The sequence below is a fragment of the Herbaspirillum sp. LeCh32-8 genome, assembly GCF_017814915.1.
GTDB lineage: Bacteria > Pseudomonadota > Gammaproteobacteria > Burkholderiales > Burkholderiaceae_D > Herbaspirillum.
Genome location: NZ_JAGIPZ010000009.1, coordinates 173,015 through 218,320 on the forward strand (window position 1 = coordinate 173,015; position 45,306 = coordinate 218,320).

Annotated in this window: 44 protein-coding genes and 1 tRNA gene (1 of these 45 running past the window's edge); 12 read left to right on the forward strand and 33 right to left on the reverse strand. The window is 63.4% G+C overall.

The window, feature by feature from the left end:
• From J8I26_RS16435 to J8I26_RS16520, 18 genes are all read right to left on the reverse strand, one after another.
• On the reverse strand, window positions 1-637 hold the beginning of the coding sequence (locus J8I26_RS16435; RefSeq protein ID WP_209608181.1) for an NADH-quinone oxidoreductase subunit M. 854 nt of this gene lie to the left of the window's left edge; 637 of the gene's 1,491 nt are visible here — the first part of the coding sequence; its start codon is at window positions 635-637; the stop codon falls past the left edge of the window.
• 27 nt (window positions 638-664) lie between these two features.
• Window positions 665-2,761 (reverse strand): NADH-quinone oxidoreductase subunit L, encoded by a 2,097-nt coding sequence (nuoL, locus tag J8I26_RS16440; protein ID WP_209608182.1) that lies wholly within the window; start codon window positions 2,759-2,761, stop codon window positions 665-667.
• 93 nt (window positions 2,762-2,854) lie between these two features.
• Window positions 2,855-3,163 carry an NADH-quinone oxidoreductase subunit NuoK gene (gene nuoK, locus J8I26_RS16445; protein ID WP_013233782.1) on the reverse strand — a complete coding sequence of 103 codons (309 nt, stop codon included), beginning with the start codon at window positions 3,161-3,163 and terminating at the stop codon, window positions 2,855-2,857.
• An 18-nt stretch (window positions 3,164-3,181) separates the two neighbouring features.
• Window positions 3,182-3,838 carry an NADH-quinone oxidoreductase subunit J gene (locus J8I26_RS16450; RefSeq protein WP_209608183.1) on the reverse strand — a complete coding sequence of 219 codons (657 nt, stop codon included), beginning with the start codon at window positions 3,836-3,838 and terminating at the stop codon, window positions 3,182-3,184.
• A gap of 125 nt (window positions 3,839-3,963) precedes the next feature.
• Complete coding sequence (nuoI, locus tag J8I26_RS16455; RefSeq protein WP_079214406.1) at window positions 3,964-4,452, reverse strand: NADH-quinone oxidoreductase subunit NuoI; 489 nt, start codon at window positions 4,450-4,452, stop codon at window positions 3,964-3,966.
• A gap of 21 nt (window positions 4,453-4,473) precedes the next feature.
• Entirely contained in the window at window positions 4,474-5,544 is a 1,071-nt protein-coding gene (gene nuoH, locus J8I26_RS16460; RefSeq protein WP_209608184.1) for an NADH-quinone oxidoreductase subunit NuoH, read from the reverse strand.
• The gene (gene nuoG / locus J8I26_RS16465) at window positions 5,544-7,871 is read right to left on the reverse strand and encodes an NADH-quinone oxidoreductase subunit NuoG (protein WP_209608185.1); all 2,328 of its coding nucleotides are present in this window, start codon (window positions 7,869-7,871) and stop codon (window positions 5,544-5,546) included. The genes nuoH and nuoG overlap by 1 nt, the downstream gene beginning before the upstream one ends.
• Before the next feature lie 75 nt (window positions 7,872-7,946).
• Window positions 7,947-9,242 carry an NADH-quinone oxidoreductase subunit NuoF gene (nuoF, locus tag J8I26_RS16470; protein WP_209608186.1) on the reverse strand — a complete coding sequence of 432 codons (1,296 nt, stop codon included), beginning with the start codon at window positions 9,240-9,242 and terminating at the stop codon, window positions 7,947-7,949.
• Window positions 9,239-9,730, reverse strand: coding sequence for an NADH-quinone oxidoreductase subunit NuoE (gene nuoE / locus J8I26_RS16475; protein ID WP_209608187.1), 492 nt, complete (start codon window positions 9,728-9,730; stop codon window positions 9,239-9,241). The genes nuoF and nuoE overlap by 4 nt, the downstream gene beginning before the upstream one ends.
• Window positions 9,731-9,831: 101 nt before the next feature.
• Entirely contained in the window at window positions 9,832-11,085 is a 1,254-nt protein-coding gene (locus tag J8I26_RS16480) for an NADH-quinone oxidoreductase subunit D (protein WP_209608188.1), read from the reverse strand.
• Window positions 11,085-11,681 carry an NADH-quinone oxidoreductase subunit C gene (locus J8I26_RS16485; RefSeq protein ID WP_209608189.1) on the reverse strand — a complete coding sequence of 199 codons (597 nt, stop codon included), beginning with the start codon at window positions 11,679-11,681 and terminating at the stop codon, window positions 11,085-11,087. Before J8I26_RS16485 ends, J8I26_RS16480 begins: the two co-directional genes overlap by 1 nt.
• A gap of 9 nt (window positions 11,682-11,690) precedes the next feature.
• The gene (locus tag J8I26_RS16490; protein WP_006712940.1) at window positions 11,691-12,167 is read right to left on the reverse strand and encodes an NADH-quinone oxidoreductase subunit B; all 477 of its coding nucleotides are present in this window, start codon (window positions 12,165-12,167) and stop codon (window positions 11,691-11,693) included.
• A gap of 3 nt (window positions 12,168-12,170) precedes the next feature.
• Window positions 12,171-12,530: an NADH-quinone oxidoreductase subunit A gene (locus J8I26_RS16495; RefSeq protein ID WP_209608190.1), complete on the reverse strand. Its 360-nt coding sequence runs from the start codon at window positions 12,528-12,530 to the stop codon at window positions 12,171-12,173.
• A gap of 121 nt (window positions 12,531-12,651) precedes the next feature.
• Window positions 12,652-12,736, reverse strand: a tRNA-Leu gene (locus J8I26_RS16500).
• Between the two features lie 109 nt (window positions 12,737-12,845).
• A complete protein-coding gene (gene secG, locus J8I26_RS16505) occupies window positions 12,846-13,214 on the reverse strand; it encodes a preprotein translocase subunit SecG (RefSeq protein WP_209608191.1) in 369 nt (122 codons plus the stop codon).
• A 79-nt stretch (window positions 13,215-13,293) separates the two neighbouring features.
• Window positions 13,294-14,043, reverse strand: a complete 750-nt coding sequence (gene tpiA, locus J8I26_RS16510; protein ID WP_209608192.1) for a triose-phosphate isomerase — start codon at window positions 14,041-14,043, stop codon at window positions 13,294-13,296.
• 135 nt (window positions 14,044-14,178) lie between these two features.
• On the reverse strand, window positions 14,179-15,156 hold the full coding sequence (locus J8I26_RS16515; protein ID WP_209608193.1) for an NAD(P)H-quinone oxidoreductase: 978 nt from the start codon (window positions 15,154-15,156) through the stop codon (window positions 14,179-14,181).
• Between the two features lie 37 nt (window positions 15,157-15,193).
• The gene (locus tag J8I26_RS16520; protein ID WP_209608194.1) at window positions 15,194-15,745 is read right to left on the reverse strand and encodes a winged helix DNA-binding protein; all 552 of its coding nucleotides are present in this window, start codon (window positions 15,743-15,745) and stop codon (window positions 15,194-15,196) included.
• 190 nt (window positions 15,746-15,935) lie between these two features.
• Between J8I26_RS16520 and pxpB the strand changes: the two genes are divergently transcribed.
• The 6 genes from pxpB to J8I26_RS16550 all read left to right on the forward strand — a co-directional run bounded on the left by pxpB (window position 15,936) and on the right by J8I26_RS16550 (window position 21,468).
• Entirely contained in the window at window positions 15,936-16,607 is a 672-nt protein-coding gene (gene pxpB / locus J8I26_RS16525) for a 5-oxoprolinase subunit PxpB (protein WP_209608195.1), read from the forward strand.
• Entirely contained in the window at window positions 16,604-17,638 is a 1,035-nt protein-coding gene (locus J8I26_RS16530; protein ID WP_209608196.1) for a biotin-dependent carboxyltransferase family protein, read from the forward strand. The genes pxpB and J8I26_RS16530 overlap by 4 nt, the downstream gene beginning before the upstream one ends.
• A gap of 9 nt (window positions 17,639-17,647) precedes the next feature.
• Window positions 17,648-18,388 carry a 5-oxoprolinase subunit PxpA gene (pxpA, locus tag J8I26_RS16535; protein WP_209608197.1) on the forward strand — a complete coding sequence of 247 codons (741 nt, stop codon included), beginning with the start codon at window positions 17,648-17,650 and terminating at the stop codon, window positions 18,386-18,388.
• A gap of 260 nt (window positions 18,389-18,648) precedes the next feature.
• The gene (locus tag J8I26_RS16540; RefSeq protein WP_209608198.1) at window positions 18,649-19,377 is read left to right on the forward strand and encodes a DUF969 domain-containing protein; all 729 of its coding nucleotides are present in this window, start codon (window positions 18,649-18,651) and stop codon (window positions 19,375-19,377) included.
• Window positions 19,374-20,360, forward strand: coding sequence for a DUF979 domain-containing protein (locus J8I26_RS16545; protein ID WP_209608199.1), 987 nt, complete (start codon window positions 19,374-19,376; stop codon window positions 20,358-20,360). The genes J8I26_RS16540 and J8I26_RS16545 overlap by 4 nt, the downstream gene beginning before the upstream one ends.
• A gap of 103 nt (window positions 20,361-20,463) precedes the next feature.
• A complete protein-coding gene (locus tag J8I26_RS16550) occupies window positions 20,464-21,468 on the forward strand; it encodes a DUF2891 domain-containing protein (protein ID WP_209608200.1) in 1,005 nt (334 codons plus the stop codon).
• A gap of 107 nt (window positions 21,469-21,575) precedes the next feature.
• On the opposite strand, the gene J8I26_RS16555 is transcribed toward J8I26_RS16550, so the two are convergent.
• The 3 genes from J8I26_RS16555 to rpsO all read right to left on the reverse strand — a co-directional run bounded on the left by J8I26_RS16555 (window position 21,576) and on the right by rpsO (window position 25,899).
• Entirely contained in the window at window positions 21,576-22,862 is a 1,287-nt protein-coding gene (locus J8I26_RS16555) for an NAD(P)/FAD-dependent oxidoreductase (protein ID WP_209608201.1), read from the reverse strand.
• A 327-nt stretch (window positions 22,863-23,189) separates the two neighbouring features.
• Window positions 23,190-25,328, reverse strand: coding sequence for a polyribonucleotide nucleotidyltransferase (gene pnp, locus J8I26_RS16560; protein WP_209608202.1), 2,139 nt, complete (start codon window positions 25,326-25,328; stop codon window positions 23,190-23,192).
• Window positions 25,329-25,629: 301 nt separating this feature from the next.
• Complete coding sequence (gene rpsO / locus J8I26_RS16565; RefSeq protein ID WP_209608203.1) at window positions 25,630-25,899, reverse strand: 30S ribosomal protein S15; 270 nt, start codon at window positions 25,897-25,899, stop codon at window positions 25,630-25,632.
• A gap of 225 nt (window positions 25,900-26,124) precedes the next feature.
• Between rpsO and J8I26_RS16570 the strand changes: the two genes are divergently transcribed.
• On the forward strand, window positions 26,125-26,643 hold the full coding sequence (locus J8I26_RS16570) for a DUF2845 domain-containing protein (protein ID WP_245200373.1): 519 nt from the start codon (window positions 26,125-26,127) through the stop codon (window positions 26,641-26,643).
• A gap of 66 nt (window positions 26,644-26,709) precedes the next feature.
• Here J8I26_RS16570 and J8I26_RS16575 read toward each other — a convergent pair whose 3' ends face one another.
• The 4 genes from J8I26_RS16575 to J8I26_RS16590 all read right to left on the reverse strand — a co-directional run bounded on the left by J8I26_RS16575 (window position 26,710) and on the right by J8I26_RS16590 (window position 31,058).
• Window positions 26,710-28,062: a GntP family permease gene (locus J8I26_RS16575; RefSeq protein WP_209608204.1), complete on the reverse strand. Its 1,353-nt coding sequence runs from the start codon at window positions 28,060-28,062 to the stop codon at window positions 26,710-26,712.
• A 116-nt stretch (window positions 28,063-28,178) separates the two neighbouring features.
• Window positions 28,179-28,562, reverse strand: a complete 384-nt coding sequence (locus tag J8I26_RS16580; RefSeq protein ID WP_209608205.1) for a RidA family protein — start codon at window positions 28,560-28,562, stop codon at window positions 28,179-28,181.
• 114 nt (window positions 28,563-28,676) lie between these two features.
• Window positions 28,677-30,173: a D-aminoacylase gene (locus tag J8I26_RS16585; RefSeq protein WP_209608206.1), complete on the reverse strand. Its 1,497-nt coding sequence runs from the start codon at window positions 30,171-30,173 to the stop codon at window positions 28,677-28,679.
• Window positions 30,174-30,176: 3 nt separating this feature from the next.
• Complete coding sequence (locus tag J8I26_RS16590) at window positions 30,177-31,058, reverse strand: MurR/RpiR family transcriptional regulator (protein WP_209608207.1); 882 nt, start codon at window positions 31,056-31,058, stop codon at window positions 30,177-30,179.
• A 279-nt stretch (window positions 31,059-31,337) separates the two neighbouring features.
• Between J8I26_RS16590 and J8I26_RS16595 the strand changes: the two genes are divergently transcribed.
• Together J8I26_RS16595 and J8I26_RS16600 are read left to right on the forward strand one after the other, a co-directional pair.
• Window positions 31,338-32,630 (forward strand): amino acid deaminase, encoded by a 1,293-nt coding sequence (locus J8I26_RS16595; RefSeq protein WP_209608208.1) that lies wholly within the window; start codon window positions 31,338-31,340, stop codon window positions 32,628-32,630.
• 90 nt (window positions 32,631-32,720) lie between these two features.
• Window positions 32,721-33,644, forward strand: a complete 924-nt coding sequence (locus tag J8I26_RS16600) for a sugar kinase (protein WP_209608209.1) — start codon at window positions 32,721-32,723, stop codon at window positions 33,642-33,644.
• Window positions 33,645-33,675: 31 nt separating this feature from the next.
• Here J8I26_RS16600 and J8I26_RS16605 read toward each other — a convergent pair whose 3' ends face one another.
• Entirely contained in the window at window positions 33,676-35,025 is a 1,350-nt protein-coding gene (locus J8I26_RS16605; protein WP_209608210.1) for a tetratricopeptide repeat protein, read from the reverse strand.
• Window positions 35,026-35,301: 276 nt separating this feature from the next.
• Window positions 35,302-36,828, reverse strand: a complete 1,527-nt coding sequence (locus J8I26_RS16610) for a PLP-dependent aminotransferase family protein (protein WP_209608211.1) — start codon at window positions 36,826-36,828, stop codon at window positions 35,302-35,304.
• A gap of 214 nt (window positions 36,829-37,042) precedes the next feature.
• Between J8I26_RS16610 and J8I26_RS16615 the strand changes: the two genes are divergently transcribed.
• The 3 genes from J8I26_RS16615 to J8I26_RS16625 all read left to right on the forward strand — a co-directional run bounded on the left by J8I26_RS16615 (window position 37,043) and on the right by J8I26_RS16625 (window position 39,763).
• Window positions 37,043-37,366 (forward strand): hypothetical protein, encoded by a 324-nt coding sequence (locus J8I26_RS16615; RefSeq protein ID WP_209608212.1) that lies wholly within the window; start codon window positions 37,043-37,045, stop codon window positions 37,364-37,366.
• Between the two features lie 179 nt (window positions 37,367-37,545).
• Window positions 37,546-39,048, forward strand: a complete 1,503-nt coding sequence (locus tag J8I26_RS16620) for a sensor domain-containing diguanylate cyclase (RefSeq protein WP_209608213.1) — start codon at window positions 37,546-37,548, stop codon at window positions 39,046-39,048.
• Between the two features lie 13 nt (window positions 39,049-39,061).
• Window positions 39,062-39,763, forward strand: a complete 702-nt coding sequence (locus J8I26_RS16625; protein WP_209608214.1) for an alpha/beta hydrolase — start codon at window positions 39,062-39,064, stop codon at window positions 39,761-39,763.
• A gap of 83 nt (window positions 39,764-39,846) precedes the next feature.
• On the opposite strand, the gene J8I26_RS16630 is transcribed toward J8I26_RS16625, so the two are convergent.
• The 6 genes from J8I26_RS16630 to J8I26_RS16655 form a co-directional block, all read right to left on the reverse strand.
• Complete coding sequence (locus J8I26_RS16630; protein ID WP_209608215.1) at window positions 39,847-40,680, reverse strand: hypothetical protein; 834 nt, start codon at window positions 40,678-40,680, stop codon at window positions 39,847-39,849.
• Window positions 40,681-40,943: 263 nt separating this feature from the next.
• The gene (locus J8I26_RS16635; protein WP_209608216.1) at window positions 40,944-41,468 is read right to left on the reverse strand and encodes a hypothetical protein; all 525 of its coding nucleotides are present in this window, start codon (window positions 41,466-41,468) and stop codon (window positions 40,944-40,946) included.
• 187 nt (window positions 41,469-41,655) lie between these two features.
• Complete coding sequence (gene pssA / locus J8I26_RS16640; RefSeq protein ID WP_209608217.1) at window positions 41,656-42,519, reverse strand: CDP-diacylglycerol--serine O-phosphatidyltransferase; 864 nt, start codon at window positions 42,517-42,519, stop codon at window positions 41,656-41,658.
• Window positions 42,520-42,588: 69 nt separating this feature from the next.
• Complete coding sequence (locus J8I26_RS16645; RefSeq protein ID WP_088750447.1) at window positions 42,589-43,233, reverse strand: phosphatidylserine decarboxylase; 645 nt, start codon at window positions 43,231-43,233, stop codon at window positions 42,589-42,591.
• A gap of 219 nt (window positions 43,234-43,452) precedes the next feature.
• A complete protein-coding gene (locus J8I26_RS16650) occupies window positions 43,453-43,965 on the reverse strand; it encodes a vesicle formation protein (protein WP_209608218.1) in 513 nt (170 codons plus the stop codon).
• 80 nt (window positions 43,966-44,045) lie between these two features.
• A complete protein-coding gene (locus J8I26_RS16655) occupies window positions 44,046-44,819 on the reverse strand; it encodes an SIMPL domain-containing protein (protein WP_209608219.1) in 774 nt (257 codons plus the stop codon).
• Window positions 44,820-45,306 lie beyond the last annotated feature (487 nt).

The following is a 45,306-nucleotide window of genomic DNA, read 5'->3' on the forward strand; positions in this document are numbered from 1 at the left end:
GCTTTTGCTCCAGCATCGACAGCGGCAGCTGGTGCCAGGTCGGGATGTCGAAGCTGCCGCCGGAGACGAAGTACAGGTAGATCAGCGCGACCAGCATCAGCAGCGAGCCGGCCAGCGTGTACAGGAACAGCTTGAAGGCTGCGTACACGCGGTTGTCGCCGCCCCACACGCCCACGATGATGAACATCGGGATCAGGGTCGCTTCGAAGAAGGCGTAGAACAGCATCGCATCCAGCGACGAGAACACGCCGATCATGATGCCCGAGAGGATCAGGAAGGCGCCCATGTACTGGGCCACGCGCTTCTGGATCACCACCCAGCCGGCCAGCACCACGATCACCGTGATGAAGGCGGTCAGCGGCACGAACCACAGCGAGATGCCGTCCAGGCCCAGGAAGTAGGTGATATTGAAGCGATCGATCCAGGGCGTCTTCTCGACGAACTGGTAGCCATGCGCCAGCGGGTCAAAGTGCTGGATCAGCGGGAAAGTTGCGACCAGACCGACCAGCGAACCGAACAGCGCCAACCAGCGGGCCAGGCCCGGGTTGCTGTCGCGGCCGAGAGCCAGCACGAGGATACCGAAGACGATCGGTACCCAGATCGCGACGCTCAGGATGGGAAATGTTGACTGCATCATGGTTGTTCTTTACTTAACTCTGACAACTTACTTGGCGAAGGGGAACGGCATGAACCACACCAGGAAACCGAGCACCCCGATGATCATCACGAAAGCGTAGTGATAGATGTAACCGGACTGCCAGAGACGCGTGAATTTCGAGAACCAGCCGACCACCTTGGCGCTGCCGTTGACCAGCAGGCCGTCGATGATGCCGCGGTCGCCCACGGTCGACAGGCCGCTGCCCAGCAGGCGCGCACCGCCGGCGAAGACGACTTCGTTGAACTTGTCCATGTAGTACTTGTTGTCCAGGATCGTGTAGATCAGGCTGAACTTTTCCTTGACCCAGGCCGGAACGCGCGGGTTGACCATGTAGCAGTAGTAAGCCACGACCACGCCGGCGATCGCCAGCCACAGCGGCGCGCTGGTGAAGGCATGGGTCACCATGGCCACCGGACCGTGGTACTCGTGCGCCAGCTCTTCCATGACCTTGTGGTTTTCGCCGAAGAAGATCACGCCCTTGAAGAAGTCGCCATACAGCATCGGCGAGATCGCGAAGAAGCCGACGATGACCGACGGGATGGCCAGCAAGATCAGCGGCAGGGTCACGACCAGCGGCGACTCGTGCGGCTTCTGGCCCGGGGCCAGGCCGTGGTGGTGATCGTCGTGGCCGTGGTCGTCGTGACCGTGGGCATCGTGACCGTGGTCGTCGCGCGCATGTGCAGCGGCGGCCGGGGCGTGGTGATCGTCATGCGCGTGGGCCTGGCCGAAACGCTCCTTGCCATGGAACACCATGAAGTACATGCGGAACGAGTAGAAGGCGGTCACAAACACCGAGGCCAGCACGGCGAAGTAGGCGAAGCCCGAACCGGCCAGGTGCGACTCGGCAGCGGCTTCGATGATCGAGTCCTTCGAGTAGAAGCCCGAGAAGAACGGCGTGCCGATCAGCGCCAGCGAACCCAAGAGCGAGGTGATCCAGGTAATGGGCATGTACTTGCGCAGGCCGCCCATGTTACGCATGTCCTGGTCGTGGTGCATGCCGATGATGACCGAACCGGCGCCAAGGAACAGCAGCGCCTTGAAGAACGCGTGGGTCATCAGGTGGAACACGGCGACCGAGTAGGCCGAGGCGCCCAGCGCGACGGTCATGTAACCCAGCTGCGACAGCGTGGAGTACGCCACCACGCGCTTGATGTCGTTCTGCATGGTGCCCAGGAAGCCCATGAACAGCGCGGTGATGGCGCCGATCACCAGGATGAAGGACAGCGCGGTGTCGGACAGCTCGAACAGCGGCGACATGCGGGTGACCATGAAGATACCGGCGGTCACCATGGTGGCCGCGTGGATCAGCGCGGAAATCGGGGTCGGGCCTTCCATCGAGTCCGGCAGCCAGACGTGCAACGGGAACTGGGCCGATTTACCCATGGCGCCGACGAACAGGCAGATGCAGGCCACGGTCAGCAGCATCCAGTCGGTGCCCGGCAGGGTCAGCTGGGCCAGCTCGCCGCGCTTGGCGAAGACTTCGGTGTAGTTCATCGAACCGGCGTAGGCCAGCAGCAGGCCGATGCCCAGGATGAAGCCGAAGTCGCCGACGCGGTTGACCAGGAAGGCCTTCATGTTGGCCTTGATCGCGGTCGGGCGGGTGTACCAGAAACCGATCAGCAGGTACGACACCAGGCCCACGGCTTCCCAGCCGAAGAACAGCTGCAGGAAGTTGTTGCTCATGACCAGCATGAGCATCGAGAAGGTGAACAGCGAGATGTAGGAGAAGAAGCGGTTGTAACCCTCGTCTTCAGCCATGTAGCCGATGGTGTAGATGTGCACCATCAGGGACACGAAGGTCACCACGCACATCATCATGGCGGTCAGGCTGTCGACCATGAAGCCGATCTCCAGCTTCAGGCCGGCCACGGTCATCCAGTTGTACAGGGTGCCGTTGTAGGTCGCGCCGTCGAGCACCTGCAGCAGCGTCATCAGCGAGATGATCGCGGCCACCAGCACGCCCAGGATGGTCGCGGTGTGCGACACCTTGCGGCCGACCACGTTGCCGAAGAATTTGGTGCCCAGCAGGCCGGCAATCGCCGATCCCGCCAGCGGCGCCAGGGGTACAACAAGAAGCAGATGTGGGTTAAGTTGCCCAGCCATGATGAACCTTATCGCTTATTGGCTGCCCCGCTCTACCGCTGCGGGGCCTCCCATCTTTAAATGAAATTCGAACCAGAACGCTCAGACGGCGGATCAGCCCTTGAGGCTGTCGAGATCTTCGACGTTGATGGTATCCAGGTTACGGAACAGCACCACCAGAATCGCCAGACCGATCGCGGATTCAGCCGCGGCCACGGTCAGGATGAAGAACACGAAGATTTGTCCGCCTGCATCGCCGAGGTAATGCGAGAACGCGATGAAGTTCATGTTGACCGCAAGCAGCATCAGTTCGATGGCCATCAGCAGCACGATGACGTTCTTGCGGTTCAGGAAAATGCCGACGATCGAGATCGCGAACAGGATCGCGCCGATGATCAGGTAGTGGGAGAGCGTGATTGCCATGATTCTTGTGCGCCCTTCTTAAGATTGTTGACCGGAAGCCGGGGTACCGTCGCCGGTGCCTGCTTCAGTGCCGTTATTGCGGGTCGACTCGGCCGGCATGCTCACTAGGCGGATGCGGTCGGACGCCTTGACCCTGACGGCCTGAGCCGGATCGAAGTACTTGCTGTCCTTGCGCTTGCGCAGGGTCAGTGCGACTGCGGCGACGATGGCCACCAGCAGGATCACGGCGGCGATTTCAAACGCGTAGACATATTCGGTGAAGATCAGCTTGCCCAGCGGCTTGGTCTGGCCGATGGTGTCGGCGGCGGCCGGCACCTGCGATTCGGGCGTCCAGAAGCTGCGCAGCAGCACGGCGGCCATTTCCAGCACGATGATCACGCCGATGGTGGCGGCCAGCGGGAAGTAACCCCAGAAGCCTTCCCGCAGCTTGTCCATGTTGATATCGAGCATCATCACCACGAACAGGAACAGGACCATCACCGCCCCGACGTAGACCAGCACCAGCACGATGGCCAGGAACTCGGCCTTGAGCAGCATCCAGATACCGGCCGCCGAGAAGAACGACAGCACCAGGAACAGGGCCGCGTGGACCGGGTTGCGGGCCGTGATGACGCGTACGGCGGCGACCACCAGGATCACCGCAAACACGTAGAACAAGACAGTTTTAAATTCCATAATCAACCAGAAGTTGGTTCAGTCAGCACCGGAGCAGCGGCATGGCCGCCGATCCATCGCATACATCCATTCCTAAGCACTTCAATTCCTGCCTCCCTGCCCCGCTCGCCTGAGCGGGAAGGAGATCAGCGGTAGGCAGCGTCGGCGGCGCGCGCCGCGGCGATTTCGTTTTCGTAACGGTCGCCCACTGCCAGCAGCATTTCCTTGGTGTAGTACAGGTCACCGCGCTTTTCACCGTGGTATTCCAGGATGTGCGTTTCGACGATCGAGTCGACCGGGCAGGACTCTTCGCAGAAACCGCAGAAGATGCACTTGGTCAGGTCGATGTCGTAGCGGGTGGTGCGGCGCGAGCCGTCGTCACGTTGCTCGGACTCGATGGTGATGGCCATCGCCGGGCACACCGCTTCGCACAGCTTGCAGGCGATGCAACGCTCTTCACCGTTCGGGTAGCGACGCAGCGCGTGCAGACCGCGGAAACGCGGCGACATCGGCGTTTTTTCCTCGGGGAATTGCACCGTGATCTTGCGCTTGAACAGGTAGCGACCGGTCAGGGCCAGGCCCTTGAACAGCTCGCGGAGCATCAGGCTGCCGAAAAAATCCTTAATAGCTTCCATTTTTAGCCTCAGCCTTAAAACTTATTTCCAGATATTCCAGGGCGACTGGATCCAGATCGCCACGACCACCAGCCACACCAGGGTCAGCGGGATGAACACTTTCCAGCCCAGACGCATGATCTGGTCATAGCGGTAACGCGGGAACGAAGCGCGGATCCACACGTACAGCGACAGGAAGAAGAAGGTCTTCAACAGCAGCCAGACGAAGCCAGGGATGAAGTCGAGCGCAGCGATCGGGGACGACCAGCCGCCGAAGAACATCAGCGAGGTCAGTGCCGAGATCAGGATCATCGCGGCGTATTCCGCCAGGAAGAACATCGCGAACGACATGCCCGAGTATTCGATCATGTGGCCGGCCACGATTTCCGATTCGCCTTCGACCACGTCGAACGGGTGACGATTGGTTTCAGCCACGCCGGAGACGAAGTAGATGACGCACACCGGCAGCAGCGGCAGCCAGTTCCAGGACAGGAAGTTCAGGCCCAGCTCATGGAAGTAGCCCTTCTGCTGCGCCATCACGATGTCGCCGATATTCAGGCTGCCGGTAACCATCAGAACCACCACGAAGCAGAAGCCCATGGCGATTTCGTAGGACACCATCTGCGCCGAGGCGCGCATGGCGCCCAGGAACGCATACTTCGAGTTGGAGGCCCAGCCGGCGATGATCACGCCGTACACTTCCAGCGAGGTGATCGCCATCAGGAACAGCAGACCGGCGTTGACGTTGGCCAGCACGGCTTCCGGACCGAAAGGCACCACCGACCAGGCTGCCAGCACCGGCATGATGGTCATCACGGGCGCCAGGTAGAACAGCACCTTGTTGGCCTTCGACGGCGTGCTGATTTCCTTGAAGATCAGTTTGACGGCGTCAGCGATCGGCTGCAGCAGACCGGCGGGACCCACGCGGTTGGGCCCCAGACGGACGTGCATCCAGCCGATCAGCTTGCGTTCCCAGTAGGTCATGTAGGCGACGCTGATCAGGATGGGCACCATCACCACCAGGATCTTGACGATGGTCCACACCAGCGTGAACAGGCTGGGGCCCAGCAGCGCCGGGCCGGCCGTGTTGATTTGGGCGATCAGCTGATCCATTACGCTTTCTCCACGACGATTGCGCCAAACATGCCGCCCAGGGCGGCGGTCGAGGCGTGGCTTGCTGCGACGCGGACCACGTTTTCCGGCAGTTTCTTATCGATGGCCGCGGCCAGCTGTGTGCTGCCCTGACCTTGCTTCACATTCACGCGGTCGCCGGCGGCGATGCCCAGCTTGGCGGCCAGCGCAGCGGACAGCCATGCCTTGGGCACCTGGCCGTCGGTGGTTTCCAGCAGCGGCGGCGAACGGCGCGCCACGGCGTCGGCGAAGTAGATGGGCACATCGGCCACGCGCTCCAGCGAACCGGAGGCGGCGGCTGCGGCTTGCGGCTGCAGCGAAGCGGCGTTGTTCAGGCGTGCCGACAGGTCGGTTTCCTTGCCCAGCAGTTCATCGCGGATGGATTCCGAGGTTTCGTACTCGAAGTTTTCCAGTTCCAGCAGGTTGCCCAGCACGCGCAGGACCTTCCAGCCCGGACGCGCGTCGCCGGCCGGCTTGACGGTACCGTTGAAGCTTTGTGCGCGGCCTTCGGCGTTGACGAAGGTACCCGAGGTTTCGGTGAACGGCGCGATCGGCAGCAGCACGTCGGCGAAGTCGGCGCCATGCTTGTAGGCCGACATCACGACCACCATCTCGGCTTGCTTCAGCGCGGCGGCGGCGGCTTGCGGGTCGTAGCTGTCCAGTTCCGGCTCGGCGTTGAGCAGCAGGTATGCCTTGCGCGGCTGTGCGAACACGGCGGCGGCGTTGGCGCCACGGCCGACGGTCGGCACGGCGTTGGCCAGGTAACCGCCGACGGCGTTGCCGCCTTCAGTCAGCACGCCCAGCTTGGCGCCGGTCTGTTCTGCGATCCACTGCGCGGCAGCGTGCAGCTGCGATGCCTGCGGATGCTGCACGGCGGCGTTGCCCAGGAACACGGCCTTGGACTGGCCCGACAGCAGGCTGGCGGCGGTCGCCTTGGCAGCGTCGGAAGCGGTCACGCCGGCGTAGGCGGCGGGAGCGGCGATACCACGGGCTTCAGCCACGGCGACGGCCACTTCGGCCAGTGCGCCCAGCCATGCGGACGGCGCTGCCACGATCTTGTTGGCGACCGGCATCAGCAGGTCGTCGTCGGTGGCGTGCAGCACATTGATCTTGGTGCCGGACTTGGCCGACTGGCGCAGGCGTGCGGCCAGCAGCGGATGATCCTTGCGCAGGAAGGAACCGATCACGAAGACGCGGTTCAGCTGGGAGAACTCCACCAGCGACATGCCCAGCCACGGCTTGATCTGGCCGTCCAGCGCGAAATCGGACTGGCGCAGACGGAAATCGATGTTGTCAGAACCCAGGCCGCGCACGACCTTTTGCAGCAGGTTCAGCTCTTCCAGCGTCGAGTACGGTGTACCCAGCGCGGCGATGGAATCGGCGCCGTGTTCGTGACGGATGTTGCGCAGGCCATGCGCGACGTATTCCAGCGCGGTCTGCCAATCCACTTCCTGCCACTTGCCGTCTTGCTTCAACATCGGCTTGGTCAGGCGCTGATCGCTGTCCAGCGCTTCATAGGCGAAGCGATCCTTGTCGGAGATCCAGCATTCGTTGACTTCTTCATTCTCCAGCGGCAGCACGCGCATCACCTTGCCGCCCTTGACCTGAACGATCAGGTTGGCGCCGACGCTGTCGTGCGGGCTCACCGACTTGCGACGCGACAGTTCCCAGGTGCGGGCGCTGTAGCGGAACGGCTTGGAGGTCAGCGCGCCGACCGGGCACAGGTCGATCATGTTGCCCGACAGCTCGGAGTCCACGGTCTTGCCGACGAAGGTGGTGATCTCGGAGTGCTCGCCGCGACCCAGCATGCCCAGCTCCATCACGCCGGCCACTTCCTGGCCGAAGCGCACGCAGCGGGTGCAGTGGATGCAGCGGTTCATTTCCTTCATCGAGATCAGCGGGCCCACGCTCTTGGGCTCCACCACGCGCTTTTCTTCCTTGTAGCGCGAGGTCGAACCGCCGTAGCCCACGGCCAGATCCTGCAGCTGGCATTCGCCGCCCTGGTCGCAGATCGGGCAATCCAGCGGGTGGTTGATCAGGAGGAATTCCATCACGCCCTTCTGGGCCTTGATGGCTTTGTCGCTCGCGGTGCGCACGATCATGCCGTTGGTCACCGGCGTGGCGCAGGCAGGCAGCGGCTTCGGCGCTTTTTCAACGTCGACCAGGCACATGCGGCAGTTGGCCGCGATGGACAGTTTCTTGTGATAGCAGAAGTGAGGGATGTAAGTGCCGACTTTATTGGCAGCATCCATGACCATGCTGCCTTCCTGCACTTCAACCTTCTTGCCGTCTATTTCGATTTCAACCATGGCTGTTTGCCCAAGCTAAATATTCTTTGCCAACGGCGCCTGCAGCTTGTCGCCGCCGGGCGCCCCCTGCCGTGTTCAGATATATGCCGGAACCAGGCAGTGTTTGTGCTCGATGTGGTATTCGAACTCTTCGCGGAAATTCTTGATGAACGCACGCACCGGCATCGCCGCCGCATCGCCCAGCGCGCAGATGGTGCGACCCTGGATGTTGTCGGCGACCGAGTTCAGCACGTCCAGATCTTCCAGCTTGCCGTGACCGTTTTCGATACGCTCCACCATGCGGTACATCCAGCCGGTGCCTTCACGGCACGGGGTGCACTGACCGCAGGATTCTTCGTAGTAGAAATACGCCAGGCGCAGCAGCGACTTGACCATGCAACGCGTCTCGTCCATCACGATGACGGCACCCGAGCCCAGCATCGAGCCGGCCTTGGCGATGGCGTCGTAGTCCATCGTGGTTTCCATCATCACGTCGCCGCGGATCACCGGAGCGGACGAACCGCCGGGGATGACCGCCTTGATCTTCTTGCCGCCGCGCATACCGCCCGCCAACTCCAGCAGCGTGGAGAACGGGGTGCCCAGCGGAATCTCGTAGTTGCCCGGACGCTCGACGTCGCCCGAGATCGAGAAGATCTTGGTGCCGCCGTTGTTGGGCTTGCCCATCTCGGCGTAGGCTTGCGGGCCCACCTTGAAGATGAACGGCACGGCCGCAAAGGTCTCGGTGTTGTTGATGGTGGTCGGCTTGCCGTACAGGCCGAAGCTGGCCGGGAACGGCGGCTTGAAGCGCGGCTGGCCCTTCTTGCCTTCCAGCGACTCCAGCAGCGCGGTTTCCTCGCCGCAGATGTAGGCGCCGTAACCGTGGTGCGCGTGCAGCTGGAAGCTGAAATCGGTGCCCAGGATGTTGTCGCCCAGGAAGCCGGCGGCGCGCGCTTCTTCCAGCGCTTCTTCAAACACTTCGTAGGCGGAGAAAATCTCGCCGTGGATGTAGTTGTAGCCGACCGTGATGCCCATCGCGTAGCCGCCGATGATCATGCCTTCGATCAGCGCGTGCGGATTGTAACGAATGATGTCACGGTCCTTGAAAGTACCCGGCTCGCCTTCATCTGTATTGCAGACGAGGTATTTCTGGCCCGGGAACTGACGCGGCATGAAGCTCCACTTCAGGCCGGTCGGGAAACCTGCACCGCCGCGGCCACGCAGGCCGGAGGCCTTGAGGTCGGCGATGACTTGTTCGGGCGTGATCTTCTCGGACAGGATGCGCTTGAGCGAATCGTAGCCGCCACGCTTGACGTAGTCTTCGAGATGCCAGTTCTCGCCATTCAGGTCGGCGAGGATCAGCGGTTTGATGTGGCGGTCGTGCAGGCAGGTCATTTCTTCAGTTCCTCCAGCAGCGCGTCGATCTTGTCGTTGGACATCCAGCTGCACATGCGGTGGTTGTTGACCAGCATGACCGGTGCGTCGCCGCAGGCGCCCATGCATTCGCCTTCCATCACGGTGAACTGGCCGTCAGCGGTGGTTTCCTTGTAGTCGACACCCAGCTTGTGCTTCAGGTGGTGGGCGGCGCGCTCGCCGCCGGACAACAGGCACGGCAGGTTGGTGCACACGGTGATCTTGTGCTTGCCGACCGGGCTGGTGTTGAACATGTTGTAGAAGGTGGCGACCTCTTGCACCGCCACGGCAGGCATGCCGATGTAGTCGGCGATTTCCTGCTGCAGTTCGGCGGGCAGCCAGCCGTGTTCAACCTGGGCGATGCGCAGCGCGGACATGACCGCGGACTGGCGCTGATCCGCCGGATACTTCGCGAGTTCGCGATCGATTTTCTTAAGGGCTTCTTGACTTAACAGCATATCGTTGGCCATCCATGCGCAGACTGACGCGCGGTTTTATTGGATATTCCCCAAACCGTGCGAGCCTCACGAGGAAGCCCGCCTTTTACTTTTACTCTTGCTCCGACCTTGTCTTAACGGTCGATTTCACCGAACACGATGTCTTGCGTACCGATGATGGTGACCGCATCGGCAATCATGTGGCCCTTGGCCATTTCGTTGAGCGCTTGCAGGTGAGCAAAGCCCGGGGCGCGGATCTTCAGGCGGTAAGGCTTGTTGGCGCCATCCGAGACCAGGTAGATGCCGAACTCGCCCTTCGGGTGCTCGACCGCGGCATACGCTTCGCCTGGCGGCACGCGGAAGCCTTCAGTGAACAGCTTGAAGTGGTGAATCAGGTCTTCCATGTTCGACTTCATGTCGGTGCGCTTCGGCGGAGCAACCTTGTGGTTGTCGGTAATCACCGGACCCGGGTTGTTGCGCAGCCATTCCACGCACTGCTTGATGATGCGGTTGGACTGACGCATTTCGGCCACGCGAACCAGGTAGCGGTCGTAGCAGTCGCCGTTCTTGCCGACGGGGATATCGAAGTCCAGCAGGTCGTACACTTCGTACGGTTGCTTCTTGCGCAAGTCCCAGGCAATACCGGAGCCGCGCAGCATCGGGCCCGAGAAGCCCATCTGCAGAGCACGTTCCGGCGACACCACGCCGACGCCGACCAGACGCTGCTTCCAGATACGGTTGTCGGTCAGCAGTGTTTCGTATTCGTCGACATAGGTCGGGAAACGGTTGGTGAAGTCTTCGATGAAGTCCAGCAGCGAGCCCTGACGGTTTTCGTTGAGCTGGCGGATGGCCTTTTCGTTACGGACGATCGATGCCTTGTATTGCGGCATGCTGTCCGGCAGGTCGCGATACACGCCGCCCGGACGATAGTAGGCCGCGTGCATACGGGCGCCGGACACGGCTTCGTAGCAGTCGAACAGGTCTTCACGCTCACGGAAGGCGTACAGCAGCACGCCCATCGCGCCCACGTCCAGCGCGTGTGCGCCGATCCACATCAGGTGGTTCAGCAGGCGGGTGATTTCGTCGAACATCACGCGGATGTACTGCGCGCGCAGCGGCACTTCCAGGCCCAGCAGACGCTCGATGGCCAGCACGTAACCGTGCTCGTTACTCATCATCGAGACGTAATCCAGGCGATCCATGTAAGGCACGGACTGCAGGAAGGTCTTTTGCTCCGCCAGCTTCTCGGTACCGCGATGCAGCAGGCCGATGTGCGGGTCGGCACGCTGGATGACTTCACCGTCCAGCTCGAGCACCAGACGCAGCACGCCGTGCGCCGCCGGGTGCTGGGGACCGAAGTTCAGCGTGTAATTCTTGATCTCTGCCATTATTTGATCCCGTAGTTTTCTTCACGAATGATGCGCGGCGTGATTTCGCGCGGATCGATCGTTACGGGTTGATAGATGACGCGCTTCTGCTCGGCGTCGTAACGCATTTCCACGTAGCCCGACACCGGGAAGTCCTTGCGGAACGGGTGACCGATGAAACCGTAGTCGGTCAGAATTCGGCGCAGGTCGGGGTGTCCGTCGAACAGGATGCCGTAGAAGTCGAAGGCTTCGCGCTCGTACCAGCCGGCCGAGTTCCAGATGTTGTCGACCGAGGCCACGATGGGCAGGTCGTCGTCGGCCGCGAACACGCGCACACGCACGCGCCAGTTGTGGGTCAACGACATCAGGTGCGAGACGACCGCGAAACGCGGGCCATCCCAGGCGCCGTCGCCGTAGGTCGAGTAGTCCACGCCGGCCAAGTCGATCAGCTGCTCGAACTTGGTGTCGGCGTGATCGCGCAACACGCGCATCGCGGAGAGATAATCGGCGGCCTTGACCACCACGGTGACTTCACCGAGGGCCACCGTCAGATTCTGAAGATACCCCCCAAGCGAGTTACGCAGGGCTGCTTCGAGAGTTTCCAATTTTGTTGTCATACTGCCCTCTTAGCGCGCGATGGTGTTGGTGCGCTTGATCTTGTTCTGCAGCTGGATCACGCCGTACAACAGCGCTTCCGCAGTCGGCGGACAGCCCGGGACGTAGACGTCGACCGGAACGATGCGGTCGCAACCGCGCACCACCGAATACGAATAGTGATAGTAGCCGCCGCCATTGGCGCACGAGCCCATCGAGATCACCCAGCGCGGCTCCGGCATCTGGTCATAGACCTTGCGCAGCGCCGGCGCCATCTTGTTGCACAGCGTGCCGGCCACGATCATCAGGTCGGACTGGCGCGGCGACGGACGAAACACGGCGCCGAAGCGGTCGAGGTCGTAACGCGAAGCGCCAACGTGCATCATCTCAACCGCGCAGCAGGCCAGACCGAAGGTCATGGGCCACAGGGATCCGGTACGGGTCCAGTTGATTACTTTATCCAGCGAGGTGGTGACGAACCCCTCATTCAATACGCCTTCAATAGACATGGCTCACTCCCAATCCAGGGCACCCTTTTTCCAGATGTACCAAAATCCGACAACAAATTCAGCGATGAAGACCATCATCGTGACGAAACCTTGCCAACCCAGTTCGCGCATCGACACGCCCCACGGGAAGAAGAACGCAGTTTCCAGATCGAACAAGATGAACAGAATCGCGATCAGGTAATAGCGCACGTCGAACTTCATGCGCGCGTCTTCAAACGCTTCGAAACCGCATTCGTAGGGAGATGTTTTTTGCGCGTCCGGCTTATGGGGACCAAGCAGACGCCCCAAGAGCTGGGGAGCAACGCCGACACCGATGCCGACGAGGATAAACATAAGAACTGGGAAGTAATTTTCGAGGTTCACGATTGGCCGCTTGTACGTTGGTTTAATCGATGGGAATGATTCTCAATATCAATCAGAAACTTCCTCGACAAAAAGCCAGCTCAGGCGCATGGCCTTTGCTGGCTTTTTCATTTCATTTCTATGGTGCCGACGACGAGACTCGAACTCGTACAGCTTTCGCCACTACCCCCTCAAGATAGCGTGTCTACCAATTTCACCACGTCGGCCTGAGACTGTTATTGTACCTTCATTTGTTACTCTTGTTCAATGCACAATCAGTCGAAAACAGAGATTCTTCTATGCTTATTCGTGCATTGTTTCAGAATCTGAAAAAGTTTATTTCGGAATCTGATTCGACTGGTCAGCCGGCTTTGGTGCATCCGCGGGAGCGGCAGGCGCAGCTTGTTGAGCAGGAGCCGCGGCCGGCGCCTGCAGGTTGTCCATCACGCCACCGCTTTGGGCCGCGTGGTGATTGCCGATGAAGGCCAGACCCAAGGTCGCCACGAAGAAGATCGCGGCTGCTACGGCGGTCGACTTCGACAGGAAGTTCGACGAACCGGTGGCGCCGAACAAGCTACCCGAAGCACCGGACCCGAAGGCCGCACCCATGTCGGCGCCCTTGCCGTGCTGCAGCAGCACCAGACCGATAATCGCCAGCGCAGCCAGCACCTGAACCACAACCACCACCAAAGACAAAGTATTCATTTAAACAAGTTCCACTCTTGATGTTTCAACTGCCCGCCGCCGCAGTATCCAGCTTCCGGCTGACAAACTCTTTACAAATTCAGGCCGCAGCCTTGATGATCGCCAGGAAATCCGCCGCCTTCAATGCGGCGCCGCCGATCAGACCGCCATCAATGTCAGCCATGGCCAACAGTTGCTCGGCATTGTCCGGCTTCATGCTGCCGCCGTACAGGACGCGCACCTTGGCGGCCGCCTCCGCGCTCTTGGCCGCCAGACGCGCGCGCAGCATGGCGTGCACTTCCTGCGCCATTTCCGGCGTAGCAGTCTTGCCGGTACCGATGGCCCAGACCGGCTCGTAGGCCACCACAATGCGCGCGGCATCGTCGGCGCCCAGCGCTTCCAGCACTACGTCCAGCTGACCGCCTACCACTGCATTGGTCTTGCCCGACTCGCGCTGCTCCAGCGTTTCACCCACGCAAACCACCGGCACCAGGCCGGCATTCAGCGCGACCACGGTTTTAGCCGCGACGGCCGCATCGGTTTCGCCGTGGTAAGCACGACGCTCCGAGTGGCCGATGATGACGTATTGCACACCAAACTCCTGCAGCATCGCAGCAGACACCTCGCCGGTGTAGGCGCCCGAGGCGTGCGCCGACAGATCCTGCGCGCCCAGCGCCACAGCCGAGCCGGCTACTGCGCCCTGCACCTGCGCCAGATACGGCGCCGGCACACACACTGCAACGTCGCAGGCCTGCGCAGGCAAGCCGTCCTTGATACCGGCAACCAGGGCCGAGTTGGCAGCCAGGCTGCCGTTCATTTTCCAGTTACCGGCTACGAGTTTGCGACGCATAGGCTAAGTGTTGAGGAGATTGGTCCGAGATTTGGATAACCTCGCATTGTAGCCGGTTGGTGCAAAGACGGTCAAACCGCGAATGCGGTGCAACACCACATCTCCGCCCCGCTCACCGCCTGCGCCGCCCGTTCATCACAGCTGCAGCATGATCTTGCCGATGTGGGCGCTGCTTTCCATCATGGCGTGAGCCTGCGCGGCCTGCTCCAGCGGGAAGGTGTGGTGAATTACCGGGCGGATCTTGCCAGCCTCGATCAGGGGCCAGACCCGCTCGCGCAGGCTGGCGGCGATCGCCGCCTTGAAGGCGACCGGACGCGGGCGCAGGGTCGAGCCGGTGATGGTCAGGCGGCGACGCATGACCTGGCCCATGTCGAGCTGGCCCTTGCTGCCGCCCAGCTGGGCGATGAACACCAGACGGCCGTCGTCCGCCAGCGCCTTGATCTCGCGCGGCAAGTAGTCGCCGCCGACCATGTCCAGGATGACGTCGACGCCGCGGCCGCCGGTCAACTCCTTGACCACCGCCTCGAAATCCTCGGTCTTGTAATTGATCGCGCGCTCGGCGCCCAGCTCCTCACAGGCGCGGCACTTTTCGGCGCTGCCGGCAGTGGCGAACACGCGATGGCCCAGCGCCCGCGCGATCTGGATCGCGGTGACGCCGATGCCCGAGGAACCGCCCTGCACCAGCAGCGTCTCGCCGGCGGCCAGCGCGCCGCGATCGAACACATTGCTCCAGACCGTGAAGTAGTTTTCCGGCAGCGCCGCGGCCTGCAGCGCCGACAAGCCCTTGGGCACGGGCAGGCACTGCGCCAGCGGCGCTGCGCAATATTCGGCGTAGCCGCCGCCCTGCACCAGCGCGCAAACCAGGTCGCCCTTCTTGAATGCGCTGCCGGCCAGGTCGCCGTCGACGATCTCGCCGGCCACTTCCAGGCCGGGCAGATCGGACGCCCCCGGCGGCACCGGATAGTTGCCGGTGCGCTGGAACACGTCGGGGCGATTCACGCCCGCCGCATGCACCTTGATCAGCACTTCGCCCTGCTTGAGCTGCGGCAGCGGCCGCTCGCACGGCTGCAGCACGTCGGGGCCGCCATATTCCTTAATTTCTATCGCTCGCATGTCCTATCCTTTTCAGTATGGTCGCGCACGCGCACGCTTACAGCGAAGCTGCGGCGCGCGCGGCCGTGTCGTACAGCCCGGAGGCATTGCGCAAGAGCTGCGCCGCCTCGCCGATGGCGTGGTTGGGGATGCCGCTCTCGACCTGCACCTCGATCAGGCAGCGCTCGCGCACCTCGCGGTACTTCATGCACAGCTCTTGGCCGGCGGCGGTGGTCGAAAACAGCAGTTCCTTGCCGGCCTTTTCGCTCTGGACGTAACCGGCCTTAGCCAGCTTCTTCAATGCGTAGGTGACCACATGGGTGTCCTCGACGTTCAACACGAAACAGATGTCTGCCAGCTTTTTCTTGCGATCGCGGTGGTTGACGTGATGCAGCAGCGACACCTCGATGGCCGTCATGTCCTTGGCGCCGGCCGCCGCCATGCAGCGCACCATCCAACGGTTGAAGGCGTGACTGGCCATGATCAGCGCGTATTCCAGCTCCGACAGCTCGGCGCTGCGCTCGGAAACCAGATGCTGGGAAGACACGATCTTGGTGGCCTTGTTTTGCTCCGCAGCAAGCTGGACGGGCGTTTGCGTCTCGTTGTTCATGAAGTATCCCGGCGAATGGGGTCTAAATCGCAACACTATATCTCAAAGGCAAATAAATAATTTATCGACATATTGTTTATATTTTCTATGGAATGTAATATCCGCAAAAAAAGCAGGGCATTGCAAGAAGCGTCTTTCAATCCGTACCGGCGAACTCGCCGGCGAGCTCTTAACAAACACGCGAGACACCATGCAGGGACCTCAGATTCATCCACTGGGCGACAGCGCGCTGCTATGCAGCCTTCCCGCGCCGGCCACGCTTACGCAGCAACAACGCATCTGGGCCCTGGCCAAGCAGGCCGACGGCTGGGATGAAGTTGCCGAAGTCGTGCCCGGCATGAACAACCTCACCCTGATCGCCAGGCGCCCCGTGCTCGACCTGGAGCCGCTGGCGCAGCGCATCATGCAGCTCTGGCCCACGCTGGACGCCACGCACACCGAGGGCCGCATCGTCGAGATCCCGGTGGTCTACGGCGGCGCCGGCGGCCCCGACCTCGATGCCGTGGCGCGCCATACCGGGCTCAGCACCGACGAGGTGATCCGCCGCCATAGCGCCGGCGACTATGTGGTCTATTTCATCGGCTTCATGCCCGGCTTCGCCTACATGGGCGGACTCGCCCCCGAGCTTGCCACGCCGCGCCACACCACGCCGCGCATGTCGATCCCCGCAGGTTCAGTGGGCATCGGCGGCGAACAGACCGGCATCTACCCGATGGCCTCTCCCGGCGGCTGGCAATTGCTCGGCCGCACCGCCCTCCCCCTGTTCGATCCCGCGCAAGAACCGCCGACGCTGTTGCGCCCGGGCGACCGCGTGCGCTTTGTGGTCGAACGTACAGAACGCGTGCAACAGGTGACCCCATGATTGAAATCATCCAACCCGGCATGCTGGCCTCGGTGCAGGATCTCGGTCGCCACGGGCATCGCCGCCTCGGCATCCACCCCGGCGGCGCGCTCAATACGCTGGCGCTGTCGTCGGCCAACCTGCTGGTCGGCAATCCGGCCGATGCGGCCGGCATCGAAATCACCATGGGCGTGTGCGAACTGCGCTTCAAGCGCGACACCCGCATCGCCCTGGGCGGCGATGATATCGGTGCCACGCTCGACGGCAAGCCGATATCGGCTTGCTGGAGCATCCCGGTGCGCGCCGGCAGCACGCTCAAGCTGGCACTGGCCACACCCGACAGTCCCGAACAACCGCCACGCCACAGCATGCGTACCTACCTGGCGGTGGCCGGCGGTATCGACGTGCCGCCGGTGCTGGGTTCGCGCAGCACCGACCTCAAAGCCGGCTTCGGCGGCCACCAGGGACGGCCGCTGCGCCGGGGCGACAAACTGCCCATCGGCGACGCCGCGCATGCTCTCGGCGCCGTGCACGGCCCGGCCTTCGGCGTGCGATCGCCGCGCTGGAGCGGCCTGGCGTTGCGCGAAGACGAGAACAGCCATCACGTCACACTGCGCATCCTGCCCGGCCCCGAGTTCGAACAGTTCACCAGCGCCTCGATGGAAGCGCTGTGGTCGCATGCCTGGCGTGTCACCCCCAACAGCAATCGCATGGGCTATCGCCTGGAAGGCGCCGAACTGAAACGCAAGCACAACCGCGACATGCTGTCGCATGGCGTGGTGCCGGGGGTGATCCAGGTGCCGCCGTCGGGCCAGCCCATCATCTTGATGGGCGACGCCCAGACCACCGGCGGCTATCCCAAGATCGGCGTGGTGATCGGCGCCGACCTGTGGAAGCTGGCGCAGGCGCCGCTGAACGCCACGCTGCGGCTTGAGCCCTGCGATCCGCAGGTCGCGCTGGCCGCCGCCGAAGAACAGCAACGCTATCTGGACTCCATCCGCGACACGGTTGCAGCACTGGACTGGTCGCGCGCGACGCTCTACCGAAAATAAGGACACGCCATGCACATCGACCTCAACGCCGACCTCGGCGAAGGCTGCGACACCGACGAACAATTGCTGACCCTGGTCAGCTCCGCCAACATCGCCTGCGGCTGGCATGCCGGCGACGCCGCCACCATGCGCCGCAGCGTGCGCTGGGCGATCCAGAACCACGTCGCCATCGGCGCCCACCCGAGCTTTCCCGACCGGGAAAACTTCGGCCGCAGCACCATGCATCTGCCGCCCGAAGAAATCGTCAGCGGCATGCTGTACCAGCTGGGCGCGCTGGACGCCATCGTGCGCGCCGAAGGCGGCCGCATGACCCACGTGAAGCCGCACGGCGCGCTGTACAACCAGGCAGCCAAGGATGCGGTGCTCGCCAACGCCATCTGCGCCGCCATCCGCACCTTCAATCCCGAGCTGAGCCTGTACGGCCTGGCCGGCAGCGAACTGATCGCCGCCGCGCGCCACGCCGACCTCAATGCGGTGGAAGAAGTGTTCGCCGACCGCGCCTACGAGGCCGACGGCACCCTGGTCTCGCGCACAAAGCCCGGCGCCATGATCGACAACGACGAGGACGCCATCGCGCAAACCCTGTCGCTGGTGAAGGACAAGGAAGTCAAAGCCATCGACGGCAGCATCGTCAGCGTCAACGCGCAGAGCGTTTGCCTGCACGGAGATGGACCGCACGCGCTGGATTTCGCGCGCCAGATCCGTGCACGTCTGCACAGCGAAGGCATCGCAGTACGCGCGGTGGCATAAGCGCCGCGGCGGCCGAAGTGTCGCTCAGGCTGCAAACGATTTTGTCGTTCCGTTGGCGTCGTCGCAATACCGCAGTTCCCACGCAGTCCGCTATCAGTTTCAGCAAGTCGCAGTAAAAAATGAGGCCCGGAAGAGGTCACAGGCAGCGCCCTGCGCGCGCGCTTTTTTGAAGGTGCTGGACCACGCGCAAGACCGGCCTTCTGGCACGGCCCTTGCAATCGCCATCACGTATTTCATCTTTCATCATTAGGGAGTTTTTCATGGAGAGCACGACTCTGCTGCCGCTGATCGGGATACCGATCGTCGTCGCCGGCTTCGCGTTACGTTTCAACCCTCTGCTGGTCGTGACCGTCGCCGGCCTGTCGACCGGCCTGGCCGTCGGCATGGACTTCGGCACGCTGCTGGAAACCTTCGGCGAGAAGTTCGTCAACAGCCGCACGCTGGCGACCTTCCTGCTGATCCTGCCGATCATCGGCCTGTTGGAACACTATGGCCTCAAGGAGCGTGCGCAAGCATGGATCTCCAGCATCGCCAGCGCCACCTCGGCGCGCATCCTGATGCTCTACTTCGTGGTGCGCGAAGCCACCGCCGCGCTGGGCCTGATCTACCTCGGCGGCCAGGCGCAGACCGTGCGCCCGCTGCTGGCGCCGATGGCTGAAGGCGCGGCCGTGAACGCCTACGGCGAAGACCTGCCGCAAGAGATCCGCGACAAGATCAAGGCGCACGCCGCCGCCTGCGACAACATCGCCGTGTTCTTCGGCGAGGACATCTTCATCGCCTTCGGCGCGGTGCTGTTGATGGACGCCTTCCTGAAGGAAAACGGCATCACCAACATCGAGCCGCTGCACATCGGCCTGTGGGCGATCCCCACCGCGATCTCCGCGCTGGTCATCCACATGTTCCGCCTGACCCGCCTCGACGCCTCGATCCGCCGAGACGTCGAAGCATGGAAAGCCACCCAATCCGACTCTTCGAAGGTGCACGCATGAGCACACTGATCACCATCAACCGCATCTACTACCTGATCGGCGTCATCGTCATGATCCTGGTGGCGATGACCCTGCGCGACAAGGGCAACCCCAAGCGCCTGACCACCGCCCTGTTCTGGTTCCTGTTCGGCTCGGTGTTCCTGTTCGGCGACCTGCTGGTCGACAACCTCGGCAAATCCATGGCCTACCGGGTCATCGGCGCCACGGTCATCATCATCTCGCTGATCGCCGGCACCGGCCTGCTCTCCATGGGCAGCTACGCCACCTCGTCGCAGGAAGAACGCGTCGCGTCCTCCAAGCGGCTGGGCAACTGGCTGTTCTTCCCGGCGGTGCTGATCCCGGTCGTCACCGTGGCCTGTACCGTGCTGCTCAAGGGCGTCTCGGTGGGCGGCATGTTTCTGCTCGACCAGAAGCAACTGACGCTGGCGGCGCTGTGCGTAGCCTGTGTGTGCGCGCTGCTGGCCGGCTGGGTGCTCACGCGCGGCACGCCGCTGCAAGCGGTGCGCCAGTCGCGTCGCCTGGTCGACTCGATCGGCTGGGCGGCAATCCTGCCGCTGATGCTGGCCATGCTGGGCGGCGTGTTCGTCGCCGCCAAGACCGGCAACTCGGTGCAGCAGGTGGTGAGCCTGTTCGTCAATCCTGACAACCGCTTCCTGGTGGTGGTGATCTACTGCGTCGGCATGGCGCTGTTCACCATGGTGATGGGCAACGCCTTCGCCGCCTTCCCGGTGATGAGCGCGGGCATCGCCCTGCCCTTCCTGATCCTGGGTCACCACGCCGACCCGGCGCCGCTGGTCGCCATCGGCATGTACTCCGGCTATTGCGGCACGCTGATGACGCCGATGGCTGCGAACTACAACATCGTGCCGGCGGCATTGCTGGAACTGAAGAACAAGTACCAGGTCATCAAGGTGCAGATCCCGACCGCGCTGACGCTGTTGACCGTCAACGTGTTCCTGATGTACTTCCTGGCCTTCCGCTGACTGCCGAGCCCGCAGGCGCGACCGTCGATGGCGGTTGCGCCTGCGGGAAGCCGCGCCGCATCTCTGCAATAAACCGCATCACGAACAGCTTCAAGGAGTCCCCATGCAACTGAGCATCCAACAGGCCGAGGCTTTCGCCCGCATGCCGCTGACCTACCTGCGTCAGGAATATCCCAACCACATCATGCACGTGCTGCACGGCGACCAGGACGCGCTGTCGCCGCGCGGCCTGCACCCGGTGTTTTACGGCTGCTACGACTGGCACTCGGCGGTGCACGGCTTCTGGCTGCTGCTGCGCTGCGTGCACCTCTATCCGGAACTGCCGGCCAAGGCCGACATCACCGCCATCTTCGACGAGCATTTCACGCCCGAGCTGATGCAGCGCGAAGCGGACTACTTCCTCGTGGACGGCCGCGCATCCTTCGAGCGCCCCTACGGCTTCGGCTGGATCCTGGCGCTGGACCAGGAATTGGCGCAATCCTCGCTGCCCAACGCCCCCGCCTGGCGCACAGCGATGGCGCCGCTGACCACCGAAATCCGCCGCCGCCTGCTGGCCTATCTGTCCAAGCTGAGCTATCCGATCCGCGTGGGCACGCACTACAACACCGCGTTCGCGCTGGCGCTGTCGCTGGACTACGCGCGCCATGTGCAGGACGGCGAGCTGGAGAGCGTGATCGTCAACGCCTCGCGTAGCTACTACGGCAACGACGTCGACTACCCGGCGCACTACGAACCGGGCGGCGACGAGTACATTTCGGGCGCGCTGACCGAAGCGCTGTTGATGACCAAGGCCCTGCCGGCAGGCAGTTTCCAGGCGTGGTTCGACAAATACCTGCCGCGCATCACCGAGGTCTCGCAGATCATGCAACCAGCCCACGTGTCCGATCCGACCGATCCCAAGATCGCCCACCTGGACGGCCTGAACCTGTCGCGCGCTTGGTGCATGAAGAACATCCTGCAACACCTGGACGCCGACCATCCGGCGCGCAAGGCCATCAGCGAATCGGTGGAGCGCCACATCAAGGCCTCCATCGACCAGGTGGTGGGCAGCCACTACAGCGGCGGCCACTGGCTGGCCAGCTTCGCGCTGCTGGCGCTGGAAGGCTGACTCCATCCGGCTGCCGCCCTGCCCCCGCAGGGACGGCACGTCAATAAAAAGGCCGCCATGCATGTACGCATGGCGGCCTTTTTTGTCGGGCGAATCCACCCGGAGCGTTATTCCACCGGTGGCTTGTGCGCCTGATCCCGGCGTTCATGCATGGTCGAGGAGATCACCCGCGCGCTGCGCTTGAAGGTGAGGTAAGCCCAGGCCCAGTCGGTCATCACGATCAGGCGGTTGCGGAAGCCGATCAGGAAGTAGACGTGCACGAACAGCCAGAACAGCCAGGCCGGATAGCCCGAGAACTTGAGCTTGCCGACCATCGCGATGGCAGCCTTGCGCCCGATCGTGGCAAGCGAGCCGTAGTCCTGGTAAGTGAAGCTCTCGGTCGGCTTGCCGGCGATGCGGCGCTTGATGTTGCGCGCGGCCACGCGTCCCATCTGCTTGGCGGCCGGCGACACGCCCGGCACCGGCTTGCCGTCGGACTGCGCGGCGGCCAGGTCACCGATCACGTACACGTCGTCGTGGCCGGCGATGTTGAGTTCGGGCGAGACCGGCACGCGGCCGGCGCGATCCAACTCCACGCCGAGCGACTTGCCCAGCGGCGAAGCAGCCACGCCGGCCGACCAGATCACGGTGCGCGAGGCCAGCGTCTGCTCGCCGTCAAAGTTGGTGTAACGCACGCAGGTCTCGTCGATGTGCACCACGCGGCTGCCGGTGCGCACGTCCACGCCCAGCTTTTGCAGCTGGTCGCGCGCCTTCTCAGACAAATCGGGCGGATAGGCGCCGAGGATACGGTCGGAGCCTTCGATGAGCACCACGCGCGCCGAATGCGGGTCGATGTTGCGGAATTCGCCGGAGAGCGTATGGCGGGCGATCTCGACCAGCGTGCCGGCCATTTCGACGCCGGTGGCGCCGCCGCCGATGACGGTGAAGGTCAGCCACTCCTGGCGACGGCGCGTATCGGTCTCGCGCTCGGCGTATTCGAAGGCCATCAGGATGCGCTTGCGGATCTCGAACGCGTCTTCCAGCGTCTTCAGGCCCGGCGCCAGCTGCGACCACTCGTCGTGGCCGAAATAACTGTGGGTCGAGCCTGCGGCCACGATCAGGTGGTCGTAGGCGATGACCACGCCGTCTTCCAGCGTAACCGTCTTGCCCTGCACGTCGATGGAACTCACCGCGGCCATGAGCGTAGTCAGGTTGCGCTGCTCGGCCAGGATGGCGCGGATCGGTGCGCTGATCGCCGGCGCCGACAGCCCTGCGGTCGCAACCTGGTACAGCAGCGGCTGGAATAGGTGATGGTTGCTGCGGTCGATCATGGTGATGCGCACGTCCGCGCCCGCCAGTTCCCTGGCCGCGGCCAGTCCACCGAAACCACAGCCGATGATGACTACGTGGGGCATTGCTTTCCTTTCAAAAGTAAATAGTTTTTATGCCTGCCTGCCCTTGCTGCCGGCGGCGGCGATGTCCCCTACTCTCTATTCGGATGAGCCTGCATCGCGTGCGGCGCGTCCCCCATGAAGGCGCCGCCCTGATCAAACATTGATCTCCCTCAATGCAGACGGACAGAATCGCACATTTTTGGTTCGAAAGCACTTGGCCACTTTGCCCCACCCCTGCCGCACGAAAGCGCGCGACCAAAGAAAAATCCCCCGCGGCCTTGCGGCGACGGGGGATTTCTCTGACAGCGGACACCGGCATCGAGGCCGATATCCGCCCGGGTACGACGATTACTGCGCTTCTTGCGGTGCGGCAGCTTCGGTCGATTCGTCTGCCTGGACAGCCTTCATCGACAGCTTCAGGCGGCCGCGGTCGTCGGTTTCCAAAACCTTGACGCGCACTTGCTGGCCTTCCTTCAGGTAATCGGCCACGGCATTGACGCGCTCGTTGGCGATCTGGCTGATGTGCAGCAGGCCGTCCTTGCCCGGCAGGACCTGGACGATGGCGCCGAAGTCCAGCAGCTTGAGCACGGTGCCTTCGTAGACCTTGCCCACTTCCACGGAAGCGGTCAGCTCTTCGATGCGGCGCTTGGCTTCCTGGCCGGCCGATGCGTCCACGGAGGCGATGGTGACCACGCCTTCGTCGCTGATGTCGATCTGGGTGCCGGTTTCTTCGGTCAGCGCGCGGATCACGGCGCCGCCCTTGCCGATCACGTCACGGATCTTCTCGGGGTTGATCTTGATGGTGATCAGGCGCGGTGCGAAGTCGGACAGCTCGGCGCGACCGGCCGGCACGGCTTCCTGCATCTTGCCCAGGATGTGCTGGCGGCCTTCCTTGGCCTGCTCCAGCGCGACCTGCATGATTTCCTTGGTGATGCCCTGGATCTTGATGTCCATCTGCAGCGCGGTGATGCCATCGGCAGTACCGGCCACCTTGAAGTCCATGTCGCCCAGGTGATCTTCGTCGCCCAGGATGTCGGTCAGGACGGCGAACTTGTTGCCTTCCTTGATCAGGCCCATGGCGATGCCGGCCACGTGCGCCTTCATCGGCACGCCGGCATCCATCAGCGCCAGGCAGCCGCCGCACACCGATGCCATCGACGAGGAGCCGTTGGATTCGGTGATTTCGGAGACCAGACGCACCGAGTAGCTGAACTCGTCAGCCGCCGGCAGCGCAGCCAGCAGCGCGCGCTTGGCCAGACGGCCGTGACCGATTTCACGACGCTTCGGGGTACCGACGCGACCGGTTTCGCCGGTGGCGAACGGAGGCATGTTGTAGTGGAGCATGAAGCGATCGGTGTACTCGCCCAGGATGCTGTCGATCTTCTGTTCGTCGCGCGCGGTGCCCAGGGTGGCAACCACCAGCGCCTGCGTTTCGCCGCGGGTGAACAGGGCCGAGCCGTGGGTACGCGGCAGCACGCCGGTACGAATCGAAATCGGACGCACGGTGCGGGTGTCGCGACCGTCGATACGCGGTTCGCCTTCCAGGATCTGCGAACGCACGATCTTGGCTTCCAGGTCGAACAGGATCGAACCGACTTCAGCGGCGTCAGCGGCAACAGCACCGCTCGATGCGGCTTCGGCGACCAGCGCTTCGTTGACCTGGGCCGACACGGCCTTCAGCTTTTCGGTACGGGCCTGCTTGTCCTTGGTCTGATAGGCTTCGCGCAGCGGGCCTTCGGCCAGTTGCGAGACGCGCGCGATCAGTGCGTCGTTCTTGGCGGGAGCGGTCCATTGCACTTCCGGCTTGCCGCCGTCGCGCACCAGCTCATGGATGGCGTCGATCACGGCCTTCGATTGTTCGTGGCCGAACACGACGGCACCCAGCATCACTTCTTCGGACAGCTGCTCGGCTTCGGATTCCACCATCAGCACGGCCGATTCGGTACCAGCCACCACCAGGTTCAGTTGCGAGGTCTTCAGTTGCGAAATCGTCGGGTTCAGCACGTACTGGCCGTCGATGTAACCCACGCGGGCTGCGCCCACCGGCCCGCTGAAGGGGATGCCGGCCAGCGACAGCGCTGCCGAGGAGCCGATCATCGCTGGGATGTCCGGATCGATTTCAGGGTTGACCGACAGCACGTGCACGATCACCTGCACTTCGTTCAGATAGCCTTCCGGGAACAGCGGGCGGATCGGACGGTCGATCAGGCGCGATGTCAGGGTTTCTTTTTCGGAGGGCTTGCCTTCGCGCTTGAAGAAGCCGCCGGGGATGCGGCCTGCAGCGTAGGTCTTTTCAATGTAGTCGACGGTCAGCGGGAAGAAGTCCTGGCCTGGCTTGGCTTCCTTGCGGGCCACCACGGTTGCCAGGATCACGGTGTCTTCGATCGACACCATCACGGCGCCGGATGCCTGGCGAGCGATCTCGCCGGTTTCCAGGGTCACCTGATGCTGGCCGTACTGGAAGGTCTTGGTTACTTTATTGAACACGGTATTTCCTTTCTTTTATGGAGCCTGCCCCGACTGTGTCCGCGGTGCACGACTTCCTTTTGCCGACAGATTTTCAGGCGCTGTCGTTCACCTCACCACAGACCCCGGTGAGCCGGGGACTTACGACGAACGCGGCCAGACTGCGCCACGATGAAACAAAAAGCAAAAGCGGGTTTTTTCGCCCGGAGGCGAGCGCCTACGCATCAGCTTGCGGAATCGCAAAAAACAAAATGCCCGCGTCAACGAGTGACGCAGGCATTCTGATTATGACCCGGAAACCGGATGGAGACGCGGAGTCAAATTACTTACGCAGACCGAGTTTTTCGATCAGGGCGCGGTAACGGTCGGCGTCCTTGCCCTTCAGGTAGGACAGCAGGCTCTTGCGACGGTTAACCATCTTGATCAGGCCGCGGCGGGAGTGGTGATCCTTGGTGTGAGCCTTGAAGTGGCCGTTCAGGTCGTTGATGCGTGCGGTCAGCAGCGCGACTTGCACTTCAGGAGAACCGGTGTCGTTAGCGCCACGGGCGTTATCGGTGATAATGGCAGCCTTGGCTGCTTTTTCGATGGACATGCTATTTACCTTTCACAAGCGGTGTGCGGAGCGTTCAAACCCTTGCCCTGCATACCGTGAACAAAAAATTGAAATCCGGTCAAAATGACCAGACGCGGAAGTATATAGCAAAAACCAGATTATTCAAATACTTAGAGCCAGTCACGGCTGCGCCGGCGCACCGATGAGCCCTGTGCGCCGCGCCGCGACGATGCCGGACTGGCAATACCATCAGGACGACAACACATGAACACCCGCTTTTTCCTGCCGCGCCGCCCGATGCTGGCGGCCGCCCTGCTCGCCACCGCCCTCCTGGGCGGCTGCGCCTCGCTGTTCCAGCCGCCGGTTGCGCCCGGCGAATCCGAGGAGCAAGTGCTGGCGCGCCTGGGCGCCCCGACCAATGTTTATCAGGACGGCAATACCCGCATGTTCGAATACGGCGCCGGCGCCTTCGGCCAATACCAATACATGGCGCGCATCGGCCCCGATCACCGACTGGTTTCCTACCAGCAAGTCTGGACGCTCCAGAACTTCCACGCCATCCGCGTCAAACAGGACACCAAGCAGGACGTGCTGATCCGCGTAGGCCGCCCGACCGAAGTCACGCGCTATGCGCGCGTGCCCTATGAAGCCTGGAACTACGGTTTCAAGGAAAGCGGCGTGTGGAACTCACAGATGACCGTGTACTTCGACGACAACGGCATCGTGCAGAAGGTCGAGAACGGGCCGGACCCGCGCTACGACGAATCGCTGCGCCTGTTCTGAGGCGACGCCCACGCAAAGAAAAAAGGCCGCTGATGCGGCCTTTTTCTTATTGCGAGACGGAGACGATCACACCACGGTGGCCAGCGCCAACGTGAACAATAGCGCCACCACCGAGACCAGGGTTTCCATCACGGTCCAGGTCTTGAAGGTTTGCGGCACGGTCATGTTGAAGTATTCCTTGACCAGCCAGAAACCGCCGTCGTTGACGTGCGACAGGATCAGCGAACCGGCGCCGGTGGCCAGCACCATCAGCTCGGGGCGGGTGCCGCCGACCGAAGACACGATGGGCGCAACGATGCCGCAGGCGGTGGTCATCGCCACCGTAGCCGAACCGGTTGCCACGCGGATCAGCGCGGCCACGAACCAGCCCAGCAGCAACGGCGAGAGGTGCGCATCGGTGGCGATGCCGACGATGGCCTTGGACACGCCGCCGTCCATCAGGATGCGGCCGAAACCGGCGCCCGCGCCCACCACCAGGGTGATGCTGGCGATCGGCGCCAGGCACTCGTTGGTGAACTTCAGGATCTGGTCGGCGCCAAAACCGCGTGCTTTGCCGAAGGTCCAGAAGCTGACCAGGGTAGCGATCAGGAGCGCGATCACGGAGTTGCCGATCAGGCGCAGGAAGTCGTTGGCGAAGGTCTTGGGCGCGAAGAACAGGTCGGCCCAGCTGCCGATCAGCATCAGCGCCACCGGCAGCAGGATGGTGAACAGCGTGATACCGAAGCCCGGCAGTTCACGACCCTTCTTGCTGTCGTCGACGAACTGCGAGATCAGCGGGTTGTCCGGATTCGGGATCACCACCTTGGAGATCAGCTTGCCGAAGATGGGGCCGGCGATGATCGCAGTCGGAATACCCACGATCAGCGCGTACAGGATGGTGCGGCCGATGTCGGCGTTATAAGCCGTCACCGCCAGCAGCGCCGCCGGGTGCGGCGGGATCAGGCCGTGCACGACCGACAGGCCGGCCACCATCGGGATACCCACCAGCACCATGTTGGTCCCGGTGCGCTTGGCCACGTTGAAGGCGATCGGCACCAGCAGCACGAAACCGACCTCGAAGAACACCGGGAGGCCGACGATGAAGGCCACGACCATCATCGCCCAGTGCACGTTCTTCTCACCGAAGGCCTTGATCATCGTATTGGCGATGCGCTCGGCGCCGCCCGATTCGGCCATCATCTTGCCCAGCATCGTGCCCAGGCCGACCACCAGCGCAATATGCCCCAGCGCGCCGCCCACGCCCGTCTCGAAGGCCTTGACGATATTGCCCATCGGCATGCCCACGGCCAGACCCAGCACCAGCGACACCACGATCAGAACGATGAACGGATTCATCTTGAATTTGGCGATCAGCACGATCAGTGCAATGACCGCCACCAGCGCATACACCAGCAGCGCACTTCCCTGTACAGCTTCCATCTGAATCTCCTCTTCGGAAGGTAAAACACCTGCCGGCGTATTGCTTCCCCTGCCGGCGCATTATTTTCAATTTGGCGCGGAAGGCGGCTCTCCGCCCTCCCTCGGTACGTCGCCGATCAGCGCTTGAACGCCACGCAGTCGACTTCGACTTTGCAGTCCACCACCATGCTCGACACCACGCAGGCGCGCGCCGGCGGGTTGGCGCCGAAGTATTCCTTGAACACCTTGTTGAAGGACTGGAAGTCACGCGCATCGTCCAGCCAGACGCCGCAACGGACCACGTGCTCGGGACCGTAGCCGGCTTCCTTCAGGATCGCCAGCACGTTCTGGATGGCCTGGTGCGACTGGGCGACGATGCCGCCGTCGATCACCTCGCCATTGACCATCGCCACCTGGCCCGACACGTACAGCCAGCCGTCGGCCGCTACCGCGCGCGCGAACGGAAGATGCTGACCGCCGGTACCGCTGCCGCCTTCCACACCATATCGTTGAATGCTCATTACTGCTCCTTTGCTAAAAATGAATGCGCCGCTGCGGCACATTCCGTTTCCGATTGACTATTGATTCTTGACGATGGCCGACCGCTTGCACGGCGCGCCACGCCTTCCATCTACTCACTCCGCCGCGGCCTGCGCCTCCAGCATGCGGCGCGCCAGGAAACGTCCGGCGCGCGCGCTGGTGGCTTTCTTCTCATGGCCGTCGTAGGCCAGCTTGCCGTTGACCCACACCGCATCGATGCCATGCGCGGGCTGCATCGGATCGGTGAAGCTGGCGGCGTCGCGCACGGTGTCGGCGTCGAACAGCACCAGATCGGCCCAGTAACCTTCGCGCACAAAACCGCGTTCATGCAGGCCGAAGCGCTGCGCCGACAGGCCGGTCATCTTCTGCACCGCCACCGCCATCGAGAACAATTTCTGCTCGCGGCTGTAATAACCCAGCACGCGCGGGAACGCGCCCCACAGTCGCGGGTGCGGCAAGGGATCATTGGGCAGGCCGTCGGAGCCAACTACGGTGGCCGGATGCGAGAGGATGCGGTTGACGTCGTCGTCCGACATGCAGTGGTAGACCGCGCCGGCCGGCATCAGGCGCGCGGCCGCGGCGTGCAGGTCGACGTTCCATTCGGCGGCGATCTGCTTCAACATCTTGCCGCCCTGCTCGGGATGCGGCTCGGACCAGGTGACCTGGATGTCGTAGTCGGAGGTGACCTGCTTCAGGTCCAGCGTGGACGAACTGGCGGTGTAGGGATAGCAGTCGCAGCCGACGTGCTGGTGCTGGCCGGCCGCTTCCAGCGCCTTGAGCACCTCGCTGCTGCGCCCCCAGTTTTCGACGCCGGCGCATTTCAGGTGCGAGATCACCACCGGCACGCGCGCATGCTTGCCGATGGTGAAGGCTTCATCCATGGCGTTGAGGATGTCGGCGAATTCGCTGCGCAGATGGGTCGCGTACAGGCCGCCGAACTCCGCCAGCGGCTCGGCCAGGGCCAGCACCTCCTCGGTGGGCGCATTGATCGCGTTGCCGTAGGCCAGCCCGGTGGACAGGCCCAGCGCGCCGTGCTCCAGCGCCTCGCGCAGTTGCTCGCGCATGCCGGCGATTTCACTCTCGCTGGCGGCGCGCCCAAGGTCGTCCATGTGGTTGTTGCGCAAGGCGGTGTGACCCACCAGCGCGGCCACGTTGATCGATGGCTGCGCGGCATTGACCGCCTCGACATAGCGCGCGAAGGTCGGATAACTGAATGCCTCGGACTTGCCCAGCAGGTTCATCGGATCCGGCGGATCACCCTTGAGCGACACCGGCGCGGCGCTGATGCCGCAGTTGCCCACCACCACGGTGGTCACGCCCTGCGACAACTTGGGGAACATCTCCGGGGTGCGGATCACGTTGGTGTCATCGTGCGTGTGCACGTCGATGAAACCGGGCGCCAGCACACGGCCGGTGGCGTCGATGGTGTCGTCAGCCAGCCAGCCGGACAAGTGCCCGATGGCGGCGATGCGTCCTTCGCGCACGGCGATGTCGGCATGCCGGGGCTCGGCGCCGGAACCGTCGATGACCAGCGCGTTGCGGATCAGGATGTCACAACGGCCGATGGCGGGGGTAAAGCGACTTTGAGTCATGATTCAATCTCCCAGCGGCTGGCGATCACCGCCGCCGCGATGCGTGTCGAGCACGTACTTCAACCGGCGCAGGCGTTCCTGGCTGCCTTCCTTCTGCAGCAAGGCCAGCTCCAGCACCAGCATGTCGAGCGTCACCATCATCGCGTAGCGTGATGAGGACGGTTTGAAAATCAGGTCGGTCTCCAGCGTCTTGATCGGCAGCAGCACGTCGGCCATCTTCGCCAGCGGCGAACCCAGCGACGTGATGGCAATCACCTTGACGCCGTATTCGCGCGCCACCTCGCAATTGGCCAGCAGCTCGGGCACGTTGCCGGTGGCGGAAAAGACCAGCAGTACATCGTTCTTGTCCAGCGTGGCGGCCACCATCTTCTGCAGGATGGCGTCGTGATACGTGGCGATCGGACGCCCCAGGCGCACCAGCCGGTAGCGCGCCTCATCCGACATCATGGTGGAGCCGCCGCCCATGCCGAAGCAGTAGATCATGCGGGCGTCCAGCAGCAACCGGGCGGCGGCCACCAGCATGTCGGGGTTGAGCATGGCACGGTTGAGCTCGAGCACGGCGTGGATGTCGTTGTAGACCTGGTCAACCAGTTCCGGCGGCTGCTCCGCGGCCACGGTCTTGGCGCCGTCGAAGAAACGCTGCCCCACCGCCACCGCCTGTGCCAGCAGGAACTTGAATTCACGCACGTCGCGGCAGCCCATGGCCTTGGCGAAACGCGTCACGCTGGCCACCGAGACCCCGGCCTTGGCCGCCAGTTCACCGATGCTGGCGCTGGCGGCGGAAGACAGGTCGCCCAGGATGGCCTCGGCCACCTTTTGTTCGGCCAGGCGCAGCGTGCTGCTGCGCTCGGTGATGCGGGAGACGATGTCGAGAGTCTGCGCCATGAGGTCGGATCAGTGTCTGCCTGAAATCAGATTGTTCGGATTATTCGGATGATTGGGATGGTCCGGACCGGCGCCGATGCGGGAGCTTTGCCCGGGAGCGACGTTCAAACCTCACTCCCCTGCGCTGCCGCCAGCCGCTGCGCGATGCCGGAACCAATACGCTGCCGTGTGCCGGGAAAGGGTTTCCCTAAATTATTTATGTTATTTACTAACACGTCGCAAACATAGTAAATTCAAGGGTATTATTACGTCAATCCAATTTTTACAGGAATAATTGCGATGAATGATACAAACTACCAGATTGCTTATCAGACCGGCATCATCGACCCTGTAAACAAGGGCCTGGGTACCTTGGAGCAACCCTTGGCCCCGCAACAGGCGGGCTCGGTCAAATGGAACCTGCTCAACGAAGACATCAGCCTGCCGGCGGCGGTTCTCTATGAAGAGAAGCTGGCGCACAACCTGGCCTGGATGCAGGACTTCGTCGGCCAATACAAGGTCAAGCTGGCGCCGCACGGCAAGACCACCATGGCGCCCAAGCTCTTCAAGCGCCAGCTCGACACCGGCGCCTGGGGTATCACCCTGGCCACCGCGCACCAGACGCTGGCGGCCTATCAGCACGGCGTGCGCCGCGTGATCATGGCCAACCAGCTGGTGGGCAAGCGCAACATGGCCATCATCTCCGAGTTGATGGCCGATCCTTCCTTCGAATTTTTCTGCCTGGTCGACTCGGCCGAGCTGGTCGACCAGCTCGGCCGCTTCTTCGCCGAGCGCGGCCAGAGCCTGAACGTGCTGCTGGAGCTGGGCCCGCAGGGCGGGCGCACAGGCGTGCGCGACGACGCGCAGCAGGCGACAGTGATCGAGGCCATCCAGCGCTGGGACAGCATCGCCCTGGCCGGCGTGGAAGTCTATGAAGGCGTGCTCAAGGAAGAGGTCGACATCCGCCGCTTCCTGCAGCGCGCGGTGTCCTGCATCAAGGGCCTGGCGCAACAGGGCCTGCTGGCCAGGCGCACCGCGCGCGGCCCGGCGGTGCTGACCGGCGCCGGCTCGGCCTGGTACGACGTGGTGGCCGAAGAATTCGCCCGGGCCGACATCGGCCTGCCGCTGGACGTGGTGCTGCGCCCCGGCTGCTACCTGACGCATGACGTCGGCATCTACCGCGCCGCGCAGGCGCAGATCCAGGTACGCAACCCGGTGGCGCACAGCATGCGCAGCCAGCTGCAGCCGGCGCTGCAACTGTGGGCCTACGTGCAGTCGATCCCCGAGGCCGACAAGGCCATCATCGCGCTGGGCAAGCGCGACGCCGCCTTTGACGCCGGCCTGCCGTTGCCGGTGTCGCGCTTCCGCCCGGGCAGCGACAAGCAGCCGGCCGCCTCGCCCGCGCACTGGGAAGTGACCGGCATGATGGACCAGCACGCCTACCTGAAGATCGCCGCCGGCGACGACATCAAGGTCGGCGACATGATCGCCTTCGACATCTCGCACCCCTGCCTGACCTTCGACAAGTGGCGTCACCTGGCGGTGGTGGACGGCAAGTTCGACGTAATCGACGTGGTCCAGACTTTCTTCTGAGAATTTTGATAGGATTTCGCGCCATCCCGTGGCGCCGGGCAGCTTCTGCCCTCGCCCGGGAAGCACATCCCTGAACGCACAGCAAAGAACATGAGCAAGAAGATCCTCGCCTATGGCGAAGCGATGGTGGAATTCAACCAGAGCATCCAGGCGCCGCGCAATTACCTCGAAGGCTTCGGCGGCGACACCTCCAACTTCGCCATCGCGGCGGCTCGCCAGGGCAGCGACTGCGCCTATATCAGCGCGGTGGGCGACGACCATTTCGGTCGCAGCCTGCTGGATCTGTGGCAGTCGGAAAAGGTCGGCACCGACTACGTCGACGTCGCCGAAGGCGGCTCCACCGGCATTTACTTCGTCACCCACGACGACGCCGGCCACCACTTCCACTACCGGCGCGCGGGCTCGGCCGCCAGCCGCTACACTGCGCAGGAGCTGCCGCTGGAGGCCATCGCGCAGGCCAGCGTGCTGCACCTGTCGGGCATCAGCCTGGCCATCAGCGAAAGCGCTTGCGACGCCGGCCTGGCAGCGATGGCGCATGCCCGCAAGCATGGCGTGCAGACCTCGCTGGACACCAATCTGCGGCTGCGCCTGTGGCCGCTGGAACGCGCCCGCGAAAAAATGATTGAAGCCTTCAAGCTGTGCGACATCTGCCTGCCCAGTTGGGAAGACGTGTCCATGCTGACCGGTCTGGAAGATCGGGACGCCATCGTTGACCAACTGCTGTCCTACGGCGTGAAGCTGGTAGCGTTCAAGCTGGGCAAGGAAGGCTGCTACGTCGCCACGCCCGATGAGCGGCGCATGGTGCAGCCATATCCGGTGGACGCGCTGGACGCGACCGGCGCAGGCGACTGTTTCGGCGGCGCTTTCGTGGCCGAACTGGTGGCCGGGCGCAATCCGTTTGAGGCGGCGCGCTACGCCAACGTGGCGGCAGCACTCTCGACCACCGGTTACGGCGCGGTCGAACCCATCCCCACCCGCCAGAAAGTCGAAGCGGCCCTCAAGGCCGCTGCGTAATCACTTATCTGCAAACGGACAGGCCGCGCCGTCACGCCGCAGCCTGCTCCGTGCGCCTCGCCACGAACAGCATGCCCGCCACCGACTGGCGGATTTCCTCGCGCAGAACCTGTTCGCTGTCGTGCACCACTTCCATGCCGTTGTTGTTCAGGTGCAGATGCACATAGTCGCGGCTATGCCGGTAGCGGCCGCTGGCGTGCAGGCAAAAACCTGAGGGCGCCGCGTCCTGCGGCGTCACCGCCTCCACCGTGAAGATGAAGTAGCCGTCCTTGCGCAAGGCGCCGGCCACGTGGCGGAATACGCTCTCCAGCTCGCCGAAATAGATCATGGTGTCAGCCGCCGCGACCAGGTCGCAGGAGCCGGGATTGCGGGCCAGATAGTCGCCGATCTCGGCCTTCTCCAGCTGGGCGTAGTGACCGGCGGCGGCGGCCTTGGCCAGCATCTTGCCGGCCAGGTCGACGCCGGTGATGCGATGCGAGAACGGCGCCATGTAAGGACCGCACAGGCCGGTGCCGCAGCCGATGTCGATCGCCTCGAACTGGCGCGCCGGCTGCGCCACCATCCCCAGGCCCTCGCCGATGAGGCGCGGGCCACGGTAACCCAGGCTTTCCAGCAGGTTGGACTCGAAGGTATCGGCGTAGCGGTCGAAGTGGAACTCGATGTAGCGGTCGGAGGCGCGCGCCGGCACGTCGGCCTGGGAGCAGGCGGCCAGCATGTGCGCGGCCACCGGGTTGTCCGGCTCGTCGGCCAGCCAGGCGCGATAGGCCTGGGCGGCCTCGGGCAAACGACCGAGGAAGTAAAAGGAAATACCCAGCATCTCCTTGGATTTACCCTCCAGCGGCGGCAGCACATAGGCGCGGCACTGGTAGTGGGAAGCCTGCATCTTGTCGCCGGCGGCTTCGAAGATGCTGCCCAGATGCAGCAAGGCAGGCACAAAGTCGGGCGCAATCTCGACGGCGCGCTTGAAGGATTCGGTGGCCTCGGCGGTCTGTTGCAGCTGCAGCTGCGTGGCGCCCAGGTTGTTCCAGATGGTGTGGTCCTGCGGGGTCACTGCCAGCGCGTCGGCGTAGGCTTGCGCGGATTCTTCCATGCGCCCCAGCGCAAACAGCACGTTGCCCAGATCGTTGTGCCAGCCGGCGTCGTCGGACTCCAGCGCGCAGGACAGCATCAGTTTTTCCACCGCCTCGTCATGCCGGCCCACCTGATGCAGCCAGATGCCGTAGTAATGCAAGGCCACCGGATGGATGGGATCCTCTTCCAGCACCGCCTCGTAGACGGCGGCGGCCTGCTCGAGGTGGCCGGCCATGTGGGCGTCGATGGCTTGCTGCAGCTGCGCCAGGTGGGTGGAACTGCCATCGGTGAGCGATTGAAGCGATTGCATAGCGTGGTCCCGTTCAGAAAACGTGTTCGATACCGCATGCCGGCGCCGGCCCGAGGCCGATTGCTGCGCCGCCTAGTGTACAGCGTCTTTACAATATCTTTACGAGTGTTAACGAGAATTGCTATGCGGACAATGCCTAATTCTTTCAAATTCGTACACAAAGATGCGTCAAGCCGAGGTAATAGCGGGTAAGCCCCGGTAACGCGATATCAAGAACCAGCGCGCCCATGAAAAAAGCCGCCTGCAGGCGGCTTTTTACGGAATGCGGAATGCTCCCTAACCGGCCGCCAAGCTGTGGCCGATGCGTCCCAGCTGGCGCAATGCCTGATCCAGCTCCCGCGTGAACGGGTGGCCGCAGCAGATACGCAGGAAGTGCCCGTAGCGGTTGGAATTGGAGAAGATCGCGCCGGGCGACACGCCCACGCCCTCCACCAGCGCCCGCTCGAACAGTTGTTGCGAGCAGACTTGGGACGGCAGCTCCACCCACATGCCCACGCCGCCGCTGGGTACGTTCAGGCGCGTGCCCTCCGGGAAGTAAGCCGCGATCGACTCGGCCATGCGTTCGCGCTGCTCCTTGAGCAGCTGGCGCAGGCGGCGCAGGTGACGGTCGTAACCGGGGCTGGCGATGAAGTCGGCGGCGGTGATCTGGGTCCACTCCTCGTTGGCGCGGGTGTGCGTGAACTTGAGCATCATGACCCGCTCGTGCCAGCGCCCGCCGTTCATCCAGCCCAGGCGCATGCCGGGCGCCAGCACCTTGTTGAGCGAGGCGCAATAGATCACGTTGCCGCTGCGGTCGCGGCTCTTCAGCGAGGACGGCGGCGCGTTGCCGTCGGCCAGCTCGGTGTAGGCGTCGTCCTCGATCAGCGGCAGGCGCAGCTCTTCGCACAGGCGCACCAGCTTGTCCTTGTTGGCGTCGGGCATGATGCAGCCCAGCGGGTTCTGCAGGTTGGGCACCACCACCACCGCCTTGATGTTGCCGTAGGTGCGCACCGCCAGCTCCAGCGCCTCGGCCGAGATGCCGGTGTGCGGACTGGTGGGAATCTCCAGCGCCTTCATGCCGAGGTTTTCCAGCGCCTGCAGCAGGCCGAAGTAGGTGGGCGACTCCACCGCGATGGTGTCACCGGGGCCGGCCACGGCGCGCAGCGCCAGGTTCAGCGCCTCGATGCAGCCGTGCGTGACCACCACCTCGTCGGCCTCGATGCGCATGCCGGCATTGAGGGCGCGGCGCGCCACCGCCTGGCGGAAGGTGGCGTTGCCGTTGTGCGGCATGGCGCTGGTGAGCAGCTCCGGGCGCTCGCGCAGGGCGCGCATGGCCGCCTGGCGCAGCGTGTCGACCGCGTACAGCTCGGGCGCGCAGGTCATGCCGGACAGGTCAATCGGCGGCGCCAACTTCTGGCGCAGCGCGATGTATTGCGACACCTTTTCATGAATGCCGACGTACTGGGCCGGGTCGATCGCCACCAGGCTCTTGGGCTCCTGCACCGGACGGATGGCCGAACGGCGAGGCTGGCGCACAAAGTAACCGGAGCGCGGGCGCGCCTCCAGCCAGCCGCCCTCTTCCATATGGCGCAGCGTCTGCAGCGCGGTCGACAGGCTGACCTGGTGCTGGCGCATCAGGTCGCGCACCGAAGGCATGCGGTCGCCGGCGACCAGAGTGCCGGCCTGGATCGCGCCCTGATAATGCTCGGCCAGGCGGCGATACAGGGGCATGCGGATTTCCACCGGGCCTGGAGGCTCAATTGCGGGCGCGGGGCCGGGTGCGGCGTGGGTAGCGGGGTCGGGGAGGAGCAGGCTGGTATCCATAACAGAGATCATGTTCTTGCAGCAAAAACCAGAACAGATACAGAGTATTCGAAAAGGGACGATAACAGATCAAAAATCTGCCGCCTGTTCCGGCGCAGAGCGATTTTCCCTGTGCCTGTTGCGCCTTGCCCGCCGTCCCTAGACTGCAAGCGTACCCAACAGACGGAGAACCATCATGCATACCCCGCGGCAACGGCCCCTTCCCCAGCAGGACATGCGCACCCAGACCATCCGCCTGGCGCGCGGCCAGGCCATGCAGGTCTGGCTGCCGGCCGGCAGCCTGGTCGTCAGCAACGCCCCGGCGGCGCGCATCTCGGAGGCGCCGCACTGGCAGGCCGAGCAGCTGCGTATTCGCCGCACCGAACTGGCCGACGGCCAGTCCATGCACTTCGAGCATCCCGGCTGGGTGGAAATCCTCACGCCCCGGGGCGGTGAAGTACTGTGCCTGCGGCCCGAGGCCCACTCCTGGCGCCGCGCCTGGAACAGCCTGCTGCGGCTGCTGGCGCGTACACCGGGGGTGACGCCGGCGCGCCGCTGAAACGCACTGACCCGCAACCGGCCCAGACCTTGGCGCGCCCTGCTTTCCCGTTGCCAACGTCTGGGTATTGCCTGCCTACCGTCAATAAATTTGCACAAATTTTTCGAATCCGCACGGGAAGATGCTCAGATGTTTCTCTAAAACCATTACACTTCTTCATCCCCAAAAGAAGAAGTGTTATGCAGAACGACCATCCCCCCGGCAACACTCCCTCCTCCTCCGCCAAGGTTCAGGCCTTGTCCGAACAGGAAACCTTCGACCTCACGCCTGTTTCGCTGTGGAAGGAAGACTACAGCGGCCTGAAGCGCCTGTTCACCGAATGGCGCGCGCAGGGCGTGAGCGACCTGCGCGGCTGGCTGCAACAGGATCACCGCCGGGCGCACGCCTGCGCGCGCGAAATCCGGGTGGTCGACGTCAACCGCCGCACGCTGGAATGGTATGAGGCGCGCGACCTGGAGCACCTTGTGGCCAACCTCGACAAGGTGTTCCGCGACGACATGCTGGAAACCTTCATCGACGAGATGGTGCAACTGTGGGAGGGCCGGCTCAACTTCTCCAGCTACACGGTCAATTACACGCTGGGCGGCAAGCGCCTGGACATCCAGCTCTCCGGCCGCATCATGCCCGGCAGCGAAGAAAGCTGGGACTACATCCTGCTGGCGATCGAAAACGTCACCGAACGCGAAACCGCGCGCAAGAAACTCTCGCGCAGCGAAAACTACGCGCGCGGCCTGTTCGAATATTCGCCGATCTCGTTGTGGGTGGAGGACTTCAGCCAGGTCAAACGCCTGTTCGACGACCTGCACCGCATCGGCATCACCGACTTCCGCACCTTTACCGACGTGCATCCGGAATTCGTCGAGCGCTGCATGCAGGAGATCCGCGTGATCGACGTCAACCTGCAGACGCTGTCGATGTTCGGCGCCCCGGACAAGGCCACGCTGCTGGCCCACCTGTCGGACGTGTTCCGCGACGACATGCGCCACCATTTCAACGAGCAGTTGATCGAGCTGTGGAACGGCAATCTGTTCCACCAGCGCGAAGTGGTCAACTACTCGCTCAACGGCGACCAGCTGCACGTGCATCTGCAGTTCTCAGTCTTCCCCGGCTATGAAGACAGCTGGGGCCTGGTGCTGGTGGCGCTGACCGATATCACGGCGCGCAAGAAGGCCGAGGCCTATCTGGAATTCCTCGGCAAGCACGACGAACTGACCAAGCTGCACAACCGCGCCTTCATGGTCGACGAACTGAACCGCCTGGAGCGCAAGGGGCCGTTCCCGGTGAGCGTGATCGTGGCCGACCTGAACGGCCTGAAAGAGGTCAACGACGAGCTCGGCCACGCCGCCGGCGACGCCCTGCTGCGCCGCGTGGGCGAGGTGCTGGACAAGGCGGTGGAACGCCCGTGCAGCGTGGCGCGCACCGGCGGCGATGAGTTCGCCATCCTGCTGCCGGCTACCGACGAGCGCGGCAGCGCCATGCTGATGGAGCAGATCACCAAGCTGGTCGAAGTGAACAACCAGTATTACTCCAGCGTCTCGCTGAGCCTGTCCATGGGCGCGGCCACCAGTGTGCCGGGCGAGCGTCTGGAGCATGTGGTGCAGCGCGCCGATGCGCTGATGTACGACGCCAAGCGCCAGTACTACGCCAACACCCCCGGCCTCGAACGCCGCCAGACCGACTGAGCGGCCCGGCTCCATGGAGGCGGTCAGCCGCAAGGACTTCACCCTGCAGGCCGGTGTTGAAACGCTGGCGTGCGACATCATCAGCACGCCCGGCTGCGGCGACGTGCACACCCTCTTCTTGCACGGCGCCGGCCACAGCACGCGGCAACGGCAATGGCCGGTGCGCGAAGCGCTGGCGCGGCTGGGCCATGCCAGCGCTGCCATCGATTTCTCCGGCCACGGCGACAGCAGCGCGTTGCAAGCCAACTCCCTGGCCAAACGACTGGCCGAAGCGCAAAGCGCACTCGACCGGTTCTGCCGGCCGCCGCGCACCGTGGTGGGCGTGAGCATGAGCGGCGAGATCGCGATGCGCCTGGCTTGCATCGCTCAGAACCAGATCACGCATATCGTCACCATCGTCGGCGCCATCTACGACGGCGCGGCGTTTCATCTTCCCTTCGGTCCCGATTTCAGCGCGGCGCTGCGCCGTCCCGATAGCTGGCGCGACGCCCACGTGCTGCAGCAGATCAGCGGCTATCGCGGCCGTATCACGCTGGTGCGTGCGGCCGAAGACAAAGTTATTCCGAGTGAGATTGCCGGATTGATTCGCGAGAACGCGGGCGCGGCTGCCGACTGCCGCATCGTCGACCTGCCCGGCGTGGATCACCGGGTCAGCGAACGCAGCGCGGAGGATGAAGCGCTGCGCGAATTGCTGGCGCAATTGATCGCCAACTGACGGCTCATCACCCCGCACGCGCGAATGCCGGCGGCGCCGCCCGCGCATTCACATCACCCCCGCCAATTGCAGCGCCAGATCGCTTAAGCCGTCACCGACAGCAATGCCCCCGTCACGCCCTGATTGGAAATGTCCTGGCTGATGGTATCGGCCAGGTCGGGATTGGCCTGCAGCACCTGCGCCAGTTGCTGGGCATAGGTGGTGTCGATGCCGGCGTAGCCGCCGTTCGGGTTGTACAGGCTGGCGGTCGATGCCGGCGCCGCGGCCAGGCCCGACAGCACACCGGCGTAGAACAGGCCGGAGGCTTCGTTTGCATTGAGGCTGGCATTGGTGCCGTTGATCGTGGTGGCGCTAGCCTGGGCTGCCTGCTGACCGGCGGCTGCCTGGGCGTCTGCGGTGTCCTGCGCCGCCTGGGCATCTGCGGCATCCTGCGCGGCCTGCGTATCGGCCGCATCTTGCGCAGCCTGCGCGTCGGCGGCGTCCTGAGCGGCTTGCGCATCAGCCGCGTCCTGCGCCGCCTGGGCGTCGGCCGCCTCTTGCGCCGCGGCATCCTCGGCCGCCTGTTCGGCGGCGGCCTGCGCCGCTTCTTGGGCTTGCGCCTGCGCGGTGGCGATGGTTTGCGCCACGGTGTTGGCGGTGTTCAGCGCCACGGCCGTGTTCAGCAAACCGGCCGGATTAAGCAGGCCGGAGGCGTTATAGGTCAGCGGCTGCTGGGCCAGCAGGTTGGCATTGGACAGCGACACCACCACTGAAGCGTCGGCGGCCAGATTGACCGCATTCTGCAAGGCAGACTGATTGACCGCTGCGCTGGATGGATTGGCGTTGGCGCTGTTGGCGGCAACGGCGCTGTTCACGGCGGTGGCGGTAAGGTAGGCCGACGTCAGCGCGTTCAGGTTATTGCTTGTATCGATAGCCATGATCAAGACCTCAACAGTTCGTGGATGTTGGCGGCGCGTCGGCGGTCGGCAATTGCCTACGGACCGACCTTGATGCGCACTCTTGATCAAAGCCTAGAAAAGATCACCGGCGGCAACAAGCTGAGCCGCGGCGGATCTTGTAAGTAATTGCTACCGCAGAGCGAAAAAGCGGGATTGTCTGACAGCGGAAGATGGCGCGATGGGGCTCATCAGGAGGCGCCGCAACGCCCCGTGCTGCCGATGGCAGAGCTCAGGCAGTGAGCTCAGGCAGTGGTGGAAAACAAGGTGCCCACGATGCCTTGGGTTGCGAGATCGCCGACGATGGTGTCGGTCAGGTCGGGATTGGATTTGAGCAGCGAGGAGAGTTGGGAGTTCAGGCCGCTGTCGAGCCCGGTGAATTCACCGGAGCCGTTGTAGATGCCGGCTGTCGACGGATCGGTGGTCAGGCTGCCGAGGATGCCTTGGTACAGCGACTGGCTCGCCTGGTTCGCGGTCTCATCGGTGGAGGTATTGGTGGCTGCGCCGGCGTCGATGATGGCGTCGAACAATCCCACTGCGTTGTAGGTCAGGCCGCCGGCCGTGCCGATCGAGTTGCCGAGGCTGACGACTACCGATGCGTTGGCAGCGAGCTGGACCGCTTCTTCGACGGCGACCGGATTGTCGCTCGACGCAACCACGCCGCCCGAACCGCTGACCTGCGAGGACGGCGCACCGCCGGCAGCGGACGAGGCGCCATAGCCGTAGCCGGCCGTGCTGCTGGCGGAGTTGAGCGAAGTGTCGATAGCCATGATCGGTCACCTGATGAAGCTGGAGCTGATGAAGCAGGAACATTCCTGAAGAAAATTCTAGGAAAAAAGCCCGAGCTCAGCAAGGCAGTTTTGCCATTGCAACGCGCCCATCCCGTCGGCCAATAAAAACGCCCGCAATGGCGGGCGTTTTGTCAGCACAGCATCAGTCGCCTGTCAGCATCCGGACTCAGTGGCCGTCGCCGTGCTCATCCTCGGTCTGCACGATGCTGACGGGCTTGCCCTTGATGCGACGCCAGATATAGACACCGTAGCCAGACAGGCCATACAGCACGAACAGGCCGAACAGCACCTTGGACGGATCGCTGGAAATCAGCACCAGCAACACCACCACCAGCAAGGCCGCGATGAACGGCACGGGCTTGCGGAAGTTGACGTCCTTGAAACTGTAGAACGGCACGTTGGTGACCATGGTGATGCCGGCGTACAGGGTGATCACCCAGGCCGCCCAGCTGAGGTCGGTGCCGGCGAAGCGCAGGTCGTCCATCAGCCACACGAAGCCGGCCACCAGGGCTGCCGCCGCCGGGCTGGGCAAACCCTGGAAGTAGCGTTTGTCGACCACCGCGATGTTGGTGTTGAAACGCGCCAGGCGCAACGCGCCGCCGACGCAATAGACGAAGGCGGCCAGCCAGCCCAGCTTGCCCATGCCGCGCAGCGACCACTCATACACCACCAGCGCCGGCGCGGCACCGAAGGAGACCATGTCGGACAGGCTGTCGTACTGCGCGCCGAACTCGCTCTGGGTGTTGGTCATGCGCGCCACGCGGCCGTCCAGGCTGTCCAGCACCATGGCCACGAAGATGGCGATCGAGGCGTAGTCGAACTTCAGGTTCATCGCCATGACAATGGCGTAGAACCCGCAGAACAGCGCCGCCGTGGTGAAGGCGTTGGGCAACAGATAGATGCCGCGCGACCGGCGGCGCGCCACGCCCTGCCCCGATTCGTCCAGCTGCGCAGAATAGGCCTTGGGCCCGCGCAGGGATTTGGGGAAAGGAATGCCGCCCTTGGCTTTGCGTCGTCGGAAAGTGGCCATCGATGTTTATTGTTTGGTATGCGGTAAACCGCGGCGGCAGCCTGCCGCGCGGTCGATGTTACTGTGTGATCAGAGTTCGGCCAGAATGGTTTCAGTGGCGGAGACCTTTTCACCCACCGTCACCTTGGGCGTGGCGGTCAGCGGCAGGTACACGTCCACGCGCGAACCGAAGCGAATGAAGCCGTAGCGTTGACCACGCGCCAGCGTGTCGCCGGCCTTCACATAGCACAGGATGCGGCGGGCGATCAGGCCGGCCACCTGTACGCAGGTCACGCTCTGGCCCGAGGTGGTGGTGATGGCCAGCGCATTGCGCTCGTTTTCCAGCGATGCCTTGTCGAGGTCGGCATTGACGAACTTGCCGGGGAAATACTGCACGGTTTCGATCTTGCCATCCACCGGGGCGCGGTTGGAGTGCACATTGAACACATTCATGAACACGCTGATCTTCAGCGCTTCGCGGTCGGTGTAGGGATCATGGGCACGCGCCACCACCACGATGCGACCATCTGCCGGCGACAGCACGGCGTTGGCCTGTTGCGGAATCACGCGCGGCGGATCGCGGAAGAACTGCAGCACGAACAGCGCGATGATCCAGAACGGGATAGACCAGCTGCCGAACAGCATGGTGACCAGCAGCGCGACGACCACGGCGATGGTCAGGAACGGCCAGCCTTCACGGGCGATAATGGGGTGGGGATAGTGGTTATTGTTCAATGTTGCTCCAATGATCGCGGAAATTTCAAAATAAAAGCGTGCCTATTCTAGTCCAGCCCCCGACAAATGCAATGAAATGCGGCGCGCAAGCGCGGCGGGAGGAGGTTTTGCGGGGGAATTTACGCTTGTCCGCGCCGAATCGAACAAAAAAACCTGCGGCAGCGCGTCATATCAGCCGTTTTCACGGCCGCGCAGTGCCGATTTCTTGCCTGCCGACGCTCAATGGCGGCCGGACGACTTGACGAAGCTGAACTTCAATTCATTGCGCGACACACCGGTCTTGCCGCCGGTCAGTTGCATGCTGCCGATCATCACCAGCGCCTGGGCGTCGCCATAGTCGAAGCCGGTGACTTCCAGTTGCCGGCGCAGATCGCCCTGGGTCTTGTCATCGGGCTTGTCGTTGACGATGCCGGGGGCTTCCTTTTCCAGCGGCGGGCAGGCCTTGATCTCGCCGACCATTTTGGCGTAGGCGCGGCCCAAATCGACCGGGGTGGCGAACTTCCACACGCAGGAGTAGCTGTTGGAGTTGCCGCCGATGCTGCAGCTGTCGGCGCCGTCCAGCATGAAATTGGAGGCGTAGGTTCGGTCGGCGCCTTCCTTCTTCCAGCCGTCGAAATGCGATTGCGCCTGCGCGTTGATGGCGCGGATATCGGCGCAGACATCGGCGTGCGCAAGGTTGATGGATAGCAGGCCGGCTGCCAGCGACAGGGTGAGCATCTTGATTGCCTGCATGATGGTCCCGAAAAACAAAAAAGGAGGCCGATTATAGCCTCCCTTCCGGTCTTCCCCCGAGGGTGAAATGCCTGGCGCGCTTACTTGAATCGAACCTTGCCCACCAGGCGCATGCTGACCGTGGACTCACCCGGCTCAAAGCTGGGCTCGGCCACCGAAGCCGCTTCCGGTGCCATGTCCGAGCGCATCATCGCCATCTTGGCCATCGGCGCTGCGGCGGGCGCCGTATAGTTGCCGGAACCCTCGAAGTCCACCGTATCCAGCACGGCGTCCGACGGCGCGCGGTGCATCGAGGCGGCGATGAAGCCGATGCGCTCTTCCAGGTTCTTGTAGGTGGCGTCGATCAGCGACGCATCCAGCTTCTTGGTCGCCGCCGGGCTCAGGCCGAACTGCAGGCCGTTCAGGCTCAGCAGGCTTTGAGCGGACGATACCGTCTTGGGCAGCGCCGCCAGGTTCTGCGTGGTCATCTCCAAATACTGACCGACGCGCCAGCCCACCACCTGGCGCGCCTTGGGCGTGGCGCGGGCTTGCGGCTGCACCGGCGCCGGCTGCGGATCGGCGTAGACGGCGTAGGTGTAGTAGCCGTAGCTCTTCAGGGTGGCTTGCGGATCCTGACGCTTGAGCACGTCGATGCCCTGCTTCATCTTCTGGTTCACGCGCGAGGCGGCGGTCGCCTTGTCCTTGTCCTGCTCCTCGACCTGCAGCGTCACGCGCGCCTGGTCATTGGGCACGCTCAGTTCGCCGTTGGCCGGCACCACCAGCGTGGCGCCGCTGGTCTGCACGGTCTGCGCCTGGGCGGTGACACAGGCGGCGGCCAGCGCGGCGCCGAGCATCAGCTTATGGGTAGGGGTCATGATGTATCCTCGTATTCTGGTGTTATAGGGAAGGCGCCTGCACGGCGCCGGATCCTCGAATCCGACACTTCGACGCCACCCGGTCGCGTTTGGTTCTTACCCAAGTGCAACAAGGGGTAACGCATGATACAAACGGGGGTGGGTGTTGTCGAATCGGTCCGAGACGGCTTCTGCGGGCAGGTTGTATTCGAAACAACCTGGTGCATCCGCTTCTGCGGGCTTGCTCAGGAGGCATTGGCGCGCTTCATTGATACGCGAAGAACGACGCTGGGTCCCTGCTTTCGCAGGGACGACACTGCGGAGAGAGCTTGAACCCTCGGCTGTTCGAGATCCTTCCTTGCCCATCGCCCCTGCCCCAGCTCCTCGATACATTCCCTGCCCGTCGTTCCTGCGAAAGCAGGGACCCAGCGTCGTTCGTTGTGCTCACATCAATCCGGGATACGACACGTCCCGTTCGAGCCATAAAAGAAAAAGGACGCCGAAGCGT

What these genes read in the sequence shown, in the direction of transcription:
- nuoL (WP_209608182.1), bottom strand. Translation starts at nt 2,761, where the DNA reads ATGGCTGGGCAACTTAACCCACATCTGCTTCTTGTTGTACCCCTGGCG.
- nuoK (WP_013233782.1), bottom strand. Translation starts at nt 3,163, where the DNA reads ATGGCAATCACGCTCTCCCACTACCTGATCATCGGCGCGATCCTGTTC.
- J8I26_RS16450 (WP_209608183.1), bottom strand. Translation starts at nt 3,838, where the DNA reads ATGGAATTTAAAACTGTCTTGTTCTACGTGTTTGCGGTGATCCTGGTG.
- nuoI (WP_079214406.1), bottom strand. Translation starts at nt 4,452, where the DNA reads ATGGAAGCTATTAAGGATTTTTTCGGCAGCCTGATGCTCCGCGAGCTG.
- nuoH (WP_209608184.1), bottom strand. Translation starts at nt 5,544, where the DNA reads ATGGATCAGCTGATCGCCCAAATCAACACGGCCGGCCCGGCGCTGCTG.
- nuoG (WP_209608185.1), bottom strand. Translation starts at nt 7,871, where the DNA reads ATGGTTGAAATCGAAATAGACGGCAAGAAGGTTGAAGTGCAGGAAGGC.
- nuoF (WP_209608186.1), bottom strand. Translation starts at nt 9,242, where the DNA reads ATGACCTGCCTGCACGACCGCCACATCAAACCGCTGATCCTCGCCGAC.
- nuoE (WP_209608187.1), bottom strand. Translation starts at nt 9,730, where the DNA reads ATGGCCAACGATATGCTGTTAAGTCAAGAAGCCCTTAAGAAAATCGAT.
- J8I26_RS16480 (WP_209608188.1), bottom strand. Translation starts at nt 11,085, where the DNA reads ATGGCAGAGATCAAGAATTACACGCTGAACTTCGGTCCCCAGCACCCG.
- J8I26_RS16485 (WP_209608189.1), bottom strand. Translation starts at nt 11,681, where the DNA reads ATGACAACAAAATTGGAAACTCTCGAAGCAGCCCTGCGTAACTCGCTT.
- J8I26_RS16490 (WP_006712940.1), bottom strand. Translation starts at nt 12,167, where the DNA reads ATGTCTATTGAAGGCGTATTGAATGAGGGGTTCGTCACCACCTCGCTG.
- secG (WP_209608191.1), bottom strand. Translation starts at nt 13,214, where the DNA reads ATGAATACTTTGTCTTTGGTGGTGGTTGTGGTTCAGGTGCTGGCTGCG.
- tpiA (WP_209608192.1), bottom strand. Translation starts at nt 14,043, where the DNA reads ATGCGTCGCAAACTCGTAGCCGGTAACTGGAAAATGAACGGCAGCCTG.
- J8I26_RS16515 (WP_209608193.1), bottom strand. Translation starts at nt 15,156, where the DNA reads ATGCGAGCGATAGAAATTAAGGAATATGGCGGCCCCGACGTGCTGCAG.
- J8I26_RS16520 (WP_209608194.1), bottom strand. Translation starts at nt 15,745, where the DNA reads ATGAACAACGAGACGCAAACGCCCGTCCAGCTTGCTGCGGAGCAAAAC.
- pxpB (WP_209608195.1), top strand. Translation starts at nt 15,936, where the DNA reads ATGCAGGGACCTCAGATTCATCCACTGGGCGACAGCGCGCTGCTATGC.
- J8I26_RS16530 (WP_209608196.1), top strand. Translation starts at nt 16,604, where the DNA reads ATGATTGAAATCATCCAACCCGGCATGCTGGCCTCGGTGCAGGATCTC.
- pxpA (WP_209608197.1), top strand. Translation starts at nt 17,648, where the DNA reads ATGCACATCGACCTCAACGCCGACCTCGGCGAAGGCTGCGACACCGAC.
- J8I26_RS16540 (WP_209608198.1), top strand. Translation starts at nt 18,649, where the DNA reads ATGGAGAGCACGACTCTGCTGCCGCTGATCGGGATACCGATCGTCGTC.
- J8I26_RS16545 (WP_209608199.1), top strand. Translation starts at nt 19,374, where the DNA reads ATGAGCACACTGATCACCATCAACCGCATCTACTACCTGATCGGCGTC.
- J8I26_RS16550 (WP_209608200.1), top strand. Translation starts at nt 20,464, where the DNA reads ATGCAACTGAGCATCCAACAGGCCGAGGCTTTCGCCCGCATGCCGCTG.
- J8I26_RS16555 (WP_209608201.1), bottom strand. Translation starts at nt 22,862, where the DNA reads ATGCCCCACGTAGTCATCATCGGCTGTGGTTTCGGTGGACTGGCCGCG.
- rpsO (WP_209608203.1), bottom strand. Translation starts at nt 25,899, where the DNA reads ATGTCCATCGAAAAAGCAGCCAAGGCTGCCATTATCACCGATAACGCC.
- J8I26_RS16570 (WP_245200373.1), top strand. Translation starts at nt 26,125, where the DNA reads ATGAACACCCGCTTTTTCCTGCCGCGCCGCCCGATGCTGGCGGCCGCC.
- J8I26_RS16575 (WP_209608204.1), bottom strand. Translation starts at nt 28,062, where the DNA reads ATGGAAGCTGTACAGGGAAGTGCGCTGCTGGTGTATGCGCTGGTGGCG.
- J8I26_RS16580 (WP_209608205.1), bottom strand. Translation starts at nt 28,562, where the DNA reads ATGAGCATTCAACGATATGGTGTGGAAGGCGGCAGCGGTACCGGCGGT.
- J8I26_RS16585 (WP_209608206.1), bottom strand. Translation starts at nt 30,173, where the DNA reads ATGACTCAAAGTCGCTTTACCCCCGCCATCGGCCGTTGTGACATCCTG.
- J8I26_RS16590 (WP_209608207.1), bottom strand. Translation starts at nt 31,058, where the DNA reads ATGGCGCAGACTCTCGACATCGTCTCCCGCATCACCGAGCGCAGCAGC.
- J8I26_RS16595 (WP_209608208.1), top strand. Translation starts at nt 31,338, where the DNA reads ATGAATGATACAAACTACCAGATTGCTTATCAGACCGGCATCATCGAC.
- J8I26_RS16600 (WP_209608209.1), top strand. Translation starts at nt 32,721, where the DNA reads ATGAGCAAGAAGATCCTCGCCTATGGCGAAGCGATGGTGGAATTCAAC.
- J8I26_RS16605 (WP_209608210.1), bottom strand. Translation starts at nt 35,025, where the DNA reads ATGCAATCGCTTCAATCGCTCACCGATGGCAGTTCCACCCACCTGGCG.
- J8I26_RS16610 (WP_209608211.1), bottom strand. Translation starts at nt 36,828, where the DNA reads ATGGATACCAGCCTGCTCCTCCCCGACCCCGCTACCCACGCCGCACCC.
- J8I26_RS16615 (WP_209608212.1), top strand. Translation starts at nt 37,043, where the DNA reads ATGCGCACCCAGACCATCCGCCTGGCGCGCGGCCAGGCCATGCAGGTC.
- J8I26_RS16620 (WP_209608213.1), top strand. Translation starts at nt 37,546, where the DNA reads ATGCAGAACGACCATCCCCCCGGCAACACTCCCTCCTCCTCCGCCAAG.
- J8I26_RS16625 (WP_209608214.1), top strand. Translation starts at nt 39,062, where the DNA reads ATGGAGGCGGTCAGCCGCAAGGACTTCACCCTGCAGGCCGGTGTTGAA.
- J8I26_RS16630 (WP_209608215.1), bottom strand. Translation starts at nt 40,680, where the DNA reads ATGGCTATCGATACAAGCAATAACCTGAACGCGCTGACGTCGGCCTAC.
- J8I26_RS16635 (WP_209608216.1), bottom strand. Translation starts at nt 41,468, where the DNA reads ATGGCTATCGACACTTCGCTCAACTCCGCCAGCAGCACGGCCGGCTAC.
- pssA (WP_209608217.1), bottom strand. Translation starts at nt 42,519, where the DNA reads ATGGCCACTTTCCGACGACGCAAAGCCAAGGGCGGCATTCCTTTCCCC.
- J8I26_RS16650 (WP_209608218.1), bottom strand. Translation starts at nt 43,965, where the DNA reads ATGCAGGCAATCAAGATGCTCACCCTGTCGCTGGCAGCCGGCCTGCTA.
- J8I26_RS16655 (WP_209608219.1), bottom strand. Translation starts at nt 44,819, where the DNA reads ATGACCCCTACCCATAAGCTGATGCTCGGCGCCGCGCTGGCCGCCGCC.